The organism is Microbacterium sp. MPR-TSA4, from assembly GCF_058792815.1.
Genome location: NZ_JBXAFF010000022.1, coordinates 1 through 53,027, shown reverse-complemented (window position 1 = coordinate 53,027; position 53,027 = coordinate 1). Strand labels below are relative to the sequence as shown.

Annotated in this window: 52 protein-coding genes and 1 pseudogene; 34 read left to right on the top strand and 19 right to left on the bottom strand. The window is 67.2% G+C overall.

Translation table 11 applies throughout. From position 1 onward, the window contains the following. From AC1Q49_RS10545 to AC1Q49_RS10535, 3 genes are all read left to right on the top strand, one after another. Positions 1-375: phosphoketolase family protein (locus tag AC1Q49_RS10545; protein WP_492492052.1), on the top strand; the 375-nt coding region annotated here is incomplete at its 5' end. After that, positions 372-2,993 (top strand): heavy metal translocating P-type ATPase, encoded by a 2,622-nt coding sequence (locus AC1Q49_RS10540; RefSeq protein ID WP_492492050.1) that lies wholly within the window; start codon positions 372-374, stop codon positions 2,991-2,993. The genes AC1Q49_RS10545 and AC1Q49_RS10540, both read left to right, overlap by 4 nt. Further along, complete coding sequence (locus tag AC1Q49_RS10535) at positions 2,986-4,515, top strand: multicopper oxidase family protein (RefSeq protein WP_113680074.1); 1,530 nt, start codon at positions 2,986-2,988, stop codon at positions 4,513-4,515. The genes AC1Q49_RS10540 and AC1Q49_RS10535 overlap by 8 nt, the downstream gene beginning before the upstream one ends. A 249-nt stretch (positions 4,516-4,764) precedes the next feature. Here the strand turns inward: AC1Q49_RS10535 and AC1Q49_RS10530 are convergent, their stop codons facing one another. The 3 genes from AC1Q49_RS10530 to AC1Q49_RS10520 form a co-directional block, all read right to left on the bottom strand. Continuing rightward, positions 4,765-5,301 (bottom strand): GNAT family N-acetyltransferase, encoded by a 537-nt coding sequence (locus AC1Q49_RS10530; RefSeq protein WP_045246927.1) that lies wholly within the window; start codon positions 5,299-5,301, stop codon positions 4,765-4,767. A 71-nt stretch (positions 5,302-5,372) separates the two neighbouring features. Next, entirely contained in the window at positions 5,373-6,281 is a 909-nt protein-coding gene (locus tag AC1Q49_RS10525; RefSeq protein WP_048809245.1) for a Mom family adenine methylcarbamoylation protein, read from the bottom strand. A 54-nt stretch (positions 6,282-6,335) separates the two neighbouring features. Further along, positions 6,336-6,539, bottom strand: coding sequence for a hypothetical protein (locus AC1Q49_RS10520; RefSeq protein ID WP_045246926.1), 204 nt, complete (start codon positions 6,537-6,539; stop codon positions 6,336-6,338). A 46-nt stretch (positions 6,540-6,585) separates the two neighbouring features. Here AC1Q49_RS10520 and AC1Q49_RS10515 point away from each other — a divergent pair, with 46 nt between their 5' ends. From AC1Q49_RS10515 to AC1Q49_RS10505, 3 genes are all read left to right on the top strand, one after another. Next, the gene (locus AC1Q49_RS10515) at positions 6,586-6,837 is read left to right on the top strand and encodes an alpha/beta fold hydrolase (RefSeq protein WP_045246925.1); all 252 of its coding nucleotides are present in this window, start codon (positions 6,586-6,588) and stop codon (positions 6,835-6,837) included. A 51-nt stretch (positions 6,838-6,888) separates the two neighbouring features. Further along, positions 6,889-7,836: a 3-carboxyethylcatechol 2,3-dioxygenase gene (locus tag AC1Q49_RS10510; protein WP_045246924.1), complete on the top strand. Its 948-nt coding sequence runs from the start codon at positions 6,889-6,891 to the stop codon at positions 7,834-7,836. A gap of 62 nt (positions 7,837-7,898) precedes the next feature. Continuing rightward, positions 7,899-8,090, top strand: a complete 192-nt coding sequence (locus tag AC1Q49_RS10505) for a hypothetical protein (protein ID WP_048809244.1) — start codon at positions 7,899-7,901, stop codon at positions 8,088-8,090. 22 nt (positions 8,091-8,112) lie between these two features. Here AC1Q49_RS10505 and AC1Q49_RS10500 read toward each other — a convergent pair. The 3 genes and pseudogenes from AC1Q49_RS10500 to istA form a co-directional block, all read right to left on the bottom strand. Beyond that, positions 8,113-8,611 (bottom strand): annotated as a pseudogene (locus AC1Q49_RS10500) (hypothetical protein); the annotation flags it as partial. A 315-nt stretch (positions 8,612-8,926) separates the two neighbouring features. After that, positions 8,927-9,673 (bottom strand): ATP-binding protein, encoded by a 747-nt coding sequence (locus tag AC1Q49_RS10495; RefSeq protein ID WP_045246922.1) that lies wholly within the window; start codon positions 9,671-9,673, stop codon positions 8,927-8,929. Beyond that, positions 9,670-11,235, bottom strand: a complete 1,566-nt coding sequence (gene istA, locus AC1Q49_RS10490) for an IS21 family transposase (RefSeq protein ID WP_045246921.1) — start codon at positions 11,233-11,235, stop codon at positions 9,670-9,672. Before istA ends, AC1Q49_RS10495 begins: the two co-directional genes overlap by 4 nt. 493 nt (positions 11,236-11,728) lie before the next feature. Here istA and AC1Q49_RS10485 point away from each other — a divergent pair, with 493 nt between their 5' ends. The 10 genes from AC1Q49_RS10485 (at position 11,729) to AC1Q49_RS10440 (ending at position 22,299) form a co-directional block, all read left to right on the top strand. Further along, positions 11,729-13,228 (top strand): APC family permease, encoded by a 1,500-nt coding sequence (locus AC1Q49_RS10485; protein ID WP_245610953.1) that lies wholly within the window; start codon positions 11,729-11,731, stop codon positions 13,226-13,228. Between the two features lie 107 nt (positions 13,229-13,335). Then, a complete protein-coding gene (locus AC1Q49_RS10480) occupies positions 13,336-14,718 on the top strand; it encodes a flavin monoamine oxidase family protein (RefSeq protein ID WP_492492045.1) in 1,383 nt (460 codons plus the stop codon). A gap of 74 nt (positions 14,719-14,792) precedes the next feature. Next, positions 14,793-15,158: a RidA family protein gene (locus AC1Q49_RS10475; protein ID WP_045246918.1), complete on the top strand. Its 366-nt coding sequence runs from the start codon at positions 14,793-14,795 to the stop codon at positions 15,156-15,158. Between the two features lie 82 nt (positions 15,159-15,240). Next, positions 15,241-15,825, top strand: coding sequence for an Lrp/AsnC family transcriptional regulator (locus AC1Q49_RS10470; RefSeq protein ID WP_045246941.1), 585 nt, complete (start codon positions 15,241-15,243; stop codon positions 15,823-15,825). A 223-nt stretch (positions 15,826-16,048) separates the two neighbouring features. Then, the gene (locus AC1Q49_RS10465) at positions 16,049-16,237 is read left to right on the top strand and encodes an acyl-CoA dehydrogenase family protein (RefSeq protein WP_245610952.1); all 189 of its coding nucleotides are present in this window, start codon (positions 16,049-16,051) and stop codon (positions 16,235-16,237) included. A 21-nt stretch (positions 16,238-16,258) separates the two neighbouring features. Beyond that, positions 16,259-16,951, top strand: a complete 693-nt coding sequence (locus tag AC1Q49_RS10460) for an acyl-CoA dehydrogenase family protein (RefSeq protein ID WP_048809239.1) — start codon at positions 16,259-16,261, stop codon at positions 16,949-16,951. 490 nt (positions 16,952-17,441) lie between these two features. After that, positions 17,442-18,353 carry an alpha/beta hydrolase gene (locus AC1Q49_RS10455; RefSeq protein ID WP_045246917.1) on the top strand — a complete coding sequence of 304 codons (912 nt, stop codon included), beginning with the start codon at positions 17,442-17,444 and terminating at the stop codon, positions 18,351-18,353. 41 nt (positions 18,354-18,394) lie between these two features. After that, the gene (locus AC1Q49_RS10450) at positions 18,395-20,008 is read left to right on the top strand and encodes a flavin-containing monooxygenase (RefSeq protein ID WP_045246916.1); all 1,614 of its coding nucleotides are present in this window, start codon (positions 18,395-18,397) and stop codon (positions 20,006-20,008) included. A 50-nt stretch (positions 20,009-20,058) separates the two neighbouring features. Beyond that, a complete protein-coding gene (locus AC1Q49_RS10445; RefSeq protein ID WP_295034524.1) occupies positions 20,059-20,514 on the top strand; it encodes an acyl-CoA thioesterase in 456 nt (151 codons plus the stop codon). A gap of 69 nt (positions 20,515-20,583) precedes the next feature. Further along, positions 20,584-22,299, top strand: a complete 1,716-nt coding sequence (locus tag AC1Q49_RS10440; RefSeq protein WP_492492041.1) for a sigma-54-dependent Fis family transcriptional regulator — start codon at positions 20,584-20,586, stop codon at positions 22,297-22,299. Positions 22,300-22,381: 82 nt separating this feature from the next. Here the strand turns inward: AC1Q49_RS10440 and AC1Q49_RS10435 are convergent, their stop codons facing one another. Next, complete coding sequence (locus tag AC1Q49_RS10435; protein ID WP_492492039.1) at positions 22,382-23,752, bottom strand: NAD-dependent succinate-semialdehyde dehydrogenase; 1,371 nt, start codon at positions 23,750-23,752, stop codon at positions 22,382-22,384. A gap of 212 nt (positions 23,753-23,964) precedes the next feature. On the opposite strand from AC1Q49_RS10435, the gene AC1Q49_RS10430 reads away from it, so the two are divergent. Both AC1Q49_RS10430 and AC1Q49_RS10425 read left to right on the top strand, forming a co-directional pair. After that, entirely contained in the window at positions 23,965-24,717 is a 753-nt protein-coding gene (locus AC1Q49_RS10430; RefSeq protein WP_234001595.1) for an enoyl-CoA hydratase/isomerase family protein, read from the top strand. Further along, positions 24,714-25,562, top strand: coding sequence for a 3-hydroxyacyl-CoA dehydrogenase family protein (locus AC1Q49_RS10425; RefSeq protein ID WP_005054991.1), 849 nt, complete (start codon positions 24,714-24,716; stop codon positions 25,560-25,562). Before AC1Q49_RS10430 ends, AC1Q49_RS10425 begins: the two co-directional genes overlap by 4 nt. A gap of 28 nt (positions 25,563-25,590) precedes the next feature. On the opposite strand, the gene AC1Q49_RS10420 is transcribed toward AC1Q49_RS10425, so the two are convergent. The 3 genes from AC1Q49_RS10420 to AC1Q49_RS10410 form a co-directional block, all read right to left on the bottom strand. Further along, positions 25,591-26,604: an alcohol dehydrogenase gene (locus AC1Q49_RS10420; RefSeq protein WP_245610949.1), complete on the bottom strand. Its 1,014-nt coding sequence runs from the start codon at positions 26,602-26,604 to the stop codon at positions 25,591-25,593. Positions 26,605-26,752: 148 nt separating this feature from the next. Further along, positions 26,753-27,730 (bottom strand): LysR family transcriptional regulator, encoded by a 978-nt coding sequence (locus AC1Q49_RS10415; protein ID WP_245610948.1) that lies wholly within the window; start codon positions 27,728-27,730, stop codon positions 26,753-26,755. A gap of 22 nt (positions 27,731-27,752) precedes the next feature. Beyond that, positions 27,753-28,508, bottom strand: coding sequence for an SDR family NAD(P)-dependent oxidoreductase (locus AC1Q49_RS10410; RefSeq protein ID WP_045246912.1), 756 nt, complete (start codon positions 28,506-28,508; stop codon positions 27,753-27,755). Between the two features lie 152 nt (positions 28,509-28,660). Here AC1Q49_RS10410 and AC1Q49_RS10405 point away from each other — a divergent pair, with 152 nt between their 5' ends. From AC1Q49_RS10405 to AC1Q49_RS10380, 6 genes are all read left to right on the top strand, one after another. Further along, entirely contained in the window at positions 28,661-29,986 is a 1,326-nt protein-coding gene (locus AC1Q49_RS10405; RefSeq protein WP_492492036.1) for a CaiB/BaiF CoA transferase family protein, read from the top strand. A gap of 3 nt (positions 29,987-29,989) precedes the next feature. Next, positions 29,990-31,192 carry an acyl-CoA dehydrogenase family protein gene (locus AC1Q49_RS10400; RefSeq protein ID WP_492492034.1) on the top strand — a complete coding sequence of 401 codons (1,203 nt, stop codon included), beginning with the start codon at positions 29,990-29,992 and terminating at the stop codon, positions 31,190-31,192. Positions 31,193-31,221: 29 nt separating this feature from the next. Beyond that, entirely contained in the window at positions 31,222-32,397 is a 1,176-nt protein-coding gene (locus AC1Q49_RS10395) for a thiolase family protein (protein ID WP_045246910.1), read from the top strand. A 1,474-nt stretch (positions 32,398-33,871) separates the two neighbouring features. Continuing rightward, entirely contained in the window at positions 33,872-34,984 is a 1,113-nt protein-coding gene (locus AC1Q49_RS10390; RefSeq protein ID WP_492492031.1) for a cytochrome P450, read from the top strand. After that, positions 34,977-36,272 (top strand): MFS transporter, encoded by a 1,296-nt coding sequence (locus tag AC1Q49_RS10385; protein ID WP_492492029.1) that lies wholly within the window; start codon positions 34,977-34,979, stop codon positions 36,270-36,272. Before AC1Q49_RS10390 ends, AC1Q49_RS10385 begins: the two co-directional genes overlap by 8 nt. A gap of 134 nt (positions 36,273-36,406) precedes the next feature. Next, positions 36,407-36,562 (top strand): hypothetical protein, encoded by a 156-nt coding sequence (locus AC1Q49_RS10380; protein ID WP_492492027.1) that lies wholly within the window; start codon positions 36,407-36,409, stop codon positions 36,560-36,562. Here AC1Q49_RS10380 and AC1Q49_RS10375 read toward each other — a convergent pair. Then, positions 36,554-36,955 carry a DoxX family protein gene (locus AC1Q49_RS10375; RefSeq protein WP_492492025.1) on the bottom strand — a complete coding sequence of 134 codons (402 nt, stop codon included), beginning with the start codon at positions 36,953-36,955 and terminating at the stop codon, positions 36,554-36,556. The two genes, AC1Q49_RS10380 and AC1Q49_RS10375, sit on opposite strands and share 9 nt — an antisense overlap. Before the next feature lie 69 nt (positions 36,956-37,024). Between AC1Q49_RS10375 and AC1Q49_RS10370 the strand changes: the two genes are divergently transcribed. Next, positions 37,025-37,297, top strand: a complete 273-nt coding sequence (locus tag AC1Q49_RS10370; RefSeq protein ID WP_255266107.1) for a hypothetical protein — start codon at positions 37,025-37,027, stop codon at positions 37,295-37,297. A 24-nt stretch (positions 37,298-37,321) separates the two neighbouring features. On the opposite strand, the gene AC1Q49_RS10365 is transcribed toward AC1Q49_RS10370, so the two are convergent. Both AC1Q49_RS10365 and AC1Q49_RS10360 read right to left on the bottom strand, forming a co-directional pair. Beyond that, positions 37,322-37,786 (bottom strand): DUF6326 family protein, encoded by a 465-nt coding sequence (locus AC1Q49_RS10365; RefSeq protein ID WP_060961153.1) that lies wholly within the window; start codon positions 37,784-37,786, stop codon positions 37,322-37,324. Between the two features lie 43 nt (positions 37,787-37,829). Next, positions 37,830-38,852: an NAD(P)-dependent alcohol dehydrogenase gene (locus AC1Q49_RS10360; protein ID WP_492492022.1), complete on the bottom strand. Its 1,023-nt coding sequence runs from the start codon at positions 38,850-38,852 to the stop codon at positions 37,830-37,832. Positions 38,853-38,966: 114 nt separating this feature from the next. Between AC1Q49_RS10360 and AC1Q49_RS10355 the strand changes: the two genes are divergently transcribed. Further along, entirely contained in the window at positions 38,967-39,638 is a 672-nt protein-coding gene (locus tag AC1Q49_RS10355) for a TetR/AcrR family transcriptional regulator (RefSeq protein ID WP_492492020.1), read from the top strand. A gap of 19 nt (positions 39,639-39,657) precedes the next feature. On the opposite strand, the gene AC1Q49_RS10350 is transcribed toward AC1Q49_RS10355, so the two are convergent. After that, positions 39,658-40,113 (bottom strand): MarR family winged helix-turn-helix transcriptional regulator, encoded by a 456-nt coding sequence (locus AC1Q49_RS10350; RefSeq protein WP_492492018.1) that lies wholly within the window; start codon positions 40,111-40,113, stop codon positions 39,658-39,660. 47 nt (positions 40,114-40,160) lie between these two features. On the opposite strand from AC1Q49_RS10350, the gene AC1Q49_RS10345 reads away from it, so the two are divergent. Next, the gene (locus tag AC1Q49_RS10345; RefSeq protein ID WP_492492016.1) at positions 40,161-41,411 is read left to right on the top strand and encodes a multidrug effflux MFS transporter; all 1,251 of its coding nucleotides are present in this window, start codon (positions 40,161-40,163) and stop codon (positions 41,409-41,411) included. A 626-nt stretch (positions 41,412-42,037) separates the two neighbouring features. Here the strand turns inward: AC1Q49_RS10345 and AC1Q49_RS10340 are convergent. Genes AC1Q49_RS10340 through AC1Q49_RS10330 form a run of 3 tightly spaced genes read right to left on the bottom strand, consistent with a single transcriptional unit; the run spans position 42,038 to position 44,154 of the window. After that, complete coding sequence (locus tag AC1Q49_RS10340; RefSeq protein WP_492492014.1) at positions 42,038-42,529, bottom strand: hypothetical protein; 492 nt, start codon at positions 42,527-42,529, stop codon at positions 42,038-42,040. A gap of 9 nt (positions 42,530-42,538) precedes the next feature. After that, complete coding sequence (locus tag AC1Q49_RS10335; RefSeq protein WP_492492012.1) at positions 42,539-43,780, bottom strand: hypothetical protein; 1,242 nt, start codon at positions 43,778-43,780, stop codon at positions 42,539-42,541. Beyond that, positions 43,777-44,154: a helix-turn-helix transcriptional regulator gene (locus tag AC1Q49_RS10330; protein ID WP_492492010.1), complete on the bottom strand. Its 378-nt coding sequence runs from the start codon at positions 44,152-44,154 to the stop codon at positions 43,777-43,779. Before AC1Q49_RS10330 ends, AC1Q49_RS10335 begins: the two co-directional genes overlap by 4 nt. A 918-nt stretch (positions 44,155-45,072) precedes the next feature. On the opposite strand from AC1Q49_RS10330, the gene AC1Q49_RS10325 reads away from it, so the two are divergent. The 5 genes from AC1Q49_RS10325 (at position 45,073) to AC1Q49_RS10305 (ending at position 49,579) form a co-directional block, all read left to right on the top strand. Beyond that, on the top strand, positions 45,073-45,942 hold the full coding sequence (locus tag AC1Q49_RS10325) for an NAD-dependent epimerase/dehydratase family protein (RefSeq protein ID WP_492492008.1): 870 nt from the start codon (positions 45,073-45,075) through the stop codon (positions 45,940-45,942). A 44-nt stretch (positions 45,943-45,986) separates the two neighbouring features. Then, the gene (locus tag AC1Q49_RS10320) at positions 45,987-46,280 is read left to right on the top strand and encodes a DUF2277 domain-containing protein (protein WP_101305254.1); all 294 of its coding nucleotides are present in this window, start codon (positions 45,987-45,989) and stop codon (positions 46,278-46,280) included. A 214-nt stretch (positions 46,281-46,494) separates the two neighbouring features. Then, positions 46,495-47,487 carry a TerC/Alx family metal homeostasis membrane protein gene (locus AC1Q49_RS10315; protein ID WP_492492006.1) on the top strand — a complete coding sequence of 331 codons (993 nt, stop codon included), beginning with the start codon at positions 46,495-46,497 and terminating at the stop codon, positions 47,485-47,487. An 82-nt stretch (positions 47,488-47,569) separates the two neighbouring features. Further along, entirely contained in the window at positions 47,570-48,463 is an 894-nt protein-coding gene (locus AC1Q49_RS10310; protein ID WP_492492004.1) for a lipase family alpha/beta hydrolase, read from the top strand. Positions 48,464-48,703: 240 nt separating this feature from the next. Beyond that, entirely contained in the window at positions 48,704-49,579 is an 876-nt protein-coding gene (locus tag AC1Q49_RS10305) for a GNAT family N-acetyltransferase (RefSeq protein WP_492492002.1), read from the top strand. 12 nt (positions 49,580-49,591) lie between these two features. On the opposite strand, the gene AC1Q49_RS10300 is transcribed toward AC1Q49_RS10305, so the two are convergent. Beyond that, positions 49,592-50,128 (bottom strand): GNAT family N-acetyltransferase, encoded by a 537-nt coding sequence (locus AC1Q49_RS10300; protein ID WP_492492000.1) that lies wholly within the window; start codon positions 50,126-50,128, stop codon positions 49,592-49,594. 10 nt (positions 50,129-50,138) lie between these two features. Then, positions 50,139-50,945 (bottom strand): FadR/GntR family transcriptional regulator, encoded by an 807-nt coding sequence (locus tag AC1Q49_RS10295; RefSeq protein ID WP_082734319.1) that lies wholly within the window; start codon positions 50,943-50,945, stop codon positions 50,139-50,141. 112 nt (positions 50,946-51,057) lie between these two features. Here AC1Q49_RS10295 and AC1Q49_RS10290 point away from each other — a divergent pair, with 112 nt between their 5' ends. Together AC1Q49_RS10290 and AC1Q49_RS10285 are read left to right on the top strand one after the other, a co-directional pair. Beyond that, a complete protein-coding gene (locus AC1Q49_RS10290) occupies positions 51,058-52,329 on the top strand; it encodes an alpha-hydroxy acid oxidase (protein WP_492491997.1) in 1,272 nt (423 codons plus the stop codon). 98 nt (positions 52,330-52,427) lie between these two features. Continuing rightward, complete coding sequence (locus AC1Q49_RS10285; protein ID WP_191009335.1) at positions 52,428-53,003, top strand: dihydrofolate reductase family protein; 576 nt, start codon at positions 52,428-52,430, stop codon at positions 53,001-53,003. The last annotated feature ends 24 nt before the right edge of the window (positions 53,004-53,027 follow it).

Genomic DNA, 53,027 nt, shown 5'->3' with positions numbered 1-53,027 from the left:
GCGATCTTCACTCCCGACAAGCCGGTGATCTTCGCCTACCACGGCTACCCGTGGCTGATCCACCGACTCACCTACAAGCGCGCCGGGCACCAGAACCTGCACGTGCACGGCTTCCAGGAGCGCGGCACCACCACGACCCCGTTCGACATGGTCATGCTCAACGACCTCGACCGGTACCGGCTCGCGATCGACGTCCTCGACCACGTCCCGGGCCTCGCCGCCCGCCACGCCGGCCTGCGGCAGGAGCTGCAGGACGCCCGCCTGCACGCCCGCGCCCACACCCGCGAGCACGGCACCGACATCCCCGCCGTCGCCGACTGGCAATGGCCCCACCCCGACACCACCGACCCCACCCTCGGGAAGGAACCGAAATGAGCGACACCAGAACCGTGACCCTGCAGGTCAGCGGCATGATCCGCGCGACCTCCAAGAACGTCACCGAAGCCCACCTGAGCCGACAACCCGGAGTGATCGCCGTGGACGCGAACCCGGTCTCACAGACCGCGACCGTCACCTACGACCCCGAGACCACCTCGGTCGCCCACCTCCAGCAATGGGTCATCGACTGCGGGTATCACTGCGCCGGCCAGTCCGTCCCCGACCATATCTGCGACCCCGCGCACGACCCGCACGACGAGGGTGCGCACGACCACAGCGCCCACCACGGCCCCGCAGCTGAGGGCGCACAAGAACCGCACGCGAGTCACGACGCGCACGAGGGCCACACGGATGCCACGGGTCACGCCAGCCACGCGGGCCATAAGGGTCCTGCGGGCTATCACGACGACCCCGTCCACGACCACGCCGCTGGCCACGACCACACGCACGCCCCGTCGGCGACGGCGGATGACGGTGAGCATGCCGGTCACCACGTCGAGCACGCCGGTCACACCGCGGCCGCGGGTGGGCACGATCATGGTGCAGCGTCGGGTCACAGTGCGCAGGAGATGATGGGCCACGGTGGGCATCACGGCGGGATGTCGATGGACGCGATGATCCGCGACATGCGCAACCGGTTCCTGGTCGCGCTGATCCTGTCGATCCCGATCACCCTGTGGTCTCCGATCGGGCGGGAGGTGATCGGATTCGAGGTGCCGGCACCGTTCGGGCTGCGCGATGACGTGTTCATGCTGATCCTGTCGCTGCCGGTGATCTTCTACTCGGCGTGGATCTTCTTCGACGGCGCCTACCGGGCGCTGCGCGCGAAGACCCTCGACATGATGGTGCTCGTCGCAGTCGGTGTCGGCGCCGGCTGGCTGTACTCCCTCGCGGTCACCCTCACCGGCGGCGGTGAAGTGTTCTACGAAGCCGCCACGGTGCTTGCCACCTTCGTGCTGCTGGGGCATTGGGTGGAGATGCGCGCCCGCGGCGGCGCGAACGACGCCATCCGCACCCTCCTGGAGCTCGCACCCTCGCAGGCGGTCGTGATCCGTGACGGGCAGGAGGTCGAGATCCCCACCAGCGAGGTCGTCCCGGGGGATCTGATGCTGGTGCGGCCGGGGGCCAAGATCCCCACCGACGGTGTCGTGGAATCCGGAGAGTCCGAGGTGGACGAGTCGATGGTCACCGGCGAGTCCATGCCGGTGGACAAAGCGCCCGGGTCGGAGGTGATCGGAGCGACCGTGAACACCGTCGGCACCCTCCGCGTCACAGCCACCAAAGTCGGCTCGGACACGGCGTTGGCGCAGATCGTGAAGCTCGTGCAGGAGGCGCAGAACTCCAAAGCCCCCGGGCAGCGCCTCGCCGACCGGGCAGCGTTCTGGCTCGTCCTGGTCGCCCTGATCGGCGGCACCCTCACCTTCCTGGTGTGGCTGCTCGCCGGCGCTGCAATCCCGATGGCGGTCCTGTTCGCTATCACCGTCGTCGTCATCACCTGCCCCGACGCGCTCGGCCTCGCCACCCCGACGGCGATCATGGTCGGCACCGGGCTCGGCGCGAAACGGGGCGTGTTGTTCAAGAACGCCTCCGGGATCGAAACCGCCGCCCACATCGACACGGTCGTGTTCGACAAGACCGGCACCCTCACCAAGGGGGAGCCGGAGGTCACCGACTACATCCCCGTCGGCGGCGACGAGCTCGAGACTCTCTCCCTCGCGGTCGCGTTGGAGCGGGAATCCGAGCATCCTCTGGCGAAAGCGATCGTGAATTACGCCGACGCCCGCGACATCCCCCGTCGCACCGCGACCGCGTTCCGAAACGTCACCGGGCAGGGCGCGATCGCCACCGTCGACGGTCGACAGGTCGTCCTCGGCAACCCGCGCCTTCTCACCGGGGAGGGGATCGACATCAGCGGGGTGCAGGCCGCTCAGCAGGACCTGGCTGGGTCCGGCCGCACCGCGATCCTGTTCGCCGTGGACGGGCAAGTCGCCGGGATCATCGGTCTCGCCGACGCACCCCGGGACACCGCAAAGACCGCGATCGACGCTCTCCACGAGCAGGGCGTCGAGGTCGCAATGCTCACCGGGGACAACAAGCCCACCGCCGACCGGATCGCCGCTCTCCTCGGCATCGACACCGTGATCGCGGATGTGCTCCCCGAGGACAAGTCCGCGAAGGTCGCCGAGCTGCAGAAGACGGGCAAGAAGGTCGCGATGGTCGGCGACGGCGTCAACGACGCCCCCGCCCTCGCCCAGGCCGACCTCGGCATCGCGATCGGCGCCGGCACCGACGTCGCCATCGAGACCGCCGACGTGGTCCTGATGCGCTCGGACCCGCTCGATGTTGCGATCGCACTCAAGATCGGCAAGGGCACACTGCGAAAGATGCGGCAGAACCTGGGCTGGGCCATCGGATACAACGCCGCCGCCCTCCCCATCGCCGCTGGCGTGTTCTATCCGGCGTTCGGGATCATGCTGTCCCCGGAGATCGCCGCCCTGTCGATGTCCGGTTCCTCCGTGATCGTCGCCGTCAACGCCCTCCTCCTCAAGCGGCTCCGCCTGCCCGCCCAGGCGCCCGCTGCGACGACCATGCAGAAGGAGCCCGAACATGCCTGACCGTCCGCTCTCTCCCACACCGTCCTCCCCGATGCTGCTGACCCGACGAGGTGTGCTCGGACTCGGACTGGGCGCCGTCGCGGCAGCCGTGCTCGCCTCCTGCACCCCCGCGCCGCAATGGGTGACACCCACCGGCGCAGCGGTGTCCGGCACGGAGAAGAACCGCGGCGGCACCGGCCGAGTCACCACCGTCGACCTCACCGCCGCCCCCACCACGCTCGACCTGGCCGGTACCGCCGCCGCCACCTGGGCGTTCGGAGGTATCCCCGCCCCGGTAATCCGGCTCACCGCAGGCGACACGCTGAAAGCGACCGTCCGCAACCAGCTCGACGCGGACACCTCCGTGCACTGGCACGGACTCGCCCTCCGCAACGACATGGATGGGGTCCCTCCGGTAACCCAAGCCCCCATCGCCCCGGGCGGACAGTTCGCATACGAGTTCGTCACCCCGCATCCGGGCACCTACTGGTTCCACCCCCACGTCGGCCCGCAACTGGACCACGGCCTCTACGGTGCGCTCATCATCGACGACCCGGACGAGAAGGTGACGTGGGACGACGAATGGGTGCTGATCCTCGACGACTGGCTCGACGGCGTCACCGCCACCCCGGACCAGGTCCTCACCGACCTCTCGAAGGGCATGGGAGACATGGGCGGGATGGGCGACATGTTCATGCGGATGGGGAACCTGCTGATGGGCGCCACCTCCGAGCTGCTCGGCGGCGACGCCGGCGACGTCTACTACCCGCAGTACCTTATCAACGGCAAACCCAAAGCCGACCCCGCCCAATTCACCGGCACTCCTGGTGCCCGGGTGCGGATCCGTGTCATCAACGCCGGCAGCGACACCGCGTTCCGGTTCGCGATCGGCGGCCACACCCTGACGATCACCCACACCGACGGGTTCCCGGTGGATCCTGTCGAGGTCGACAGTGTCCTGATCGGGATGGGCGAACGCTACGACCTGCAGGTCACCCTGGACGATGGGGTGTTCCCTGTCGTCGCCGACGCGGAAGGCAAGCAGGATCGCGCGTTCGCGCTCGTTCGCACCGCCGCTGGCACGGCTCCGGCCAGCGACGTCCCCGTCGCCGAGCTCGGCACCGGCAGGGTCGGCACCGCTGCCGGACTGAGCGCGACCGCCTCCGTCACCCTGCACCAGGCATCCCCCGACCGGGTCGTGCACCTCGCGCTGACCGGGGGGATGGAGGCGTACGACTGGGGGATCAATGGGCGCCGGTTCGACATGAACGACCCGTTGCGGGACGCGCACGCGGTCAGTATGGGGGAGCGGGTGCAGTTGCGGATCCGCAATGACACCGAGATGTGGCATCCGTTCCACCTGCACGGCCACACCTACCAGCACGCGAACGGCGGCCCCCGGAAGGACACCTCCATCATCCTCCCGGGCCAGACCCTGACAGTCGACTTCGACGCCGACAACCCCGGCCAGTGGGTCGCGCACTGCCACAACATCTACCACGCCGAGACCGGCATGACCACGGTGCTCGGATACCAGTCATGAACCGCGCGTTCATCCCCAGCACGGGAGGATGATCGCGCGGGCGATCGGACGGCGGCGGCGGACGTCAAGTCTAAGTGGACTTCCTACTCTTATGTAGGGATCTGCCATTTCGCGCGGAATCCTGCTGACGAAACTGCTGCCAATTAGCGTGGAATCCCCGAGTTCTCCGCCACCTTGACCGGGAACCTACACGGATCTCAGATTGGGGATCTCGGGCGAGCATCGAACAGGGGATGCCTGCCCGGAATGTCACCGGAGGGTGCGGATGAACCAACAGGGGTAGTGCCTGTTGGACGATTTGAGGTTGAGTCCGTCGCCGAGGTTGAAGGGGAGCGATTCTCCGGCCTGCAGCACGTCATAGCCGCCGCGCTGGTAGAACGCTGCAGCGTCGGCAGCGCACCCGCCGTAGATGAACTTGATCCCGGTGGCGAAGCCGGGCACCATCCCGAGCAGGACGGTTCCCAGGCCGCGGCCCTCCCAGGTCGGGGTCACGGCGAGCGCGGTCACTCGGACGGCGATTCCGTCGCCGGGGACTTCGATTCCTTCGAGCACGACGACGCCGGCGAGCTCTCCGTTCAGCGTGGCCTTGATGCCGCCTGCCGCGGCCGCCAGGGTGAAGGGGTTGTCACTGGTGATCCTTCCGTTCAGCAGCTGCTCGATCTCTGGGCGAGCCTCCGCTGCGAAAGCGCGGAACTCGAGGCCGGCGGCGACGGCTGCCTGCGCGTGCTCGAGGTATCTGTCTCGCACGCGGCTCTCGGGCCATCCCTTCCTCAGCAGCTGGGGCATCGTGTGGTTCCTTTCGTCGATCGCTCGAGGTCTGTCCTCGTGTCGTGGTGTCGGTGGCCAGCATCGCGCACTCAGAGAGTGAGCAGCTGTGTCGCGGCTTTGGGGTATGGGGTCCGCTCGAGCGCGATCGCTTGGCGGCTGCGCTGCCGGACACTGCCGAGGGGCCAGGCGTAGCGGTGATTGCCGGGGTGGCGGATCTTGCGCACGCCGATCTCCTCGAGCGCGTCGCGCAGCCACGACCGCGGCTCCTCACCCGCACGTCTGGCGCGCGCACCGAGAGCGATCAGGTGCCGCTCTCCGGCATCGGCGCCTTGTTCGCCGGTGCGGATCTTCGACAATGTGCGCTCCGAGAGGACGATGCCGGCCGAGGGGACGTAGTTCAGCGTCCGTGCCGTCGACCGGCCGAGCGCGATCGCGTTGGTGGCCTGATAGATCACTCCGACATGGCCGGGCGTGATTGTCTCGGTGCGCGTGCTCAGCTGCCCGAGCTCGTCGACGTCGGTGACCGTTCTCTGTCGCGGCATCGGGTCGGCGAAAGAGACGACGCCACGGATGCCGGCCGCTGCCGCTTGCCTCCAGACCTGGCCGAGGAACCATGACTCGGCATTGGCCGGCACAGCGTCGACGAGCACGAAGCGGCCGAGCTCGAGCGATTCGGTGAACGGGTCGAGCTCGGGGAAGACGTTCGTCAGCACTGCTGCACTCATGGGCACCGACAGGACGGCGACGCCGACGAGACCAACTCCGTCGACGATGAGCCGAGGGTCATCGGTGAACAGCCCCCAGGCGAAACGCGCTGCGGGGTATGAGGCCGCGTAGTGATGCGTGCAGACGAACGCTCTGGCCTGGGCCTCGGGGATCTGATCGACGTGGAACCTGCGGGCATCGAAGCCGCCTTCGGAGACCCGCCGCCAGGATGAGCGGCCGAGGGTCCACCGCTGGCAAGCGGTGGACGCCGGCGTGAGTGTGGAGCTCGTCATCCGCGGGTCAGCTGTCGGATGCTGTCGGCGAGATCCTCGTCGACGTCCACGAACTCACCCGTGGAGGCCTGGAAGCCGATGAGAGAGCATCGGCAACGCGCCCGTCGAGGCGAGCACGCCTCCTCGACTGATGGCAAGCACGCGGTGGCGGGCGGTGCCGTCCGCGAACCGGGCCAGCAGCGCCTGCAACTCCAGCGGTGCGGTGTTCAGGAGCGCGTCCTGGAGGTCACGAGCGGCCTGCTTCGCGATCGCGAGCATCGCGGGATGGGATGCCCCGACTGGAGAGGCGAGGGCGAGCGAGCCGATGACCCGCTGCGATCGTTCCCAGTTGCCGCTGGACCTCGAGGTCCTCGCGAAGCTCGACCTGCCGGTGCTGCTCATCCACGGGACCCAGGATGTCGTCATCCCGGTATCCCGCACATGGGAGCTGCTGAACGTGATCCCGAACGCGGATGCGCACGTCTTCAGCCAGTGCGGACACTGGTCCCAGGTCGAGCGGGCCACCGAGTTCAACCGGCTCATCACCGAATACCTCCGCGCACGCGGAGTCGCCTAACCCGTAACGTCGCGCAGGGGCCGACCCCTCGCACACGCAAAGGAGCAGATCATGCCGGTAGCACTCGTGACGATGTCGCACAGTCCTCTGTTGGACTACGTCGACCCTCCCGCCGACGTCAAGGAAGAAGTCGATGCTGCCTTCGCGGCGGTCTGTCAGTTCGTCAGCGACTTCAACCCCGACGTGATCGTGAACTTCGCCCCTGATCACTACAACGGCTTCTTCTACGAGCTGATGCCGCCGTTCTGCATCGGCTACGCGGCCGAGTCGATCGGTGATTACGGCAGCCAAGCCGGACTTCTCGACGTGCCGGCCGACCTCGCAAAAGAGATGGCCGAGTACGTTCTGAGTCAAGGCGTCGGCTCGGCGATCTCGCTGCGAATGGAGGTCGACCACGGCGCCGTGCAGCCGATGGAAGTCATCTACGGCGATATCACCGCGAAACCCGTCATCCCAGTGTTCATCAACTCCGTCGCCCCCCCATTCGTCCCCCTGCGCAGCATCCGCGAGCTCGGCCGGGCGATCGGCGAGTTTTTCCGCGACCGCGACGAGCGGGTGCTCTTCATCTCCTCCGGCGGACTCTCCCACGACCCTCCTGTTCCCCGCATCGCCACCGCCACACCCGATCAGCGTCAAGCGCTCCTCGGCGGAGGCCGCCACCTCACCCCCGAGGCGCGCGACGCCCGGCAGCAACGCGTCATCAACACCGCGAAGGCGTTTGTACTCGGCGAGGCCGAGATCATGGAACTCGCCCCCGAATGGGACCAGGAACTGATGGCCATCCTCGCCTCCGGTGACCTGAGCCCACTGGACGCCTGGACATCCGACTGGATGACGGAGATAGCCGGGAACAGCTCACACGAGGTGCGCACCTGGATTGCCGGGTACGAGGCACTCGCCGCGTCTGGTGATTACAGCGTGGGGTACTCGTTCTACAAGCCGATCAAAGAGTACATCGCCGGCTTCGGCGTGACCACGGCACGCCCGACCGGCCGCTGATCACACCTCGTCGGGACTGCCTGATCACGGTGGATCTGGTGTCCTGACCGAGAGGAAAGGCGATGACGGATGTCATAGGAATGATTGATCCTGTGACGGGAGAGATCATCAACGAGCAGCAGCTTGCGGAGCAGCTTCTGAAGCAATCGAAGGAACACGGTGTTGACCTCATCGGCTCCGACGGGCTGCCGAACGGGTCGACTAGCGTCGACCTCTCGATGCATTCCGGACGAAAGCACGGGCTACTCTTCTAGGCCGGTCACCGCGACTGCGGTGACCGGCCTCGGGCTCGATGACGACGTGCGCTTTGAATCCGTCCCGGCGGTGCTCGACGGTCTTGTCCGCGTGCCGCGTGTGGGGGTCGACGGTGGAGATCACCCGGTCCGCAGTGACCTTCTGGGCGACCTTCCACCGCCCGTCGGTGCCGTCCGACCCGTCCGCGGGCTCCACGTCCTAACCGGCAACCAGGGCCAGCAACGCGATCGCGTTCGCCGGCTTGCCTTCGGCAGCAGTGAGCGCCTCGACCTCCAGCACGCCCAGCATAGCGATCGCGTCACCGACCAGCGCGGAGACCAGCAGCACGCTCGTGGCAACATCACCCGGCAGCGATGGACGCCCCCGCCCCGACGGGATCAAGTCCGCGAACATGTCATCCGGGAACAACTGGTGACGGTGCTCGGCGAGGAACGCGAACACGCTCCACACCGGCAACAGATGCCCCCGCGAACGAAGACACATCCAGAAGATCCCGCGACCCATCATCGCGAACCTGCATCACCCGCGTCGCGGAACGACATGGGCGCATCGGGTTGCAGGTGTTCGGGTCAGTCAGCTCCTGCCAGCGGGCATGAATGCTGTCCTGTGCGACGGCCCACGCGTCATATGCGCAGTTGTAGACCAGGTCGGTCATCCACCGCTCGGTGTTCGGGCCTCCGGGATCGGCAGCAATGAGCGCGCGCAGGGTGAGTATTTGGAGGCTTGAGGGCCACTGAGTATTGGGGTTCAGGGCCACTCGATATTGGGGTTCGAGGCCACTCGGAATCGCCGGTGAGCGCCACTATGGCGGACGCGACGCTCACCGGCTCGTGGGTCAGCTGGCGGTCGCGGTGTGTTCGCGCATGTTGGTGCTGCCGGTGTTGATCCAGAGGGTGTTGTGGACGATGCGGTCCATGATCGCGTCGGCGTGGACCCCGCCGCCGAGGCGTTGGTGCCAGTCCTTCTTCGCGTACTGGGTGCAGAACACCGTCGACGTGGAGTCGTAGCGGCGTTCGAGGAGCTCGAGCAGCATGCCGCGGACGCTGTCGTCGGGACTGTCGAGGAGCCATTCGTCGATCACGAGGAGGATGAACGCGGCGTATTTGCGGAGCCACTTCTCCTTCCCGCCTGGCCGGTCTCGTGCCGCGGCCCAGGCCTCTTCGAGGTCGGGCATGCGGATGTAGTGCGCCCGGTAGCGGTGCTGACACGCCTGCTTGGCCAGCGCCGAGCCGAGGTAGGACTTCCCGGAGCCGGTGAACCCTTGGAACACGACGTTCTGCTGCCGGGTGATGAAATGGCAGGTGCCGAGTTGCGCGATCACGCCCCGGTCCAGGCCGCGCTGCTCGAGCAGGTCGAGGCGGCGCAGGTCCGCGTTCGGGTAGCGCAGCCCTGCCCGGCGGATCAGCCCCTCGACCTTGGAGTGGGTGAACGTCGCGTGGGCGTCGTCGACGGCGAGTTTGACGCGCTCTTCGAACACCATCCCGAGGGTGAGGGTGTCGTCCTGGACCTCGAGCGCGTCGACCAGCGACGTGACCCCCATCTCCCGCAGCTTCCGCTTCGTCTCCGAGTCGAGCCGGCTCATCGGACCCCTCCCGCGTAGTAGTCCGCGCCGCGGACATATCCCGCCGGCTCGCTCGCCGTCGCCGGCGTCGACCAGACGTCGCGGCCACCAGGATCGTCTTGGTTCGTCTCCAGGATGGGTCGCAGGTGCGCGTAGCGGGGCGATCTCACTCGGGAGGCCAGCGCGATGCCGGCGGCGGCTTCGACCCGGGCCGCGGAGTAGCGGCGGGTCATCCGCAGCACCGCCAGCGCGGCGTCCAGACCCTGCTCGTCGACCGGGACGGACTCGAAGATCCGATTCACGACCGTCGTGGTGTCCTCCCCGATCCGCCCCGCCCACTCCCTGACCCGCTCGGCGTCCCATTGCCGGTAGCGGAGACCGTCGGGCAGGTCCGCGTCGTGGGTGCGATACGCGTTGACCACCCCGACAGGGGCGAGGAGGTGACTGGTCAGCCGCTGGTCGCCGGCGAACACCTCGAGCGTGCTGTCGGTGACTCTCAGGTCGACGCTGCGGCCGATGTGAGGGTAGGGGACGGAGTAGAAGTTGCGCTCGAACACGACGTGCCCGTTCTTCTGCACCCGACGGCCGTAGGCCCACCGGCTGATCTCGAACGGCACGGCGGGCAGCGGCCGCAGCAGCGGCTTCTCCTCCGCCTCGAACACGCCCAGACGGGAGCCCTGTCGCTTCTGGAACGGCTCCGCGTTGTAAGCGGCAACGCGCTCATAGACTGCCGCCCGCAGCTCCGGCAGGCTCGCGAACTGACGGTCGCGGAGCGACGCGATCACCCAGGTCGCGATGTTCCCGACGGTGCCCTCGACGCTCGCCTTGTCCTTCGGCTTCTTCACCCGCCCCGGGAGCACCGCCGGGCAGTAGTGCGCCGCGAGCTCCCGATACGCGTCGTTGAGCACCACCTCACCCTCCGCGGGATGACTGATGACCCCGGTCTTCAAATTGTCCGGAACGACCCGCGGGACACTGCCGGAGAACCAGTCGAACATCGACACATGCGCGCGCAGCCAGGAGTCCTGCCGCATGTCCAGCGTCGGCTCGACGAACGCGTACCTCGAGAACGGCAGCGTCCCGACGAACAAGAACACCCGCGTCCGCTGCCCGGTGGCCGGGTCGGTCAGCTGCATCGTCTTGCCCGACCAGTCGACCTCGACGCTCTGTGCGGCCTTGTGCCCAACCCGCGACGCAGCCCCAGCGATCAGGACATGCCGCTGGTAGGTCTTGCAGAACCGGTCATAGCCCATCGCCGTCGATCCCGCCGCACGGCAGGCGTCGACATACTCGCCGTGCAGCAGCTTGAGCGTCACCCCGACCCGCGCGAGCTCCCGATGCACCCCGTCCCAGTCCGGCTGCGCATGCACGCTCTCATGCTCACCACGACCCGGGAACAACCGCGCATACACATCGGCTTCCTCGAGCTCCGCGACGTCGTCCCAGCCGATGCCCTCCCTGTCGGCGGCTTCGATGACCGCGGCCACGCTCGTCCGGGACATGCCCTGCGCCGCGATCTGCCGCCCCGTGAACCCCTCCGCACGAAGCCTCAGCACCAGCTTCGCCTTGATCTTGCGTACCATCCGAATCACTCCTTCTGCCGCGCGATAGGTCCGCACGGCAGAAGGAGCCTAAGAACAGTGGCCCTCAACCCGAATATCGACTGGCCCCCACCGACGCGATCACGGCCAAGAGCAAGTGGCCCCAAACCGCAACATCAGTGGCCCTCAGAAGAGCGAATACTCACGCAGGGTGTCGGCGCGTACGACTGGGCCATCGTCGCTCTCGATCGGCTCCCGACGGTCTCGAGTAGTTATGGCAGGTACCCATCTTCACTGCGCCAAGTCGGAGCATTTTTGATCTGACACCCGAATCTCACGAATCATTCGCCATTAACGTCACGGAAACACAACATCCCCGATACTCCTGGAAAGTGCTTCGGCTTCCGTGGCCGACGTCCCTGCAACGGCTTTGGCGCACCACGGGTGACATTCCGTCGCCGACCGCATGTGCCGTGATGGCACGACCTGCAGCATCTGGCTGCTCCGTGAAGAAGAGTGAGGATGGCGCCCCGCCATGAACGAAGAAAACGCGCAAGTCGACGAGCTAGGCGCTGCAGATTCGGGTGCTGTCCCCTTCCTCGCCGTCGATGGAGGGTTGCACGGTACACCGCACACCCTCCTGCATCGAAGACTCGGCGTGGGATCGATTGTCTTCATGGTCGTCGCTGCGGCCGCGCCTCTGACCGTTGCAGCCGCCATCACCCCGGTTGTGTTCGCGGCGAGCGGGAACGTCGGGGCACCTGTCTACTTCCTGATCGCTGCTGGAATCCTGACTCTGTTCGCCGTTGGGTTCACGTCGATGAGCAAGTACGTCAAGAACGCGGGTGCCTTCTACTCCTACGTGAAGGCAGGGCTTGGCCGGATCGCCGGAGTAGGCGCTGCCATTCTTGCGCTCGTGTCGTACTTCATCATGCTCGTGGCCGTGTATGCACTCGTGGGCATGCTGGTGGGCAACGTCGTTGCGACGTACACGGGAGCGGCCCCTCCGTGGTGGCTTTGGAGCATATTTGGCTGGTTGATCGTCGGATTCCTGGGCTATCGCGATATCGAGCTGAGCGCCAAGGTGCTCGCGATAGCGCTCATACTCGAGGCGCTCGTGGTGATCGTGCTGGATGTCGCCATCATCGTCCAGGGTGGCGAGGCCGGGCTCAACCTGAGTCCCTTCGCACCGTCGGAGTTCCTGAGCGGTGCCGTTGGTCTGGGCGTCATGTTCGCTCTGCTCGGCTTCATCGGCTTCGAGGCGACCGCAGTCTTCCGGAACGAGGCTAGAGATCCAGACCGAACGATCCCCAAGGCCACATACATCGCGGTCATCGGAATAGGTCTGTTCTACGCTTTCGCCGCGTGGGCTGCTGCTATGGGAACGGGGGTCGACAACGCTGTGGAGGTCGCTTCCACTGATCCGGACAATATGGTCCTCGGACTTGCAAAGACTTTCGTCGCGCCGGTCTTCTTCGACATCATGCAGATCCTCGTTGCGACGAGCATCTTCGCGTGTGCTCTGTCCTTCCACAACGTGGTCACGCGGTATCAGTTCACCCTCGCGAATTTCCGCGTTCTGCCACGAATGCTCGGGGCGGTCAGCGAGAAGCACCGAGCCCCGTCGACGTCCTCAATCGTGCTGAGCCTCCTGACGGGAGTCAGCATCGCCATTGTCATTACGACAGGTCTGGATCCCTATACAGCCATCTATACCTGGCTCTCTGGTGCAGCGACCTTGGGGATCATCGCGCTCATGGCGCTCACCAGCCTCGCCGTGATTGTGTTCTTCCGTCGGCATTCCTTCGACAAGAGGCTGTGGCACACGATGATCGCCCCGGTCGGGGCGCTGCTCGGACTCGGCACGGTTCTCGTTCTCGTGCTGTCCAATTTCCCCCTGTTGGTCGGCGGGGTAGTCGAGTCTGCCGTCATCGTGTCCGTGCTCGTCGCGGCCTTCGTAGGCGGAGTGTTCATCGCGTTGCACATGCGAGCGAGACGTCCGGACGACTACCTCGCGTTGAGTGAGTTCGAGTAGTACGGCCGCGCCTCCGGGCGGCACCGATTGCGCATCAGCGGTTCGGCCCGTCAGGTACATCGCACCAGAACCATGCAAGCAAGAACGAAGCAAGTGGGAGAGAGACTGTGACGCACACCAACACTGAATCAACGGCGCTCGATGCCGATGTCATCATCATCGGAGCGGGGATATCCGGCAGCGCTGCCGCCAAGGCCTTGCATGATCGGGGCGATCGCGTTCTCGTCGTCGAAGCGAACGACCGGATCGGGGGCCGGACCTGGACCGAGCCAGAGGGGGCACCAGGTGGGCCGATCGACAACGGCGGAATGTTCATCGGTGAGACCCATACGCACTTGATCGAACTCGGCACGAGCCTCGGCCTGGAGATGACGCCATCCGGAAAGCCGGGCGCGGACACGTATGTCGTTAGGGGCGATGTGCTGCGGGCACCCGACGAGCAACTGGATCCCGACATCTCCTTTGTCCCGGAGTTCCTGTCTTCGCTCGAGGCTCTCGACGCACTCGCTGAGAGTGTCGGCTGGGACCGGCCCTGGGAGTCACCTGACGCAGCTTCGCTGGACAGCAAGACGGTCGCCACGTGGCTCGAGGAAACCGTGGAGAGTGTCGAGGTCAGACGCCTGCACGCGCTCATCGTGAATGCGATTCTCGGGGCGGATCCGTACGAAGTCTCGCTTCTCTACTGGGCCTACTATGTGAGCGAGTGCGAAGGGATCCAGTCCCTGATGGGCACACGGGACGGAGCCCAGTGGGCGTGGTGGGTCGGAGGCGCCGCTCAGGTCAGCTGGCGCATCGCGGACGCGATCGGGCGCGAGAAGGTGCTTCTTGACTGGGCGGTCACCCGTGTTGAGCAGGACGATTCCAGAGTCGTCGTGTACTCCGGTCAACGAAGTCTGCGGGCACGGCACGTCATCGTCGCCATGTCGCCGCTGGCGGCAAACCAGATCCGGTTCCAACCAGCGTTGCCAACTGCTCGTGCGCAACTCCAGACCCGCGCCCCGATGGGCCGCTATTACAAACTTCAGGTACGCTACCCATCCACGTTCTGGGTCGACCAAGGCTTCTCCGGTGCATTGGTCGACACTGACGATGTCGGTGTCTTCCTCCTCGACGGCACGAAGCCGACCGATTCGCTCGCAACGCTGATCGGCTTTGTCGGAGGGTCGAACTACGATCGGTGGGCAGTTCGCACCGCTGAAGAGCGCCAGGGTGCGTTCATCGATCTCCTCATCAAGGCATTCGGTCCCGAGGCTGCAGAGCCCAGCTACTTCCATGAGACTGACTGGACACAGCAGACATGGGCACAAGGAGGTCCTGTCACCTACATGTCTCCAGGTGTCTTGGCTCACTTTGGTTCGGCGTTGCGGGAGCCGGTAGGTCGGATCCACTTCGCCGGTACTGAGGCATCGTTCCAGTGGTCCGGCTACATGGAAGGCGGAGTGCGAGCAGGGCAGAAGGCTGCTGCCGCGATCGCCGAGGCCCTGCAGTGAGCCGGCGACCGAGAACGGGATCGGGTGAGATGGCCGTTGAGCGTGCAGGAGGCCGATCGATCACTCCGCACACCATGACGGAGGATTACCTTCAGTATCACTTCTCGCCGGGATTCGAAGCCGGCGGATTCCTATTCGTATCGGGACAGATCGGGCTTCATCCCTCTGGACTCGCTCCTTCAGACCCATCAGAGCAGGCGCGCATCGCCTTCGAGAGGCTCGGTGCGGTACTCGCTGAGGCGCAGCTGAGCTATGACGACATCGTCAGCATCACCAGCCATCATGTGGGCGATGTCGCGGGTATCTTCGATTGGTTTCCAGCGGTGAAGGACGTGTTCCTTGCGCCCCCGTACCCCGCGTGGACAGCGATCGGGGTCAGTGGGCTCGCTATCCCCGAACTCGTTATCGAGATCAGTGCGATAGCGAGGTCTTCCGCCTGACCTGCAGCGAGAGCTCGCCCGGAACGGCATGATTGTCGCAGCGAGTCGTAGAAACCCAACAGCACTGCTGAATGTGAGCGAGATGGGCGAAAGGCCACACGGCAGCCGCGAGCGCACACACGTGGCCGGCTCGGAGCCCTCGCGCGTCGACGAACTCGACGAGAGGATCCTCTGGGAGTTGATCAGAGACGGCCGGACGACGATGACTGCGTTGGCCGACCTGCTCGGCATCTCTCCGTCGACTGCATCCGCTCGAGTCTCTTCACTGAAGCAAGCCGGAGCGCTCAAATCGGTGCACGCTGAAGTCGACTACCAAAGGGTCGGACTGCCGGTTCAGGCGATGGTGTTCGTGCGGCTGCGTGCCCAGGCGCGCCCTCACGTGCACGAGTACGCGAGACTGATGGCCAAGTTGCCCAGTGTGCTGAACCTCTTCTTCATCGGAGGGAACGAGGACTTCCTCATCCACTTGGTCTGCACCTCGACCGACCAGCTGAGGGACATCGTCTCCACGCAGGTGAGCATGCACCCGGTTGTTGCCTCGACGCGTACGCATATCGTCTTCGAGCACGCGCTCGGTTCGGACCACATGCACCATCTGTCCGGCTTCGATGAGGTGAGACGGCCGATCGACCAGTCGGTAAACTCTCCGGGAATGTTCGACGGATGAGAGCTCCCTAGCCGTTTCTTGACGTCCTCGCCCACGTGCGGGGAGACAGATGCCTGCTCTGGACCGCACTATGCCGATGCCTGGACCGCAATTCATATCGATGCAGCAATAGTCACCGCGACGCTGAGTATTTGTCCGCGCCAGTCCTGTCGTTGCGAGCAAAGATACAGGCGCAGGAAGCTCCGACGTCCCCGCTGATATCTTCGACGATGTCCTGGCTACCGTGCGCGACTTCGTCCGGAACCGAGTCGCGCCCCGGGAGCTCGAGATCATGGCGTCCGACGCCATCCCGGACGATCTGCGCCAGCAGGCGGCGGACATGGCACTGTTCGGCGACGCGATCTCTCAAGACTGGGGTGGTCTCGGCCTGGATCTGGTGCAGGACGTCGAGCTCGCCATGGAACTCGGATAAAGTTCGCTCGCGGTGCCGTCCATGTTCGGCACGAACAACGGCATCGCCGGTCAGGTTCTCGTCGGGTTCGGCACCGACGTGCAGAAGCAGCAATGGCTGCCTCGCCCCGCTGAGGGCGATGTGGCCTCGTTCGCGCTCATGGAGCCCGGCGCCGGCTCTGACCCCGCCGGACTGCGCACGACCGCGACTCGGGACGGCGACGACTGGTCATCTCGGGGCCAAGCTTTCGTCGGCGACGAGAGGACCGGGTATCGCGCCGCGATGACGTCTCTCGCGCGAGGCCGGGTCCATATCGAAGCGCTCGCTGTCGGGTCGGCGCAACGGGCGCTCGACGAGTCCGTCTCGTACGCGGCGACCGCCACACAAGGCGGCACCCCTATCGGAGACTTCCAACTGGTGCAGGCGATGCTCGCCGACCAGCAGACCGGGGTGATGGCAGGTCGAGCCCTCGTCCGCGAAGCGCCGCGCCTGTATGTCACCGGAGAAGACCAGCGTATCGCACCGTCAGTCGCGAAACTGTTCTGCACCGAAATGGTCGGGAAAGTTGCCGACCTCGCGGTCCAGGTGCACGGCGGAGCCGGATACATGCGCGAGGTTGCTGTGGAGCGGATCTACCGCGATGTGCGCCTGCTGCGGCTCCACGGAGGCACAAGCGAGATCCAGCGACTCATCATCGGCGGCGGCCTCATCCGCTCGGCCAAGCGGACAGTCTGACCACGCCGCCAAGACACAGCCCCGCCACGCCGCCGCCCGGCGGTCGCCACCACGCTCGGGATGGCGGCCGGCGTTATCCCCCTCATCCCACGCTGCCGATAGGGATCGGGGCGCGCCCAGACGATGAGCCTGACCACCGCGCTGCAAACACTGATCCTCGCGCTGCGCCCCGGGGTCGGCCAACATGCACTGAGCATCCTGCTCTGAGCATCCGTCGAGGCTGAATCGGACGCCGCTGCGGCCCACCTGCGCGTGGTCATCGTCGTGCCACCCTGGTCGACACCCGGTGTCCGCCATTCTCTGCTGCGTGCCCGAGCGTCCGGTGGGCTCTCAACCACCCCGACCAGTTCGCCTCTCCGGCCCAGCCGCGGCACTGTTCCACATCGGCACAGTGCCCCGTCCGATGATTCCCCGAAAGTAGGGCTTGACCCACCGAGCGCACCGCCTCCGTTCCGTAGGCGACCGCGAGCATCAACGAAGGAGTTATGCGATGTCCTCGTCATCCACCGCGACAGCAGTCGTCCCGAGCGCTTTGCGCAACCTGTATCTGGACTGGTCCGAGCTCATGGCCACCCACGAGCTGGACATTCGGCTGTTCCGCAGCGTCTTCGATGAATGGCACCAGCCGACCATCGAACCGGAAGATGTCACGTACAAGGAGGAGACGGTCGGCGGCGTGCCCGGCATCTGGGCGTTCCCGGCCGGAGCCGATCGCTCCAAGGTCCTCCTCTACACGCACGGCGGCGGGTTCGCCGTCGGCTCTGCGGCCAGCCACCGGAAGCTCGCCGCGCACGTCGCGAAGGCAGCGGGCGCGACCGCGTTCGTGCTGGACTACCGTCGCGCGCCCGAGCACCCGCACCCCGCCCAGGTAGACGACGGGGTCGCGGCGTTCGAGGCCCTGCTGGAGCGGGGGGTCCACCCCGAGGACGTCACCACCATCGGCGACTCGGCGGGAGGCAATCTCGCCATCGCCATCCCGTTGGCGTTGAAGGCGAAGGGGCGGCCGCTGCCCGGGCATGTCATCGCGTTTTCCCCGTGGTTGGACATGGAGAACCGCGGCGCGACGCTGGTCACCAACGATGCGACCGACGCGCTGATCTCCGTGCCGCTCCTGGAGGGCATGATCGCCGGCGTGCTGGGGGAGACCACCAGCCCGTCGGCGCCGCTCGCGAACCCGCTCTACGCGGATTTCACCGGGTTCCCCCCGCTGTACGTCAACGCCGGTTCGGTCGAGTCGCTGGTCGACAACGCGACGCGCGTGGCCGAGCGCGCCAAGAGCGCCGGCGTCGACGTCACCCTGCATATCGCCGAAGGACAGCAGCACGTCTACCCGTTCCTGGCTGGCCGCGACGCGGACGTCGACGCGGAGCTTGCGGCGATCGGCCAGTGGCTTCGCCACTGACCTGCAACACACCCCCGCTTATTCAACGAAGGAGTTGCACCATGACATCCACACAGACCACGGACTTCGACGCGATCGTCGTCGGCGCCGGTTTCGGCGGCATCTACCAGCTACACACCCTGCGCGACAAGCTCGGCCTGCGCGTCCGCGGCTTCGAAAAGGGCGCCGGCATCGGAGGCACCTGGTACTGGAACCGGTATCCCGGCGCCATGTCCGACACGGAGAGCCCCTTCTACCGATACTCGTTCGATGACGAACTGCTGCAGGAGTGGGACTGGGCGCGAAAGTACATCGACCAGCCCGACATCCTCCGCTACCTTGAGACCGTCGTCGACCGGTACGACCTCCGCAAGGACTTCCGGCTGAACACCGAAGTCACGTCGATCGTCTTCGACGAAGCCACCAACACCTGGACGGTCGGCACCTCCGCCGGAGAGTCCTTCACGGCCCGATACGTGGTGACGGCGCTGGGACTGCTCGCAGCAACCAACATCCCCGACATCCCCGGGATCGACTCGTTCGAAGGCCGCCTCGTGCACACCGCGGAGTGGCCGGACGACCTGTCGATCGAGGGCAAGCGGGTGGGCGTCATCGGCACCGGCTCGACCGGAACACAGTTCATCGTCGCCGCAGCCAAGCAGGTGTCGCACCTGACCGTGTTCCAGCGCTCGGCGCAGTACAGCGTCCCCTCCGGCAACGGACCGGTCGGCCCGGGGGAGGTGGACGGATACAAGTCCCGGTTCCCGGAGATCTGGGAGCAGGTCCGAAACTCCGGCGTCGCCTTCGGGTTCGAGGAGTCCACCGTCGCGGCCACCGATGTCGACGAGGCCGAGCGGGAGCGCGTGTTCCAGGCGGCATGGGACCGAGGCAACGGATTCTATTTCATGTTCGGCACGTTCAACGACATCGCTATCAACCCGGAGTCGAACGAGGCAGCCGCTGCGTTCATCCGCCGCAAGATCGCTGAGACGGTCAAGGACCCGGAGACGGCGCGATTGCTCACCCCGACCCAGCCGTATGCGAAGCGGCCCCTGTGCAACCAGGGCTACTACGACGTGTACAACCAGGACAACGTGAAGCTGGTGTCGATCAAGGAGAACCCAATCGTTGAGATCACCCCACGAGGGGTGAAGACCGCGGACGGTGTTGAGCACGAGCTGGATGTGCTCGTGCTGGCTACCGGGTTCGACGCGGTCGACGGCAACTACCGCCGCATCGACATCCGCGGGCGCGGAGGGGTGAGCGTCGACGAGCACTGGGCCGACGCCCCGACCAGCTTCCTCGGCATCATGACGGCCGGATTCCCGAACATGTTCATGATCCTCGGCCCCAACGGGCCGTTCACCAACCTGGTGCCCAGCATCGAGGCGCAGGTCGAGTTCATCACGACTCTGGTGACCGAGGCGGAGCGGAGAGGCGGGCTCATCGAGGTGTCGCAGCAGGTCGAGGACGAATGGACCGAGACCTGCACGACGATCGCGAACTACACGCTGTTCCCCAAGACCGACTCGTGGATCTTCGGGGCGAACATCCCCGGCAAGAAGCACGCAGTGATGTTCTACCTCGGCGGCCTAGGCGCCTACCGCGGCCTCCTCTCGGAGATCCAGGCGAAGGACTTCGAAGGATTCAGCATCGGACAGCCCATCCCGGCCTGATCGACGGTAACCGTAGGCCGGGAGTGTGCTTCCCGGCCTACGGTCGTCCTATGAGCGACAACATGTCAGCAGACGTCACATTCCGATCACGCCGCTGGGTCCGTCCCGAGGACCTGAACGCGCACGGCACCCTGTTCGGCGGCAGCCTGCTGCGCTGGATCGATGAAGAGGCCGCGATCTACGCCATCATCCAGCTCGGAAACCCTCGGGCGGTCACCAAGTACATATCCGAGATCGACTTCGTCAGCTCCGCACGACAAGGTGACCTGATCGAGATGGGACTGCGCGCCACCGCGTTCGGGCGCACCTCCCTCACGATGCGCGCCGAGGTGCGCAACATGATCACCCGTGACCGCATTCTCACGATCGAGAAGATCGTCTTCGTCGGCCTCGACGACCACGGCCAGCCCATACCTCACGGCTACACCGACATCACCTACGAACGCGACCGGCTTCCCCACCACCATGGACTCATGCGCACAGAGGATAGATCCACAGCGGACTAGGTATTGGCGGGTCCTAATAGGGAGGCGGATACTGGGTGGGACCACTTGCAGTGACGCGAGGTCCCAGCTATGTCCACCGACACCTATTCCGCCGCGAGCGTGCGGCAGGCTCGTGAACGCCTTCTCGAAGCTGGCGTCGGCGCGCACGGTCTCACTCCCCGAACACTGAACGTCCCCCCGGTGATCGAGCGCAGTTGGCGTCGCTCGATCACCACCGGTGGCGGCTACGATCCGACTGCGACTCCTGCCTACCACCCGTTCTCCGAACCCGCGGGACGCTTCCAGGACACCGCTGAGACCGTCCTGGCGCGATGGGCGGAATCACTCGCGGACATGCGTGTCGCGCTGCTGGTCAGCGACCGATCCGGACGGATCCTCGCCCGAAAGGTAGGCGACCCGAGCCACGCGAGACGGCTCGACAAGGTGTCCGCCGCCGAAGGATTCGACTTCTCGGAGTCCGCGCTGGGCACGAACGGACTCGGAACGGCGATCGAGGAAAGATCCGCAGTGTTCGTGCGCGGCGCCGAGCACGTCAACGACCGGCTGCAGACCCTCGCCTGCGCCGGCGCCCCCATCCACGACCCCCTCTCGCAGCGGGTCATCGGCTCGCTCGCCCTCGCCTCTCCAGTCGGGGCATCCCATCCCGCGATGCTCGCGATCGCGAAGCAGGCCGCTCGTGACCTCCAGGACGCGCTCCTGAACACCGCACCGCTGGAGTTGCAGGCGCTGCTGGCCCGGTTCGCGGACGGCACCGCCGGCCACCGCGTGCTTGCCATCGGTCGAGGAGGCGTGCTCGCCTCGACGGGCGCGTTGCCGATGCTCTCGGCCGAGCGGCACGTGACGCTGTGGGACGAGTTGCAGGCTCACCAGTGGCAGGGGGATGTCGCATCCGTCCTGCTCGCGGATCGGCCGAGCACTGCCCGCCGCATCGTGAATCGGGCAGGCGAGAGCATCTACCTCGTGGAACTGCCCGAGGACGAGCCGACCGCAGCGCCGGAACCCACCCGACTCTCCCGCCTTGCCGCGCACCTCGACGTGCTCGGCCGCACCAGCGGGTGCATCGCGATCCACGGTCCCCGCGACAGCGGGAAGACGCTTCTCGCCCAGCTCTGGCTGCGCGAACGCGACCGCCACGACCCGGTCGTCATCGACGCCCCGGCGCTTCGGGAACCGGAGGCCGTGGCCACGGCGGCGCAGGCGCTGAGCACAGGCACGTCGGTGGTCGTCCGCAGCATCGAGTCTTTGACCGACGCTGACTTCCCGGTCCTGCAGCAATTGGCCGGCGCGGCAGATCCCGTCCGGTCCGCCCGGGTCGTGTTCTGTGTCGCAGACGACCTGACTGGCGTCGTCTTCAGTTTCCTGGGCCGCCAAGGGCCGCGACTCGACCTCCCAGCGCTGCGCGATGACCCAGACCGTGTCATCGGCCTGGCCGTGAGACTCGCTCAGGAGCACTCGGTGACACTGAGCCCTGCTCTGCTGCAGGCGCTTTCCCGGTGGGACTGGCCTGGTGGCGCCTCGGAGCTGCGGGTTCTGATTGCCGCGATGGTGGCGTACCGCCCCGTCGGAACCGTCCTGGACATCGACCTTCTGCCCGCCGAGATGCGCACACGTGCCCGCCAGCTGCGCGGCATCGCCGCATCCGAGTACCGGGCGATCGATGCGGCGCTGCGGGAGGCGGACGGAAACCGTTCGCGTGCAGCGGAGATCCTCGGTATCGGGCGCACGACGCTGTACCGGAAACTGCGCGCGTACGGTCTCGACGGGCAGAACACCCTGATCTCCTGAAAACAGCGCCCCCGCCTGCCGACCAGGGAGGCCTGGATTCGCAGTTGCGTACTCGGCGCGGCGGAGGCGTTACGCGGGGATATCAGGCGGGGGTTCGGATGAGCTTCTTGTTCGCGAACTCGTCCATGCCGTACCGGGCGAGCTCGCGTCCGACGCCGGAGCGCTTCACGCCGCCGAAGGGGAGGTCCGGTGCGCTGCGGCTGGTGCTGTTGATCCACACCATCCCGACCTCCAGTTCGCGGGCGATCTGCGCGGCCGCCACAGGGTCCTGCGTGAAGACGCTGCTGGACAGCCCGAAGGGCGATTCGTTGGCCAGGGCGACCGCGGCCTGCGGGGAAGGCACCCGGTACACGACCGCGGTCGGTCCGAACAGCTCCTCCTCATAGGCGCGCATCGGCGGGGTGACCCCGGTGAGCACGCTGGGCGGGTAGAAGGCGCCCTCTCGGCGTGCACCGGGGGCGATGTGCAGGGTGGCGCCCTTGGCGACCGCGTCCTCGACGAGCTCCTCGAGCTCCTTGCCGGCATCCGCGGACGCCAACGGGCCGAGGAACGTGTCGGGGTCCGTGGGGTCGTCGGGGGTGATCTTCGTGATCGCGTCGATGAACTTCCGGGAGAACTCGTCGTAGACGGCATCCACGACGATGAACCGCTTGGATGCCGTGCACGCCTGGCCGCCGTTGGCGATACGGCCGCGCACGCCGGCTGCCACGGCCGCGTCGACGTCAGCATCCTCCAGGACGATGAACGGGTCCGAGCCGCCCAGCTCGAGGACGACCTTCTTCATATGCCTGCCGGCCACCTCGCCGACAGCCGAGCCCGCCTTCTCGGAGCCGGTCAGCGACACCCCTTGCACGCGCGGGTCGGCGATGATGCCGGCAATCTGGCGGCTGTCTACGAACGCGTTGATGTACGCGTCGGCCGGAAGCCCGGCATCGTGGAGCACGCGTTCGATGGCGAGGGCGGACTGCGGGCAGTTGCGGGCGTGTTTGAGGATGATCGTGTTGCCCAGTGCGAGGTTGGGGGCGACAAACCGGGCCACCTGGTAGTACGGGAAGTTCCACGGCATGATCCCCAACAGCGGCCCGATCGGCTCGGTGCGGACGAGCGCTTCCCCTCCGCCGACGATGTCGAGGGTCTCGTCGGTGAGAAACGCTTCGGCGTGGTCGGCGTAGTACTGGTAGATCGAGGCGACCAGCTCGACTTCCCCGCGGGCCTGCGTGACGGGTTTGCCGACCTCGAGGGTCAGCAGCGCGCTCAGTTCATCGATGCGGTCCCGGTGCAGCTGCGCCGCGCGTGCCAGGATCCCCGTCCGTTCGGCGAGCGGCAGCTCCCGGTACCTGCGGTAGGCCGTGTGCGAGCGGGCGACGATGTCGGCCACGTCCGCATCGCCGATCACGGGGTACTCGGCGACCGTCTGGCCGGTGGCTGGGTTGATGGTCCGGTATGCACCCATCGTGGTCTCCTCGCTTCATTGCTGTCGTGCGGCTCTCGGGCCACGCCCGCCCAGATCGGCGGTCGTCTGGCGCGATACTGCCCACTCAGCCTGTCGCGCCGTGGCCGAGTTCGTCCAATACTGATCCCGGCCCAGATTGATGACGATGGCGCATCAGATGTACGTGGATCGGGTATTGGACGCGCATTGATCGGTGGTGGGAGGCTGGGACGGTGACCACTCTGATACTCCGCGAGGGCGCGGACCGGCTTCACGTCGAACTGAACCGTCCTGACGTGCGAAACGCGATCAACGACGACATGGTCGACGAACTTCACGCGGTATGCACGAGCCTGGAGCGAGAGCCCCGCATCCTGATTCTCACCGGAACCTCCACGCCCGAACGGGGTGTGTTCGCGGCTGGCGCAGACATCCGGCAGCTGCTCGAGCGCGGCCGCGACGAAGCGCTGGCCGGCATCAACTCCGGGCTGTTCACCCGTATCGCGCGGCTGCCTATGCCGGTGATCGCCGCGGTCGACGGGTTCGCGATCGGGGGCGGTGCGGAACTCGCGTACGCGGCCGACATCCGGATCGCGTCCACCCGCGCCGTGTTCGGCAACCCCGAGACGGCGATCGGAATCCTGGCCGCGGCCGGGGCGACCTGGCGGCTCGCCGAGCTGGTGGGGGAGCCGCTGGCCAAGGAGATCCTGTTCACGGGGCGCCGGCTGGACGCCGAGGAGGCGCTGCGGTGTGGGTTGGTGGCCTCGGTGCATGCACCCGACCAGTTGGCGGCTGCGGCGGACACAGTCGCCGATCGGATCGCGGGCCAGGATCCGCTCGCCCTCCGCGTCTCGAAGCGCGTGCTCGCTGCGCCGCGGGACGCCCACCCCCTTGTCGACGAACTCGCGCAGGCGATCCTGTTCGAGTCGGACGCCAAGACGCAGCTGATGACCCGATTCCTCAACCGTTCTCAGGAGACCCGATGATCACTGTTCCCTCCACCGTCGGCGTGATCGGGGGCGGCCGCATGGGCGCCGGTATCGCGCAAGTGTTCGCTCAGGCGGGCGCCCAGGTCACCGTGATCGAACGTGACCCGGCGGCGGCGGGCGCGGCCGCCGCGCGGTTGGCCGATGGGATCCGCAAGGCCGCGGAGCGGGATGCCTCGGTCGACGTCGACGCAATCGCCGGCCGCGTCGCGGCCAGCGCCGACTACGAGGCGCTGCGGAATGCCGAGCTCGTGATCGAAGCTGTCCCAGAGACATTCGCACTCAAGGTCGAGGCGATGCAGAGAGCAGAGGGGATCGTGGAGGAGTCGGCGTGGCTGGCCACGAATACCTCATCGTTGTCGGTGACAAGGCTCGCGGCGCAGCTGGCGAGGCCGGAGCGCGTGTGCGGACTGCACTTCTTCAATCCGGTGCCGCCCTCGTCACTCGTCGAGATCGTGCTGACGCCGTCGACCGACCCGGACCTGCGGCAACGGGCGGAGCAGTGGGTGACATCGCTGGGGAAGACCCCGATCGTCGTCAACGACGCGCCCGGCTTCGCGAGCTCCCGCCTGGGCGCGGCAATCGCGCTGGAAGCGATGCGGATGCTCGAAGAGGGGGTGGCCAGCGCTGAGGACATCGACACGGCGATGGTGCTGGGATACCGTCACGCGACAGGTCCGTTGCGCACCTCCGATCTTGTCGGGCTGGACGTGCGTCTCGGGATCGCCGAATACCTCTATGAGACGCTCGGCGAGCGGTTCGCCCCGCCGCAGATCCTCCGCGACAAGGTCGCGGCCGGGGAGCTGGGACGCAAGACGGGACGCGGCTTCTTCGACTACGCGTGAGTCGTGGCCGGCTGGACGCCCGGCGCGGTCACGCGCTGAGCACGATCCGGCCGGGCACGCCGCCCGCGGCGAGCCGGTCCAGCGCATCCTGCACCGCCGTCGCAGACAACTCCCCGTCGATGATCGGGAGGTGCGGGAGTGCGCCGCGCCGCGCGAGCCCGACGAGCTCCTCGAGCTCGCCGAGGGAACCGACGAAGCTTCCGCGGATGGTGATGATCTTCAGAGTGAGCAACGCGGTGGGGATGACCAGCTCTCCGCCGAACAGCCCGACCTGAACCATCGTTCCGCCCTTGCGGAGCGCGGCGAACGCAGCGGGAGCTGTTGTGGAGTTGTTGACGAAGTCCACGATCGCCGCGACCGGCCCACCGGCGCCGGCGACGATGGCGGCGGCAAGGTCTTCCTGGCGGGCGGAGATCGTCGTGGTCGCTCCGAGCTGCCGCGCCAGTTCCAGGTTGCGCTCCTGCAGGTCCACCGCGAGGACTGCTTCGTGGCCGAGCGCGCGCAGCGTGGCGATCGCCATCAACCCGACACCGCCGGCGCCTATCACCACGACCGGATCGGACGCGGTGGCCGGAAGGGCCTTGCGCGCGGCACTGTAGGCGGTCAGGCCGGAGCAGGCGAGAGTTGCGGCCCACCGCTCTTCGATCCCGGTGACATCGAGGAGGTAACGGGGGTGCGGGACGAGGATGAACTCGGCATACCCGCCGTGGCGGGCGACGCCGAGGTTGCGGGGCGAGGGGCACAGGTTCTCGTGACCTGCCTGGCATGCGTCGCAGGATCCGTCGCCGATCCATGGGTAGACAAGGCGATGCTCACCCGGCGAGACCCCGTCGGCGTCGGGGCCGGCCGCTTCGACGACGCCGACGACCTCATGGCCGAGGACAAGCGGGTAGGTGACGCCCCGGTCGATCAGATTCAGACGCCCCCGGCTGCCGAGATCGTAGTACCCCTCACGCAGGTGCATGTCGGTGTGGCACACCCCGGACCGAACGACGCGCAGGAGCACTTCGGTGCCTTCGGGGGTTGGTGTCGGCAGTTCCACATCGGTCACCGTGTGGTCGTCTTGGAAGATCGCGAATGCGTGCATTGGTTGTCCTCGCCGTTGATGTACGCCCAGTGGACTCCACGCTTCCACTTCGTTCTGATTCTCTCCAATACCAAATGGCAGGCGGATTGATACCTGGCGCCCGTTAGCCCTGCGGCGTCGGGAGGACGGACTCGGACAATCGGAGCACGGCGTGCAGGGCACGGTCGTCGCTGTCGCGCAGCCACGCCATCCGCAGCTCGACAGGTGCGACGTCGTCGGTCAGGCGCAGGAAGCGCAAGTGCGGGTCGGCGATGCTGTCGATCACCGAGGACAGGGTCAATGAGCAGCCGATCTCGGCGGAGACGAGGGACATCAGCGTCCACGAGTCAGGTGCGTGCTGGACGACATCGGCGTTGAACCCAGCGGCTCTGCTCATCTGTCGCAGTCGCTCCAGCAGCAACGTTCCGGTCTGCGGTTGGAGCGACACGAACGGCTCGCCCTCGAACTGCGCGATCGACACGGCACCGGCGTCGGCTAGACGGTGGGTCTCCGGGACGGCGATGACGAGTTCCTCGACAGCGATCACGCGGGTGCGCACGGCGGCGGGAATGTGGTCCCACCTGCCGAGGGCGATGTCGATGTCCCCACGGGTCAGCAGCTGCATCGCGGGTTGCGCGAAATGCTGGCTGAGCAGCTCGAGGTGAATGCCCGGGTGGTTCTGGTTGACCGCGCGGGCGAGCAATCCGACCATCACGTTGGAGGACGCACCCGCGTACGCCAGACGGACGTGACCGATCTCGCCCGTCCCGGCTGCGCGGGCGACCCTGCTCACCCGATCAAGCGCGTCCAGGACCTCCTGAGCGGGTGCGACGAGGGCCTCGCCCACCGAGGTCAGCGTTACCTTGCGGGTGCTCCGCTCGAACAGCCGCGCACCCAACTCCCGCTCCAGCTGCTGGATGCCGCGGCTGATCGGTGGCTGCGCCATATGCAGGCGCTCGGCTGCCCGGCCGAAGTGCAGTTCCTCGGCGACGGCGAGGAAGGCGCGCAGCTGCTGCAGATCCATCCAGGGATTATTGCAGATCCCGTACCGATCGAAGGTGGATTGGCGCGCATGACTGGATGAATCGGCCGGGGTCGACACAACAGACCCCGGCCGACCGGGATCACTGCGCGGTGTAGCCGCCGTCCACGACATACTCGGCGCCGGTGACGAAGGAAGCCTCGTCCGAGGCGAGGAAGAGTACGACGTTCGAGACTTCCTCGGGCTGGCCGGGCCGGTCGAGGATCGTCGTGGACAGCACCGCCTTCGTCGACTCCGGCGTCGCCAGCAGCCCCGTGGTCATGGGGGTGGCGATGACACCGGGATGCACAGAGTTCACCCGGATGCCGTACTTGGCCAGGTCCACCGCGCTGGCCTTGGTCAGCAGCCGGACGGCGCCCTTTGACGCCTCATACGCGGCGGCGCTCGGTGCGCCGACGATGCCGTAGATGGACGAGATGTTCACGATCGATCCGCCGCCTGCGCGGACCAGAGCAGGCACCGCGGCCTTCGTGCCGAGGAAGACACCCTTGGCATTGATGCGGAAGATGAGGTCCCACTCCTCCTCTGTGGTCGCCTCGACGGGCTTGAGGATGAGCACCCCCGCGTTGTTGACCAGGATGTCGAGCCGACCGAAACGCTGCTCGGCTTCTACCACGATCTCGTCCCACCTCGCCGCGATCGCGACGTCCTGCTCCAGCCCCACGACCGTCCCGCCGTCACGGTTCGCTTCGGCGACGGTCTGCTCGAGCCCGGCGGAGTCGACGTCGGTGGCGAGGACGCTCGCCCCTTCCTGGGCGAGGCGGCGCACATGCGCGCGCCCCATCCCGTTCGCCGCGCCGGTGACGATCGCGACCTTGCCTGCAAGCCTGCTACCCATGGGTTCTCCTTAGCCTCATTGCTGATCACGCCCAGGCGCAGGCCGCTGCCGGCCCCGTCGCCTCGACGCTCCCCAGGGTGATGTCCAAACGGGAGTCTCGAGTGTGCCGTTCTGGAACAGCCCCTCGTTTCATGAGATCACAGCATCAATACGTGTCCGATCAGGTATTGGACGGACATAAACGGCTGCTGGGAGTCTGGATGGACATGACGACGACTGAGGTGTTCCCGATGATGAAGAGCTCGCTCCCGGATGACCGGACGGTGCAGGACGTTCCCGGCGGCCCTTTCGACGGCCTCCTAGTCGCCGATTTCGGCCGGGTACTTGCCGGCCCTTACTGCACGATGCTGCTCGCGGACCTCGGCGCGACGGTCATCAAGGTGGAGAGCCCGCTGGGGGATGAGACACGCAGCTACCGGCCACCGGAGTACCGAGGCGAGTCGACCTACTTCCTCTCCATCAACAGGAACAAGCAGTCTGTGGTGCTGGACTTCCGCAACCCCGATGACCTTGTCCTCGCACAGCGTCTCGCGGCCCGAGCCGATGTGGTCACAGAGAACTTCAAACCCGGCGGGCTCCGGCGATTCGGCCTGGACTACGAGTCCGTCAAGCGGGAGAACCCCAATGTGATCTACGCGTCGATCACCGGCTTCGGCACCGCGGGAGGCGCAGGGCTCGCCGGCTACGACCTGCTCGCACAGGCGCTGTCCGGACTGATGAGCGTGACCGGCGCGCCGAACACGGAAGGATTCCGCGCGGGCGTTGCGGTGTTCGATGTGATCACCGGATTGCACACCTGCATCGCGATCACCTCCGCCCTTTACCACCGACAGCGCTCGGGAGAGGGACAGCACGTCGAACTGAACCTGCTGTCCTCCGCACTGTCGGGCATGGTCAACCAGACCGGTGGGTTCCTGCTGAGCGGGCAGTCTCCGACCCGGATGGCCAACGACCACCCCAGCGTCTACCCCTACGCACCGTTCCCCACCCGTGACGGGGAACTGGTGCTCGCGATCGGCAACGACGCGCAGTTCGCCACGTTCTGCGACACCATCGGGCTGCCGCAGCTGGCCGCAGACACCCGCTTCGCGTCCAATGCGGACCGCAGCGCGCACCGAGACGCCCTGCGCCCGTTGCTGACAGCACGGCTGGCGTCCAAGACCGCATGGGAATGGTTCGACATCCTCAGCCCGTTGCAGGTCCCATGCGCGCCGGTCCTGGATGTTCGCGGAGGCGTCGAGTTCGCCGCCAAGATCGGGCTGGACCCGAGCGTTCCGGCCGGCACCGACGACCAGGCGGTGCCCACCATTCGCAACCCGATCACGTTCTCCCGCACCCCCGCGAGTTACCGCACCGCGCCTCCTGCACTCGACCAGGATGGCGAGGCGGTCCGACGGTGGCTGCAAGACGCGGAAGGCGATGAACACCACGTCGGCGACCGGGTTACCGTCCCGGCGATTCGGGAAGAGGGACACTGAGAGATGACGATCACGAAGACAGCACATCCGGTGGACACGGACTTCTATCAGATCGGTGATCTTCTCGGCGACGACGACCGCAACCTCATCACACGTGTGCGCGGATTCGTGGATTCCGAGGTCCTGCCAATTATCAACGAGTACTGGGAGTTAGCGGACTTCCCCTACCAGATCCTCCCCGCACTGGGCGAGCTGGGAATCGTGGGCACCGCGATCCAGGGCTACGGCTGCCCGGGACTGACCCGACTGCAGACCGGCCTCGTCGCGATGGAACTGTCCCGTGGAGACGGGAGTGTGAACACGCTCAATGCCGTGCACTCGGGACTTGCGATGGGCAGCATCGCACTGCTCGGCGACGACGAGCAGAAGCAGCGCTGGCTGCCCGAAATGGCAGCCCTCCGCAAGCTCGGCGCGTTCGCGCTGACCGAGCCCGATCACGGCTCCGACTCCGTCGCCCTGGAGACCACTGCCCGCCGCGACGGGAACGCGTATGTCATAGACGGTGCCAAGCGGTGGATCGGACTCGGCCATGTCGCCGACATCGTCATCATCTGGGCACGCGACACCGCAGACTCGAAGGTGAAGGCATTCGTCCTTGAGAAGAATGCAGATGGAGGATACCCCGACGGATATGAGGCCGAGGCGATCACCGGGAAGATCGCTAAGCGCGCGATCCAGCAGGCGCACATCGAGATCTCCGGACTGAGGATCCCTGCCGGGAACAAGCTCGCGAAGTCGAGCTCCTTTCGGGACGTCTCCGCGATCCTCAACCGCACCCGCAGCACCGTCGCGTGGGAGGCGCTCGGGCACGCACTCGCCGCGTACGAGGCGGCAGCGGCCTACGTCCAGGAGCGCGTCCAGTTCGGCAAGCCCATCGCGAGCTACCAGCTGGTGCAGAACAAGCTGGCCAACATGCTCGCCGATCTCACGGCGATGCAGCTGCTGTGCTTCCGCACAGCCACCCTGCAGGATGAAGGCCGACTGACGAACGAACAGGCCTCGCTCGCGAAGATGTTCACGGGCCAGCACGCGCGTGCACTCTGCCGGGATGCCCGTGACCTGCTCGGCGGCAACGGACTCCTTCTGGAGAACCACGTCGCCCGCCACCTCACCGACATGGAAGTCGTCCACACGTATGAGGGAACCGACTTCATCCAGTCGCTCATCATCGGCCGCCAGATCACCGGGATCTCAGCGTTCGTCTGACCCTCGGCCGACCACGAAGGGAGCCCGCCATGACCGCGAGCTTTGTCTACGATGCTGTCCGCACCCCGTTCGGGCGGGCGGGTGGCGCGCTCAGCGGCATTCGGCCCGACGATCTCGCCGCAGTCGTCATGAAGGCGACCGTCGAGCGCATGGGCCTCGACCCCGCGCGCATCGATGACGTGATCTTCGGCGATGCGAACCAAGCAGGAGAGGACAACCGCGACGTCGCCCGTTTCGGGGCGCTGCTGGCAGGATTCCCCACCAGTGTCACCGGCGTGACCGTCAACCGACTCTGCTCGTCGTCGCTGGAAGCGGTGATCCAGGCCGCCCGCGCTGTCGAGACCGGCGACGCCGGTCTCGTGCTCGCCGGCGGAGTGGAGTCGATGAGCCGGGCCCCGTTCATCGTGGAGAAGTCGCCGAGGCCTTGGCCGGCGGTCGGTAACCAGACGCTGTGGAACACCTCCATCGGGTGGCGGATGACCAACCCGAAGCTGCCGAAGCAGTGGACCATCTCCAATGGAGAATCGGCCGAGAAGATCGCCCGAGAGTGGGGACTCTCCCGAGATGCCCAGGACGAGTTCGCCGTGCGCTCTCACCGGCTGGCAGCTAAAGCGTGGGCTGACGGGGTCTACGATGGCGAGATCGTGCACGTGCCAGGAGCCGACCTGGCACGCGACGAGGGCATCCGGGACGACACTTCCGTGGACAAGCTCGCCGGGCTTACTCCGTTGTTCGCGCGCGACGGCGAAGGCACCGTCACCGCCGGGAACTCCTCGCCGATCAACGACGGCGCTTCCGCCGTTCTGATCGCCGCGGAGGGTGCGCTGCCCGGCGAGCCACTCGCGCGGATCGCGGGACGCGGAGCGCATGGCGTCGATCCGCATCTGTTCCCGATCGCGCCGATCGAGGCGGCGAACAAGGCGCTGGCACGCGCCGGCCGGTCCTGGGCCGATGTCGACGTGGTCGAGCTCAACGAGGCGTTCGCTTCACAGTCGCTCGCATGCGTCGCCGGCTGGCCTGAACTTGATCCTGAGAGGGTCAACATCCACGGCGGAGCGCTGGCCATCGGCCATCCGCTGGGCGCTTCGGGGGGCCGCATTCTCGGGCATGCCGCGCATGAGCTTGCGCGACGCGGAGGCGGCGTCGCCGTCGTGGCGATCTGCATCGGCGTGGGTCAAGGCCTCGCCGTCGTGCTGGAACGGTGACAGTGAGACCGCGAGCATCCGTTCGTGGTGAGGTCACTGGCAGTCCCAGAGTCAACCGAAGGCTCAGCATTCCCCTCCGACGTTCTTCCTCGACGGTGAGATGCTCGAGCTCGGCCAGCTGCAGTGACCTCCAGCGCTCTCGCCGCCGTGACAGGCCGCTGACCAGACAGGGTCGGCGCGTCAGAGAGCGGTGTAGGAATCCGCCATTTCCCGTGGAATCCTGAGTCCGGTACCACCGCCAACTAGCGTGGAATCCCTGGGGTTATCCGCCATCTCGAGCGGGAACCTACAGTAGGTGGAGGTTCCGCGCCGAAATGACATCGACGTCTCGGCCGAGGTGACTAGTTCGAGCCCCGTTCGCCAATTCGGAGCTCGCGCCTGCCAGCTGATTCGGCGCACGCAGGGAAGGGTGACGACTGATGAGTTCCGAACGTGGACGGTGTGGAAATCCGCCACTTCTCGTGGAATCTTGGCCGCGAGACTACTGCCAACAACCGTGGAATCGCGGCATTCCCCGCCATATCGAGCGGGAACCTACAGTAGTACGCGTGAGCCTAAGGGAAGTTGTTGTAGGTTCCGGATTGACTTTTCTACTTCGCAGACCGAATGTCCAAGCGGCAATTCGGGAGCGTGATCGGCGCGGATGCGTCATTCGGGTCGATGGTCTGACGCGAACTGCTTCCTGCCCACGAATGTACGCCTGAGGGGTCAGCCCAGATGGTGCGCGCCCACTCGTCGGGCCGTGCCCGAACGACCTGTCCATCGTTCGGGTACTCAGCTGGCCGGTGGACAGATCCTGCACACGATCGACGACGCCAGGTCACAGTCGGAGCAGGGCTTCGGCCGTTCCTGCGGATACCTCGGCACATCCCGGACCGCGATGCTGGCGACGGAACGGGGATGGTAGTTGCGGAGGCCGACCTTTCGAATGCCGAGCGGGCTATGGCCCACTCCGTTACGTCGTCCGACGACGCACCCCGCAGCCCGCTACGCGCCGCCCTGGTCGGCCAGGAGAAGTCTCCGCAGCACGTCGGTGGCGAGCGTCGGATGGGCGGTCAGATCTCCGGACGAGGCGTTCGCGGACAGCCTCCCGATCTGCAGTCAGGCTGGATAGGGCGACATCATCGATGGCATCGCGGTTCGGCTCCGGAACTGATGGCCTATTGCCGGAAACACCTCCCAGACGACGGTAGCGGGAGGCTCTCTACGTCGGAGGTGCGTGCCAGCACCAGGCGGCGATCACCAGATATTTCGCAAGCGGAAAGTGCCGCCTGCGAAATTCGATAGAGTGATCGACATCTGTTCAACTGAGCAGGTGTCGATTTCACACGAATGAGGCTATTGATGCTCACAAAGATTCGCCGCCGACTGATCGCAGGCTCCATCCTCCGCCGCTCTGGGTACGCGCAGAAGTACGGGATCTGAGTTCTTCCGGTTCGGGGGTCGTTCAGGCGACCCCCGGTTCGTGCGAATCATGCGTGAGAAGAACCTCTATCTCGACCTGAGACGGCTCGATCGGATTGCCGAGCGCGACACGGCTTCCTTTGAAAACGGCGGCGCCACGATCGTCCTGGACTCCGTCGATATCGCTGACGTCACCACTGCCGATCCCCGCGAGTTCAGACCGCAGACCGCGTTCTTCCGCACGTACGCGCGTGATCCGCTTCCGGAAGATCTGCGTAAGGATCTCAGGGGAGGCATCATCCGCCTTGTGAACAGTCAGGAGGCGCGGGATGCCATCGCTGCGCCCCGCTTCGCTACTGGCGCCTTCCGGACGCAAGGGTGGGGTGTCGAGGCCATTCTTGAGATGCTGTTTCCGCTGATCTGCGGGCGACGAGACCCTGCCCTGCAACTGCTGACGCGTGAGTACGTCCGTCGGGTGGTCGTCGGATCCAGTGTGCGCGGGTTCAGGAAGAAGGAACGCACGCGCGTGAGTGGTGACATATGGGCCAGGATGTTGCCCCATATTCTGCATCTGTCGCCGGGAACTCATGACGATCTGATTGATGTGGCACTTCGTGTTCGCAGACGTCTCTCACCCCGAGAGCTCCCGGAGGTTTACTCCCGCATGGTGCTCTCGATGGTTGGCTTCACCGGGATCGGGCTTGAGTGGGCGGTTACGCTCGGCATGCGGAGAGCGAAGGATGGGTCTAGAGCACTCGACAAGTTCGCTGCCCGAACAATCGTCGACGAGAGTCAGCGCCTCGCGCCGGCGGCGTGGAAGCTCATTAGAGAACAACCGATCGAGGGTGCCGAGGGCAGCTATCGCCACGTTGTGTTGATGACGTCCGCTGTGCACAGAAGCAGTCGGCATTGGGAGAAGCCGCTGGAGTTTCTCCCGGGCAGATGGGAGTCTCCCAGTACGCCGACGACGGCGAACTTTCTTCCGTTCGGGAGAGGAGCGATGCTCTGCCCCGCGAGGCAGTTCGCCTTGGATGTGCTCTGTGTGGCGCTCGACACTCTCCGCGACGACTACATCATCGATATCGGAGCGCGTCGCTCCCTGCCCCGCGCGCACATACTGTTCGCGCCGCCACGTCGACGTATCCGCATCACCCGACGGGAACGAGGGACTTCTAGTGAGTAAGACACGCTCGGAACGCCCGGGCTTGCTCAAGAACGCGAACTATCGCCGGCTGCTGGGCGCATCCGCTTTCGGTGCGGTGTCGGCTGGCGCCGCGGGTATTGGACTGGATCTCGTCGCGGTCATCACTCTGCAGGCATCCGCATTCGAAGTCGGACTGATCAATGCGGTGGGGACCGTGTCGTATCTCGTCCTGAGTGTTCCGGTCGGTGTGCTCGTCGACCGCATGCGCAAGAGCGCGATCATGGGGTTCGCTGAGCTGCTCGCCGCCGTTGCCTTGCTGTGGATTCCGGTTGCGTTCATGCTGGGGATCCTTGAGTACTGGCAACTTCTGCTCGTCACCTTCGTCTCGGGATTCGCGGGGATGCTGTTCAGCATCGCGAGTCGAAGCGTCTTGCCAGACATCGTCGATGACGACAACGTCGCGCTTGCCTACTCTCGTCAAGAGAGCGCAACCACGGCGATCGACATCGTCGCACCCTTCGTCGTGGGGCAGGTGCTGCGATGGGTCGCCGCCCCCTTCGTCTTGCTGATCTCGTCGGTCGCTCGGGTGCTCTCCTCCATTCTGGCTTTCAGACTGCGAGGGTTGCCGGAGCGGGTCGATGAGCGCGCGGAGCCCTACTACCGCGCACTCGGTACCGGACTGCGATTCAGTCTGGGCAACAGGCCCGTCCGACTCATCGTGATCAGCACGGCGCTGATCAACTTCGGACTTGCCATGGGGTCGGCGGTGGAGACGATCTACTACGTCCGCACGCTGGAGATGTCAGCACCCGAGATCGGGGTGGTACTGATGTGCATCGGTATCGGCGGTCTCGCAGGGACGCTCATCGGTCCGATCATCAACAAGTCGCTCGGCGAACGCGTCGCGTTTCGAACCGTCACCATCGCGATGGTGCCCGTCGTGGCGATCTTGCCCTTGATCGCAGGATTCGGGCGCTTCGCCTACGTGGCCGTGGCCGCACAGGGAATGCTCTACGCGGTCCTCGTCGTCGTTTACAACGTGAACTCCTACTCGCTGACGTCCCGTCTCACGCCGCGATCGCTGATCGCTCGGCAGATGAGCTTTCTCGGGTTCGCGGGGATGGGGGTGGTTCCCATCGCCAGCTTGCTCGGAGGCTTCACGGGCACGGCGATTGGAGCGGTCTCGACGCTGTGGATCTGGGTCGGAATCTCCGTGCTGGCCGTGATCCCGACGCTGGCGCTCCCCGACGTCCGCGCGCCGCAGGAAGGCGGGGCCATACCTGCGGAGGATGCCGCGACCGAAGACTCAACACGCTCAGCCTCGTAGGAACCCGCCACTTCACGTCGAGCCCTGCGGGCATGCCCGCCGTGGGATGCCGGGGGATTCCAAGCTGGGCGTGCTGGCAGCGGCCGCCGGCATCTCGACGCAGCATCCGCCCCTGGACCAGTATCACCACGGCGGTGAAGGCTGCCTCCCTCCTTGCTCTCGCGGGCGAAGGATTCACCCGGTTCCGCACCGGCGGCTCGGCGGACAACGAGGCGATCATCCGCGCGAACGGCGCGCTGGGCTACCTCCGCGACGAGGAGTGGGTCACCCTCCAGCGTTGCTCAGTGTGAGTTCCCGAGCGCCCGTCGGATCAACGTGACCTGAAGCGGCAGCCGCACCAGCGATACGGCGAACGCGGCCCATGCCTTCGGCGTGCGTCGGCGCGCTGCCCGGCGGCCGAGGTCCACGCTCATCTGCATGTTCGCGGGCCAGACGGCGGCGAGCACCACCGCACTCGCTCGCCCGGCGGCGACGCGCGTCGACGGCACGATCAGCCCCACCGCGCACGCCAGCTCGGCGAGGCCCGAGACGATCACCAGCGGCCGATCCCACCGGCGCAGCACGCGCGGGATGATCGGAGTGAACACGCCCGGCCGCACGAGATGGATGACGCCCGACACCGCGAACGGCACCATCACGATCCAGGGGATGGTGGCCGTGGGCTTCTTCGCGCGACGTGTCATCACGCCATTCTCCCCGCCCGCCGACGCGCGGGGCCGCCGCGCGAACACCTCCGTTGGCCGCGTAGGCAGATGCTCTCCCCCTCAATCCTGGAGCGAGCCCGACCGGCACCTCGCCGTCGCCTGGGCCGCCGACTGCGCCAGCTGCGGGTGCAGGGTTCGCAACTCGCGCAGCCCATCGCCCAGCTGCACGACCTCGACGACGATCACGCAGGCATGATCGGTGAGCAGGATCACGGCATTCAAGCCGCGGTGCGCCCGGGGCCAGCCCGCTGGCTGAGCCGCGCGATCGACGAGAGCCCGGGCGCCGCGGACATCGATCCCGACACCGCCACCTGGCGATGAGGGTCATGTCCGCGGCGTCCGGAATCACCGATCGGTGCGGAGCACGAGCGCTTCGCGGCGAGAAACTGAGGTCCACGCGCGCTGCACGATGAACACCAGTAGCGCCAGCTCCGCCCCGATGGACAGCACGTAGAACGGTAGCCACTCGGCAGTCGATCCGGCGATGTTGAACGCCGAGTACGGCACGTACAGCGACGCCACTACGACGTTCACGATGCGGTTCGCCCGCGGCGGGAGGGTCACCGACAGTACGATCATCACCGCCGGGACCATCACCGAGGCGAGCATCCCCGTCAGCAGCGGCGGGTTCACCTCGAACTGCCAGACCATCCCGTCGAGGATGCCGGCGACGACATGCGGTTTGTAGAAGTTCAAGACGTCGACGTAGACGTACAGGAACATGAAGCTGGTCCAGGCGGCGGCGAGCTTCACCGGTGTGGGGATCGATGCGACGTCGAGTGCGGCGCGGGTCTTGAGCGTGGTGCACATGGGTTCTCCTTGGCTGTGGTGGGTGTGGTCCAGGGATGCCGCGTCACGGGATGACGACGAGCTTGCCGCGCGTGTGCCCGGTCGCGACCCGGCGGAGGGCGTCGGCGGCATCCGTCAGTGCGTAGCTCCGATCGACGACCGGCGTGATCTCGCCGCTCGCGAGCATCTCCGCGAGCGCGACCAGATCGTCACGGCGGCCGAGGGAGGTGAACGGCCGCAGTCGCTGGCGCGTCAGCGCGGACAGCAGACGCGCGCGGGCGATGCGACCGAGAGGCCCGATCCAGGCGCCGCCGCGACCGCTGTTCGGGATGAGCGTTCCGGTCGGGGTGAGGATCCGTCGCATCGCCGCGAGCGGCTGCGCCTCCACGCTGTCGAGGATCACGTCGAACCGCGTGCTCCCGTCGGTCACGTCGGTCGTCTCGTAGTCGATGACGTGATCGGCGCCGAGGCGGCGGACGAGCTCGGCGTTGCGCCCACTGCAGACGGCCGTGACCTCGGCGCCGAGCGCTTTCGCGATCTGCACCGCGAACGACCCCACGCCGCCGGAGGCCCCGGTGATCAGCACCGTCTGCCCGGCCGTCAACCGCGCCACGTCGCGCAGCGCCTGCAGCGCCGTCATCCCCGATGTCGGGACCGCGGCTGCGTCTGCCGCGGAGACGCCCGCGGGAACCGGCGCGAGATGATCCTCGCGGACGGTGGCGTACTCCGCGAGCGCGCCCGTCGTCGTCCACCCGAACACCCGGTCTCCGACGTGCACCGAGGTCACCTCCGCACCCACCGCTCGGACGATGCCGGCCAGGTCCATACCCGGGCTGCGCCGGCGAGGCCGCCGCAGCCCGAACGCCAGTCGCACCAGGCGCGGCCGGCCCGTCATCACGAAGTAGTCCCCCGGGTGCACGGATGCGGCGCCGACCTCGACGAGCACCTCCCGCCGGCCGGGCGACGGGACCTCGACGGCCCCGAGCGACAGCACCTCCGGCGTCCCGTATCGCTCCTGCACGAGCGCCTGCATCCGCCCCGGAGAGGTCACGGCAGCCGACGGATCCGGCGAGGCGGGGGTGGTCATGAGATCTCCTGGTGGTCGTGAGCGGCGGATTCGTACACCGTACGTCGTACACCGTACTATCGGACGTACGCTGTACGATTGTCAAGTCCTTCGACGCGATGAGGAGCCCGATCGATGGCGCGACGACGCCCGCCCACGCCTGTCGGCGCCGGTCTCAGCAAGGAGCGCGTCGTCGCCGAGGCGATGCGCATCGCCGACCGCGAGGGGGTGGAGCGACTCAGCATGCGCGCACTCGCCGCCGCGCTCGACGCCGGCGCCATGTCGCTGTATCACTACGTCGCGAACAAGGAGGAGCTGCTCGACGCGATGATCGATGTCGTCTTCGACGAGATCGCGCTGCCCTCCCTCGATGTCGACTGGACGGTCGCGATGCGCGCCGAGTCGGTCTCTGCGCACGAGGTGCTCGCCCGGCATCCGTGGGCGATCAGTCTGATGGAGTCGCGCACGTCGCCCGGGCCGGCGAACCTCCGTCACCGCGAGGCCGTGACCGCGTGCCTGCGCCGCGCCGGGTTCTCGGTCGAGATGGCGACCCACGCGAACTGGCTGCTCAGCAGTCATGTCTACGGCTACGCGCTGCAGGAGGCGAGCCTGCCGTTCGGCACGGCCGAGGAGCTCGCCGACATGACCGAGGAGGTGTATCTGCCGCAGGCGCCGGCGGAGCTGTATCCCTCGCTGCACGAGTCCGGTGCGCACCTCCTGGCGATCGGGTACGACCCGTCCCAGGAGTTCCTCTTCGGCCTCGATCTCGTGCTCGCCGCCCTCGAGGCGCTCCGCCCGAAGCCCTGACGACGCGAAAGCGTCGGCCTCAGGGCTGCGTCGGCGGGTGCATTCCGTCGTCGATGCGCGTGAGGAGGCGCATCGCGGCGTCGAGCTCGCGTTCGTCGACATCCGCCGACAGCGCGCGCGCCAGGCTCTGCGACCACCACGCGCGCAGTCGTCCGATGTTCTCGATGGCCAGGTCGGTCGGGAACAGCTGCACCTGCCGGCCGTCGTCCGGCGCGCCGCGCCGTTCGATCATCCCCTTGCGCTCGAGCTCCCGCAGCGCGGTGCTCAGGTTGCTGCGCCGCAGCCCCGTGGCAACGGCGGTGGCGCTGGGGGATGTTCCCGGATGCCCGTCGATCCAGCGCATCGCGAGGATCTCCGTGCCGGTGAGCGCGACGACGTCCGGCCCGGCTGAGACGCCGTGCGGATCGAGCTCGCGGGCCACGCGGAGCACGAGCTCGGCGAAATCACCCCACATGGCATCCGGCCCCGACGTCACTCGGACAGCTTACCTCCGCCGTGAGAATTAGTTATAGTTTCATAACTATGACTTCTTCTTCATCCACCGCCGAACGCGTCGCCCTCCCGGACGCGAACTCCGACGCATCCCGCCCCATCACGCCCGCTCTGCTGGTGGTGCTGGGTCTGCTCAGCGCGATCGCGCCCTTCGCGACGGACCTCTACCTGCCGGCGTTCCCGGAGATGGCCGCCGATCTGCAGACCTCCGCGACCGCCGTCCAGCTCAGCCTCACGTCGTTCCTGCTGGGAGTCACCGCGGGCCAGCTCGTCTTCGGCCCGCTCTCCGATCGCTTCGGACGCGTCGCCCCGCTCGTCGCTGGCGCGGTGCTGTGCGTCGCCGCGAGCGTCATCGCCGTCTTCGCCCCGACGGTCGGCGTCCTCATCGCCGCACGTTTCGTGCAGGGGCTCGGCGGTGCCGCCGGCATGGTCATCGGTCGTGCGATCATCTCGGACCTCGCCACCGGACGGCCCGCTGCGCGCGCCTTCTCGCTGATGATGATCGTCGGCGGCGTGGCGCCCGTGATCGCACCGCTCGTCGGCGGCGTGCTCACGGCGGCGGTCGGATGGCGGGGACTGCTCGCGATCGTGCTGGGGCTGGCGGTCGTGATGCTCGTCGCCGTCCTGGTCGTGGTGCGCGAGACCCACCTCAAGGAGCGGCGTGACGCCCTCCGCGCCGAGCGCCGCGGATCGTCGTCCGGGGCGCGTGAGATGCTCTCGCGCACCTTCATCGGCTACGCGGCGAGCTTCGCCTTCGCGTTCGCGGCCATGATGGCCTACATCTCCGCCTCGCCCTTCGTCTATCAGGACATGATCGGGCTCGACAGTGCGGGTTACGGCATCGCGTTCGGCATCAACGCCCTCGTGCTCATGGTGACCAGCGTCGTCTCCGCGAAGCTGGTCGCGACGCGCTCGGTGCGGGCCGTGCTCGGCACCGGGCTCGGCGGCGTGCTCGTCGCCGCCGTCGCGTTCGCCGTCCTCGCTGTCACCGCCGCCCCCGTCGCCCTGCTCGCCGTGCCGCTGTTCCTGCTGTCCGGGAGCCTCGGCTTCGTGCTCGGCAACGGCACCGCGCTGGCCCTCGCGGCCGTCCCGAAGGCAGCCGGCACCGCCTCGGCCGTGGTCGGAGCGCTGCAGTTCGGCCTGGCCGCCCTCGTCTCGCCGCTGGTGAGCCTCGGCGGGTCGACGACCGCGGTCCCGCTGGCCGTGGTCATGCTCGCCGCCGCGGTCGTCGCCCTCGCCTTCTTCGCGATCGCGCGCCCCGCCCGCCCCCGCACGACGTGAGCGGGGGCCACCGTCCCCACTCGCGGTGTTCGACCTGGACGTCAAGCGCCCCGAGGACTTCGAGCAGGCCACAGAGGGTCTCGGCGTGCTCATCCGCGCACTCCGCACCCAGAACCTCGCCATACGACCTCACGGCGCGCACCACGCTAAATGCGGCGCGTCGGCCGCCATGGAAGGCGACGCCTATGCGTCCCGCACCGGCTACCTGTGTCTCGCTGTGGCTGTCGCAGGCTGGACCCGCACGGACGTCGAGCACACCGCCCGCACCGCGCTAGGTATGGAGCACTACCGCACCCGACGCAATGTCGCCACCGGCCTCAGAGAGTCTCGCAAGCCACAAGAAGCCGCATCCCGCCTGGGAGAAGGCCCTCACCCGCGGCAGCCTCTACCGCTACGCTCCGCAAGGCCGCGCAGCATCGTGGCATCGTACGGTCCGCGGTCTCAGAGACCGCGCGGCACGCAAGCTCGGCATCGTCAAACGTCGACGAGCCCGACACAAAAACGAACGTGAGCAATGGGCCTGGTGGCAGGACCACCTCACCCGCAGGCCGGCCGCCGCGGCCGCGATCGTCCTCGGCGGTGACCGCAGCGCGTAGCGCGGGGCCCGGTGGCGTGCCGGCGCCGTTCTAGAAGCGGTGTTGAGCCGCGAGGCGGAACACGAGGATCAGTATTGACACGATGTAAGCCGCCATGCCCGCTGCAGAGGCGAAGAGAACCCACGCGTTCAGCGGTTGGGACGGGTTCAGCTGGAGTACCAGTGCGGTCGCGGCGATCGTGAGCACGACGAGCACCGTGACGCCGAAGTGGACCGCGTCGGTGCGTTGCGTCCCGCGAAGCGCACCGATGCGAGTCGCGCCGACAGCGGCGATCGCTGCGGAAGTGGCGAGGAGGGTAAGGATCAGGACGGTACCGAACCAGCCATAGGCCGTGAGCGTCCCTCTGACGGGTTCGCACGTGGCGAGTAACGGCGCGACGCTCCATCGCACGGTCTCGCAGGACGGATCCCGGTACACCGCCATGGCGACGAGCGAGTTCCCCAGCGGGATCGCCAGGCCGAGGAACAGCGCGATCCACCCCGCCCACCGAAGGGCGGGGTGGATCTGTTGTGTTTCTTCCATCCCTACGTTCTACAGGTCATTGCCGTTGCAACTGAAAGCCTGCGGATCCGTTGCCCCGTAGCTGCCTGAGTACCAACAAAGGTCGGGTGCCCTCCAGCCTCGGGTGTTGTTGAGCACCGGTCGGCTACCAGTCGGCCCCGGGCCCGGGTAGGTACCAGGCGTGACGCCCATGCAATCAGTGAGCGGCATCGAGGGGAACGACTCGCACATTCCACGATTCACAGGCTGGACAATCGACCCCACAACGCTCGTCGAATCCTGGCCCTTGTTCGGGTACATCGTGAGACGCAGCTCGTTCGTCGAGCCGATGGTGTTCGGAATCATCTGCGGCTGGGCAGCACCCACAGCGATGGTCGACACGGTGCAGGGGTCGCTGAGGTCGTTGTAGTCCCCGTAAAGGCCGATGTTCCCGGGTGCGAGGATGGTGCTCGTCCCGGCGATCACCCAACCGAACCAGTCGAACGCCCGGTTTGATGCAGCTGCCCAATCCTTGTACTCGTCGCCAGGAACCCCACACGCACCACGAATGCCCAGGTAGGGCCAGGGCGCCGCGATCGGACGTTGAGATGTGTAGAAGTCGACTTGGAACTCCATCCCCCAGTGGTCTGCCATCACCGCAGGGTGAGCGAAAGGACTTAGCCCCCACCAGGAGTAGTTGGCATCGATAGCGATCTTCGAACCCATCGAACCGATCTGGATCTGGACGTCGGTAGGCTGCCAGGTCTGGCTGCCGGAGCGAACTGCGAGCCCGGGTGAGGACTTCGATGTGGCGAGATCCGCCGGAATGACCGCGTCTGGCGCATCGAACACCGGAAGATCTGCTCCCAGCATCACCTCCCCGGTTGCCTCGGATCGTTGCAGCGACCGCGCCTGGTGTTCGGCGCCATCCACGTACGCCGTGACGATCTCGGGAGCCGTTCCTGTTCGCCGTCTTACCTCGCTGAGAAACTCATCGATGCTGAGCGAACCGTCGAGCCAGAAATCTCCTACGATCGAGTCGCTCTCAAAGTGATACCCCAGAATCGGCAGACCGGCCCCTGACTGGACGGTGCTCGCCGATTTCAAGCTCACGGGATGATGGAATTGCAGCTCTGCGAAGGTAGGGTCAACCGTCATACCGTCACGCTCCGCAGCGGCACGCTCGGCAGCAGCGACAGCCGGCGACGTTGAGAGAAGCGATGCAATAAGGATGCCGACCGCAGCAGCAGCGCCTGCTCGCACCACTGTGCTCCAGCGTTGGGGAGTCTTCATGTCACGATCGTCGCGTCGTTCTCTCCTGAACGGCAAGTTGACTCATCTACTTGCCGTTCAGCCTTAGCGGCTGGTAGGGGCTGATCGAAAAGCTCGATATCTAGAGACCAGGCGATACGAAGCACGGTGTCCATAGTGGGATTCGGAGTACGAGAACTCGATTGCCAAGGCCGCTCTATGCTTGCGAGCGTAAAGATGGAGACCCCAGCGCGGTGAGCTGCCTCTTCGATCGAGAGACCTCTGGATTTACGCGCCTCACGCACGCTCCTAGACAACTCTTCAAGAGCCTGCCGATAGCGACGTTGGTGCCCAAGAGTCGACCCTCCAGCGTTCCGCGTTGGCCGAACTCTTTCGATGTCAGCGCGACCATACATTGGGACCTCCTGCCGTGTGGACAAGCTTCATGCTCGTCCAGAACCACTATTGACCATCGAACTTATGACCTCATGGTGGCTGGCCTTGAACCTGCACGCGTCGCCGATGAGCGTGAAATAGTCGACCGCGCAGCCGGCGCGCGTCGGCCGCTGAGCGGCTTCGCCGGAAAATGAGCGCCGAGGCCGCGGCGCTCCCAACCTCGCTTCGGCCGAGCCTGCGCCTAGGCCCCGGAATGGGCGTGGGCACGCGTCTGGATTGCGCTCGGCAACCACGCCTTGTTCTTGGCCAGATGAAGTGCAAACCGTTCAGGCTCGCCCACTTGAACGAGGGCAATTCCGCGCGCGTCGAGCTTTTCCATCAAGGATGAGATGAAGTTCCCAAAGCCCCCCTTCCCGTTGACTGGAACGAAGAGAGCACCGCGTGCCGGGACAGAGTGCACGTCGAGGTCGGCGGCGTGGAGGTTTACGAAGTAGGTCGAGTGCAACTTCGTAGAATCGGCAGTCCTGGTCGCTCTCGCACATCACGACAAGGCGGTCGAGCAGCCCGTTCAAAACGTTCGAGTGGCGAAAAAGGCTCTCATCGCGGCAGATGGTTGCGTTCGCTTGGCCGTTGAGCCATCCCGCGATAAGCGAACAATTGACAGGTCGCTCTGAGCATCTAGTACACCCGAGACGAAGTCCTTGTCGTGTGTTGCGACGAGAACCTGTGCCCCTCGGGCTGTCGCAGCCAACGCGAGCTCGCGGCCGAGCGCGCGAGTCGGGAGGATGCAGAAACGCCTCCGGTTCATCGACGACGATGATCTGCTGAGCTTCGGCCAGAACGGGAGGGGGCCGCTTTCCCGTCAGCGATCATCAGCACGTACTCGTCGTAGATCGCGTCGAGGCGGTGCACGGCGTGGGTGCTCTTACGATGGCGGGATGAAGATCGTGCTCACCGGCGCCACCGGCTACATCGGCTCCTCCGTTCTCGCCGCTCTCCGGGAGCGGGGCCACGAGGTCGTCGCGCCCGTGCGCAGCGCGTCGTCGGCGCAGAAGGCCACCGCGGCCGGTGCGACCGCCGTCGTCGGCGACATCACCGACCCCGCCTGGTTCGCCCCGATCCTCGAGGGCGCGGATGCCGCGATCCACACCGCCGCGCCCGGCGACGGCAGCTCGCCGCAGTTCGACAGCGCCGTCGCCGACGCCGTGATCTCCGCCTTCGGCGGCACCGGCAAGCCGTACATCCACACCGGCGGGCTCTGGATCCACGGCCCGTCCACCGACCTCACCGAGGAGACGCCGTTCGCCCCGCCCGCCCTCGTCGCCTGGCGCGAGGCGGTCGAGTCCCGCCTCGCCGACGCCGACCTGGCGCTCACGATCGTCGAGCCCGGCATCGTGTACGGGCACGGCGGCGGCATCCCGGCGTCGTTGGCCGACGCCCCGAGGGATGCCGAGGGTCGCCTCACCGTCGTCGGCGACGGCACGCACCACTGGGCGACCGTGCACGTCGACGACCTCGCCGACCTCTACGCGCGGGTCATCGAGGGCCCGGCCCCCGTCGGTCGCGTGCTGGGTTTGAGCGGACACAACCCGACGGTGGCCGAAATCGGCGAGGCCTTCGCCGACGGCCCGGTCGTGCCCGAAGGTGCCGCCGCATCGCGCGAGCGCCTCGGCACCCCCTTCGCCGACGCCCTCATGCTCGACCAGCAGGGGTACGGCCGCCGGGCGCGCACACTCGGCTGGACGCCCGCGCGCCCGACTCTGATCGAGGAGATCCGCACCGGCTACGCCGCCCCCGCGGCCGACTGAACGAGGCCCTGTCGGCCGCGTCCGCTGCGGTCTACGCTCTCGGCATGTGCCGAAACATCCGGGTGCTCCACAACTTCGAACCTCCCACCACCGATGACGAGGTCCGCGAGGCCGCGTTGCAGTTCGTCCGCAAGGTGAGCGGGTCGACCCGTCCGTCGCGCGCGAACGCGGAAGCCTTCGACGCCGCGGTCGACGAGATCGCCGTGGCCACGCGGCGCCTCCTCGACGCGCTCGTGACCGCCGCGCCCCCGAAGAACCGCGAGGCCGAGGCGGTGAAGGGACGCGCCCGCCACGAGAAGCGGATGGAGCGCGAGGTGCGCATCCGTACGGCGTCGTGACGCGGATGCCGCACCGGCGCGGCATCCGTCGCCATCCGGCGACTTCCCAGGTTCGCGTCACCCCGCTGCCCTACTCTGACTCCAGTCCAGGGGGAGTACTCCGAGACGGACGGTTCGTCATTACGGTCGCATGCGGCCCGGGCCGCCCGGTCCCGATCAGGGATGGAGGAGACTCTGGCGTCGACCACGTCACGCCATTCTTCGGGAGACCCTTGTGAACATCACGCCGCTCGTGTGGATCATCACGATCGCCGTCACCATCGCCTTCTTCGTGTGGGAGTTCTTCGCGCACGTGCGCAAGCCCCACGAGCCGACGGTGGGCGAGTCGGCCCGGTGGTCGGCGTTCTACATCGGCCTCGCGCTGCTGTTCGGCGTCGGCGTCGGTGTGGTCTCGGGGTGGACCTACGGCGGCGAGTACTTCGCCGGCTACCTCACCGAGAAGGCCCTGTCGATCGACAACCTGTTCGTCTTCCTCATCGTCATGACCGGCTTCGCGGTGCCGAAGATCTATCAGCAGAAGGTGCTGATGATCGGCATCGTCATCGCCCTCATCATGCGCGGCGCGTTCATCGCCGTCGGTGCGGCACTCATCGAGAACTTCTCGTGGGTGTTCTACCTGTTCGGTGCCCTGCTGCTGTTCCTCGCCTACCGCCAGGCGTTCGCGCACGGCGAGTCCAACCCCGCCGACGGCCGCTTCATGCGCCTCGTCCGCCGGGTGCTGCCGGTGAGCGACGAGTACAACGGCGACAAGCTCACGGTCGTGAAGGACGGCCGCCGCTTCGTCACCCCGATGCTGCTCGTCATCGTCGCGATCGGCTTCATCGACCTCGTCTTCGCCGTCGACTCGATCCCGGCGATCTACGGGCTCACGCAGGAGGCCTACCTCGTCTTCACGGCGAACGCCTTCGCGCTCATGGGTCTGCGCCAGCTGTACTTCCTCATCGGCGGACTGCTCGAGCGCCTCGTCTACCTCGCGCACGGCCTCGCGGTGATCCTCGCGTTCATCGGTGTGAAGCTGCTCATCCACGCGCTCCACAAGAACGAGCTGCCGTTCATCAACGGCGGCGAGCACGTGACGATCATCCCCGAGATCCCCATCTGGCTCTCGCTCGTCGTCATCGCCGCCACGATCGCCGTCGCGACGATCGCCAGCCTCGCCAAGACGCGTCGGGACCGCCTGGCGGTCGAGCCGCACGACGTCGCCTGAGCGCGGCGGGTCGGGCACGAGACCTCCGCGCGTCGGGCGCGCCGGGATCTAGGCTGGTGTCGCCCGAGGAGAGGACGTCGACGTGGATGCTGTGGTGCTCGTGTCCGGCGGAGCAGCCGTCACCCCTTACACCAGCGCGGAGCGTGCCGCGGGCGAGGGTCTCGCCGCCGGCAACACGTCGACGGCCCTGCGCACCCATCTGCTGCAGCGGCACGCCGCGGTGTTCACGGCGCCGGCGCGCATCGGCGACGGCGAGGTGCGCGAAGACACCGGCTGGCAGGGGTTCTCCGACGTCGCCGACGTCCTTCCCGCCGCGATGACGATCAACGCGGTCGGCGACATCGACGGCGCCGGGGTGAGGCTGGCCGCGTTCCTCGGGTGGCTGGGCGAGGAGCACGGCGTCTCGTCGGTCCGGCTCGTGGCGCACTCGATGGGTGGACTGTTCTGCCGGGCGGCGCTGCGCGAGATCGGACGCGGAGGGCCCGCCGTGTCACACCTGGTGACCCTGGGAACGCCCTGGCACGGATCCCTGCTCGGCGACGTCCTCAGCGGCGATATCACCACGGCCGATGCGCACGACGATCCGCCGACGCTGAGCATCCTCGAGGCGTCGCCCGGGTACGCGGCGCAGAATTCGCAGGGCGCGGCCGCCGAGGTGTCGGCTCACTTCCTTGCGGAGTGGAACGCGGCCCAGCAGGGTGTGCTGGACGACGTCGCGGTCACGGTCATCGGCGGCGGCCACTTCCGCGCGTACCGCGAGCCCGATCGGCTGTGGCCCCACGACGGCCTGGTGTCGCTGCGCAGCGCGCTCGCCACCGACGTCCCCGCCGCGGTGCTGCCGCAGGTGCGCCGACACACGGTGGACGACGACGTGCACAGCATCTTCTTCGCGAACGGCTTCGATCTTCCGTGGGAGCGCGCGCTCACGTGGGACCCGGCGGTGTTCGAGCTCGTCGACGCCGCGCTGACCACGTGACGGGTGCCCGCCGGTCGGGGGCGCGGAGAGTTCGGGCCGCGGGGTGGCGCGGAACGCCACCCCGCCCCGCAGCACGGGCCTCTGGGGAAGGCGGCGTCTGCGGGTGACGAGCCCCCCAGCTCATCGAGGCCCGAACACGGCGGGAAACCATCACCGCCGCATTCATGAGATGGGCATTCGCGTGAATCATGACGCGAGTGTCGAAAAGTCGCGGTCGCACCGGTCTGGGACCATGTCGGCATGAGGACGAGCTTCGACCGGCGCGATCTGCGCGTGCGCCCGGCATCCGTCGACGACGCCCGCGGCATCGCCGAGGTGCACGTGCAGGCCTGGCGCGAGGCCTACGCGCGTCAACTGCCGGCTCACCTCCTCGCCGGACTGCGTGTGGAGCCGCGCGTCGAGCGCTGGGCGGCGATCGTCGCCGACGACACCACGGACGTCTTCGTGGCCGAGGTCGACGGCCGTGTCGTCGGCTGGTCCACGGCCTCCGGCGGGCGCGACGACGACCGTCCCACGCCGCGGGAGCTTGAGGGCATCTACGTTCTCGCCGCGCTCTCCGGCGCCGGCGTCGGGCAGCGCCTGTTGGATGCCGCGATCGGCACCGACCCCGCCCACCTCTGGATGCTGGACGACAACCCGCGGGCCGAGGCCTTCTACCGCCGCAACGGCTTCGTCCGCGACGGTGTCGAGCGCGATCGCACCATGGCCGGGCATCCGATCCACGTCGTCCGCCTGGTGCGCCACGACGGCGTGCCGCAGTGGGCCGCGGTGAAGGATGCCGAGATCGCGCTGCTGCGCGCGGACGTGCGCCGCGATCCCGCACGGGTGAGCGCTCTGCTGCATCCGACGTTCGTCGAGATCGGGCGCTCCGGCATCCTGTGGACGCGGGACCAGGTGGTGGCCGCGCTCGCCGAGGAGGGCGGACGCGCCGAGCCGCCCACCGACCAATGGGAGTTCCGGCAGCAGTCCGCGGATCTCGTGCTGATCACCTACCGGCTCACGACGCCGTCGGGACGCAGCCGCCATTCGTCGCTCTGGGATATGGGCGGCGCCACGCCGCGGCTGCGCTTCCATCAGGGCACGCTCGTGCCGCCCGCGCACGACGCCGCGCGATAGCGGACCGAGACCTCAGCGGTCGGTGCGCTCCCAGTCGGTGCGCAGCAGGCCGAGCACGACCATGTCTTCATAGGCGCCGCGCACCCACGCGTGTTCGCGCAGCCTGCCCTCGACCTCGAAGCCGGCCTTCTCGTACACGCGGATCGCACCGACGTTGGAGCTGATGGCCTGCAGATGCACGCGTCGCAGATTGCAGCGCACGAATGCGAAGGCGACGATCTTCGCCAGGGCGGCGCTGCCGATGCCGCGGCCCCGGTGCTCGGCGAGCACGGCGATGCCGATCTCGGCGTGACGGGCGAGGTCGTCGAATCCGAACAGGCTCACGCTGCCGACCGCGGCGCCGTCGACGTCGATCACGAACTCGATGCTGCGCGTGCCCGGTCCGCTCGCCGTATCGGTGAGCCGCTTCTCGAACGCCGACCGGGTCAACGGGGAGGGCCGCGACGGTGTGCGCTCCTCCCACGTCTCCAGGTCGGCGGTGAGGCGGTAGAGCGCGTCGACGTCCGCGGCGGTGCGGGCGCGCAGGGTCACGAGCGGGGCGTGGGGCATTCCCTCCACGTTACCGGCGGGGTGCGACGATCGGCCCGTCGGCCTCCGACCGGCGGCCGACCGGCACGCTTCCCGCGGTCGTCGGGAGTCCGAACAGCACGGATGCCGCGCGGCGGATATGGGTCTCCGCGAGATCGGCGGCCCGATCGGCGTCACCCCCGTCGATCGCGGTGAAGATCGCCCGGTGCTCGGCGCGCAGCCGGTCGGACTCCTCGGGCCACTCCTCGGTGCGCTCGGCGGCGCGGAGGATCGGCACCTTCATCGCGCTGCGGATGGCGGCGGTGAGCGCCGCCGACAGGGCGCTTCCCGAGGCCTCGGCGATCGCCAGGTGGAACTGCGTGTCGGCGTCGTTGAAGGAGTCCCGCGACGAGTGGGGCTGATCCATCCGATCGAGCGCGTCGATCATCCGCGTCCGCGCGGCGTCGTCGAGTCGTCGCGCGGCCGAGGCGGCACTGGCGCGCTCGAGGACGACACGCGCGTCGGTGACGTCCTGGATGGTGAAGTTCGACAGCGCGACGTGCAGCCGGAGGAAGCGGGTCAGCGCGTCGCGGGGGAGGGCGGCGACGAACGTCCCCGCGGTGGCGCCCGCTCCGGGCTGCGATCTCAGGACGCCCTGCGCCTCCAACACGCGCACGGCTTCGCGCACGCCGGCGCGGCTGACCTCGAGGCTGGCAGACAGCTCGCGCTCGGGCGGAAGGGCGTCGCCGACCTGGAGCGCGCCGGAGAGGATCCGGTCCTCGATCGCCTCGATCACCAGCTCGTGGGCGCGGGCCTTCTTCACCGGTCGCCACGGCGATGCCGTCCTGTCGTCCGTCATCGCGAATCGCGCCGCCTTTCGTCGCCGCTTGACAGCCTAGGGCGCGTCGAATACCGTGCGCTAGAGGTCAGACCTCTCCATGACCGTGCGTCGTCGCATCCGAAAGGCCGTCATGTCACCCATCAAGCGCCAGCTGCCCAAGCCCGCCGAGCTGCTCGAACTCATGCAGTTCAAGAAGCCTGAGCTCGACGCGCGCAAGAGGCGACTGGATGCCGCGCTCACGATCGCCGATCTGCGCACGATCGCCAAGCGCCGCACGCCGAAGGCCGCCTTCGACTACACCGACGGCGCCGCGGAGGGGGAGCTGTCGCTCGCCCGGGCACGTCAGGCGTTCCAGGACATCGAGTTCCACCCCGACATCCTGCGTCCGGCGGCGGAGGTCGACATGTCGACCGAGATCCTCGGCGGCCCCTCGGCGCTGCCCTTCGGCATCGCCCCCACCGGCTTCACGCGGCTGATGCAGACCGAGGGCGAGACGGCCGGGGCGGGAGCCGCCGGCGCCGCCGGCATCCCGTTCACCCTCTCGACGCTCGGCACGACCTCGATCGAGGACGTGAAGGCCGCGAACCCGCACGGGCGCAACTGGTTCCAGCTGTACGTCATGCGCGAGCGCGAGATCTCGTACGGACTCGTCACGCGCGCGGCGGCCGCGGGCTTCGACACCCTGCAGTTCACCGTGGACACGCCCGTCGCGGGCGCGCGCCTGCGCGACAAGCGCAACGGCTTCTCGATCCCGCCACAGCTGACCGTCGGCACGATCATCAACGCGATCCCGCGCCCGTGGTGGTGGATCGACTTCCTCACCACGCCCAAGCTCGAGTTCGCGTCGCTGTCCACCACCGGCGGCACCGTCGGTGAGCTCCTGAACGCGGCGATGGACCCGACGATCAGCTACGACGACCTCGACGTCATCCGCAGCCTGTGGCCCGGCAAGATCGTCGTCAAGGGCGTGCAGAACGTCGAGGACTCGAAGCGGCTGATCGACCGCGGCGTCGACGGCATCATCCTCTCCAACCACGGCGGCCGCCAGCTCGACCGCGCGCCGATCCCGTTCCACCTGCTGCCGGAGGTCGTGCGCGAGGTCGGCAAGGACGCCACGGTCATGATCGACACCGGCATCATGAACGGCGCCGACATCGTCGCCGCGGTCGCGATGGGCGCCACGTTCACCCTCATCGGGCGCGCCTACCTGTACGGGCTCATGGCCGGTGGCCGCCAGGGCGTCGACCGCACGATCGAGATCCTCCGCACCGAGATCGAGCGCACCATGAAGCTGCTCGGGGTCTCGACCCTCGCCGAGCTCGAGCCGCGCCACGTGACCCAGCTCGAGCGCCTCGTGCCGCGCGCGGCGAACGGGAGCGTGCTGACCGCGGCATCCGTGTGAATCGGAGGCCGGCCGCGGCGGCCGACCCCGTGTCGCGCCGCGGGTGCTCGGTGTAGCCTCGGGCCCACATCGACGGCACCGACGCGAAGGAGCGGAACATGGGACTGATCGTGTTCTCCATGTCGCACTCGCTCGACGGCTACATCACGGATGCCGAGGGCCGCTTCGACTGGGGCGTTCCCGACGCGGAGATCTTCCGGGCGGCACTCGAGGAGGTCCGCGGGCTGAGCGCTCACTTCCTGGGGCGCCGCCTCTACGAGACGATGCGGTACTGGGAGGATCCGGAGGTCGCACCCACCCTCGATCCGCTCGAGCGTGAGTTCGCCGAGGTCTGGAACGAGCTGCCGAAGATCGTCGTGTCGTCGACCCTGGATGCCGCCCCCGGGCGCAACACGACGCTGCTGCGCGGCGACCTGATCGCGGAGGTCGCGCGCCTGCGCGACGACGACGAGGTCGGGGAGGTCGCGATCGGGGGTGCGACCCTGGCCGCCGCGGTGGCCGCGGCCGGACTCGTGGACGAGTATCGGAGCGTCGTGTACCCGATCCTGCTCGGCGGGGGCACCCCGTTCTATCCACGGGGCGTCGGTCCGACGAGCCTCGAACTCGTCTCGAGCCACCGGTGGGCCCGCGGCATCCAGGCGTTGCGCTACCGCGTGGTGCGGCCCGCGCGCTGAGCGCCTGCGGGGTGGGGTGGGTGG

Bases quoted from the DNA above. Each gene is read 5' to 3' on its own strand.
- AC1Q49_RS10540 (WP_492492050.1), top strand. From the start codon at position 372: ATGAGCGACACCAGAACCGTGACCCTGCAGGTCAGCGGCATGATCCGC.
- AC1Q49_RS10330 (WP_492492010.1), bottom strand. From the start codon at position 44,154: ATGTATGGTCGCGCTGACATCGAAAGAGTTCGGCCAACGCGGAACGCT.
- AC1Q49_RS10400 (WP_492492034.1), top strand. From the start codon at position 29,990: ATGACGATCACGAAGACAGCACATCCGGTGGACACGGACTTCTATCAG.
- AC1Q49_RS10520 (WP_045246926.1), bottom strand. From the start codon at position 6,539: ATGCTCGCGATCGCGAAGCAGGCCGCTCGTGACCTCCAGGACGCGCTC.
- AC1Q49_RS10355 (WP_492492020.1), top strand. From the start codon at position 38,967: ATGGCGCGACGACGCCCGCCCACGCCTGTCGGCGCCGGTCTCAGCAAG.
- AC1Q49_RS10300 (WP_492492000.1), bottom strand. From the start codon at position 50,128: ATGCCCCACGCCCCGCTCGTGACCCTGCGCGCCCGCACCGCCGCGGAC.
- AC1Q49_RS10425 (WP_005054991.1), top strand. From the start codon at position 24,714: ATGATCACTGTTCCCTCCACCGTCGGCGTGATCGGGGGCGGCCGCATG.
- AC1Q49_RS10435 (WP_492492039.1), bottom strand. From the start codon at position 23,752: ATGGGTGCATACCGGACCATCAACCCAGCCACCGGCCAGACGGTCGCC.
- AC1Q49_RS10440 (WP_492492041.1), top strand. From the start codon at position 20,584: ATGTCCACCGACACCTATTCCGCCGCGAGCGTGCGGCAGGCTCGTGAA.
- AC1Q49_RS10295 (WP_082734319.1), bottom strand. From the start codon at position 50,945: ATGACGGACGACAGGACGGCATCGCCGTGGCGACCGGTGAAGAAGGCC.
- AC1Q49_RS10505 (WP_048809244.1), top strand. From the start codon at position 7,899: ATGACGGATGTCATAGGAATGATTGATCCTGTGACGGGAGAGATCATC.
- AC1Q49_RS10285 (WP_191009335.1), top strand. From the start codon at position 52,428: ATGGGACTGATCGTGTTCTCCATGTCGCACTCGCTCGACGGCTACATC.
- AC1Q49_RS10290 (WP_492491997.1), top strand. From the start codon at position 51,058: ATGTCACCCATCAAGCGCCAGCTGCCCAAGCCCGCCGAGCTGCTCGAA.
- AC1Q49_RS10530 (WP_045246927.1), bottom strand. From the start codon at position 5,301: ATGCCCCAGCTGCTGAGGAAGGGATGGCCCGAGAGCCGCGTGCGAGAC.
- AC1Q49_RS10510 (WP_045246924.1), top strand. From the start codon at position 6,889: ATGCCGGTAGCACTCGTGACGATGTCGCACAGTCCTCTGTTGGACTAC.
- AC1Q49_RS10340 (WP_492492014.1), bottom strand. From the start codon at position 42,529: ATGGAAGAAACACAACAGATCCACCCCGCCCTTCGGTGGGCGGGGTGG.
- AC1Q49_RS10375 (WP_492492025.1), bottom strand. From the start codon at position 36,955: ATGACACGTCGCGCGAAGAAGCCCACGGCCACCATCCCCTGGATCGTG.
- AC1Q49_RS10325 (WP_492492008.1), top strand. From the start codon at position 45,073: ATGAAGATCGTGCTCACCGGCGCCACCGGCTACATCGGCTCCTCCGTT.
- AC1Q49_RS10320 (WP_101305254.1), top strand. From the start codon at position 45,987: ATGTGCCGAAACATCCGGGTGCTCCACAACTTCGAACCTCCCACCACC.
- AC1Q49_RS10395 (WP_045246910.1), top strand. From the start codon at position 31,222: ATGACCGCGAGCTTTGTCTACGATGCTGTCCGCACCCCGTTCGGGCGG.
- AC1Q49_RS10345 (WP_492492016.1), top strand. From the start codon at position 40,161: ATGACTTCTTCTTCATCCACCGCCGAACGCGTCGCCCTCCCGGACGCG.
- AC1Q49_RS10445 (WP_295034524.1), top strand. From the start codon at position 20,059: ATGAGCGACAACATGTCAGCAGACGTCACATTCCGATCACGCCGCTGG.
- AC1Q49_RS10535 (WP_113680074.1), top strand. From the start codon at position 2,986: ATGCCTGACCGTCCGCTCTCTCCCACACCGTCCTCCCCGATGCTGCTG.
- AC1Q49_RS10450 (WP_045246916.1), top strand. From the start codon at position 18,395: ATGACATCCACACAGACCACGGACTTCGACGCGATCGTCGTCGGCGCC.
- istA (WP_045246921.1), bottom strand. From the start codon at position 11,235: ATGGTACGCAAGATCAAGGCGAAGCTGGTGCTGAGGCTTCGTGCGGAG.
- AC1Q49_RS10390 (WP_492492031.1), top strand. From the start codon at position 33,872: ATGCGTGAGAAGAACCTCTATCTCGACCTGAGACGGCTCGATCGGATT.
- AC1Q49_RS10360 (WP_492492022.1), bottom strand. From the start codon at position 38,852: ATGACCACCCCCGCCTCGCCGGATCCGTCGGCTGCCGTGACCTCTCCG.
- AC1Q49_RS10305 (WP_492492002.1), top strand. From the start codon at position 48,704: ATGAGGACGAGCTTCGACCGGCGCGATCTGCGCGTGCGCCCGGCATCC.
- AC1Q49_RS10525 (WP_048809245.1), bottom strand. From the start codon at position 6,281: ATGACGAGCTCCACACTCACGCCGGCGTCCACCGCTTGCCAGCGGTGG.
- AC1Q49_RS10365 (WP_060961153.1), bottom strand. From the start codon at position 37,786: ATGTGCACCACGCTCAAGACCCGCGCCGCACTCGACGTCGCATCGATC.
- AC1Q49_RS10410 (WP_045246912.1), bottom strand. From the start codon at position 28,508: ATGGGTAGCAGGCTTGCAGGCAAGGTCGCGATCGTCACCGGCGCGGCG.
- AC1Q49_RS10475 (WP_045246918.1), top strand. From the start codon at position 14,793: ATGACGGAGGATTACCTTCAGTATCACTTCTCGCCGGGATTCGAAGCC.
- AC1Q49_RS10455 (WP_045246917.1), top strand. From the start codon at position 17,442: ATGTCCTCGTCATCCACCGCGACAGCAGTCGTCCCGAGCGCTTTGCGC.
- AC1Q49_RS10485 (WP_245610953.1), top strand. From the start codon at position 11,729: ATGAACGAAGAAAACGCGCAAGTCGACGAGCTAGGCGCTGCAGATTCG.
- AC1Q49_RS10515 (WP_045246925.1), top strand. From the start codon at position 6,586: ATGACCCGCTGCGATCGTTCCCAGTTGCCGCTGGACCTCGAGGTCCTC.
- AC1Q49_RS10470 (WP_045246941.1), top strand. From the start codon at position 15,241: ATGGGCGAAAGGCCACACGGCAGCCGCGAGCGCACACACGTGGCCGGC.
- AC1Q49_RS10495 (WP_045246922.1), bottom strand. From the start codon at position 9,673: ATGAGCCGGCTCGACTCGGAGACGAAGCGGAAGCTGCGGGAGATGGGG.
- AC1Q49_RS10460 (WP_048809239.1), top strand. From the start codon at position 16,259: ATGTTCGGCACGAACAACGGCATCGCCGGTCAGGTTCTCGTCGGGTTC.
- AC1Q49_RS10335 (WP_492492012.1), bottom strand. From the start codon at position 43,780: ATGAAGACTCCCCAACGCTGGAGCACAGTGGTGCGAGCAGGCGCTGCT.
- AC1Q49_RS10370 (WP_255266107.1), top strand. From the start codon at position 37,025: ATGCTCTCCCCCTCAATCCTGGAGCGAGCCCGACCGGCACCTCGCCGT.